This is a genomic window from Micromonospora sp. SYSU B005, assembly GCF_055362685.1.
The window spans coordinates 53789-111459 of the sequence record NZ_JAXCFU010000001.1 but is presented as its reverse complement, the minus strand read 5'-3'; the positions used below and the strand labels follow the sequence as shown (position 1 = coordinate 111459).

The window sequence follows — 57671 nt, the reverse complement described above, 5'->3', positions numbered from 1 at the left end:
CGGTCACCGACGTGTCGCCGCTGAGCGAGACCGACACGATGGGCAGCAACAGCCTGTACGTCGGCATGTCCTGGATCATGTCCGGCTTCCTGATGCTCGCGGTGCTCCGGGGCGGGGCGCCGCACATCCGGCGGCTGCGGCAGTTCCTGCCGATCCTCGGTGGCTGGGCGATCGGCATGTCCGCCTGGCTGTGGCTGCTGTTCGACGTGATCATCGGCGCGGTCAACGGGCACGCCCTGGAGATGATCGGCTTCGGCGCGGTCACCATCTTCGCCGTGTCACTGGTGACCGCCGTGTTCACCCGTACCTTCGGCCTCGCCGCGATCATCCCGATGATGGTGGTCCTGATGATGGCCGGCGTGCCCGCGTCCGGCGGCGGCCTGTCGGTCTACATGGTGCCGGAGTTCTTCCGGACGCTCCAGGGCGTCCTGCCGCTGCCCGCAGCGGTGGACACGGCCCGGTCGCTCGTCTACTTCGGCGGGGTCGGCGTCGGACGGAACCTGGCCGTCGTGGCGGTCTGGGCGGCGGTCGGCCTGCTGCTCAACCTCGGTGTCGACCGCTGGCTCCGGCGTCGCGAGCAGGCAGCGGGCGGCGCCGGGCCGCACCCGGTGCCGGGCACCTCCGGCGGGCTGGACGGGATCGGCGAGCCGGCGCCGGCCGGGGCACGCTGAACCGGGCGGCCGTCCACTGCGGACCGCCTCCGCCTAGTACGCTCGCACCGCCCCACGCCGTCGGCGCGGGGCGGTGCGACGGGTGGGAGAGCATGGCTGACGAGGCGACCCAGGAACTTCAGGTGACGCCGGACGCGGTGGCGGCCGGCACCACGCACGTCTCCGACGAGGTGGTGGAGAAGATCGCGGTGGCTGCCGCCCGGGGAGTGCCCGGCGTGGCCGAGCTGGGCGGTGACGTGGCCCGGTTCTTCAACGCGGTGCTCGACCGGGTCGGGCTCGACCAGGTCGGCGACGCCCGGCGGGGCTGCACGGCCCACGTCACCGACGGCGCGGCCGTGATCAACCTGGTCCTCGTGATCGAGGCGGGCCACCCGGTTCCGCAGGTCACCGACGAGGTGCGGATCGCTGTCGCGTCCGCCGTCGAGGCGTACGGCCTGCGGGTCGACGAGATCAACATCAAGGTCGACGACGTGGCGATGGGTGCGCCCACCGCCTGACGCGCGCCGCCCGGCTCAGTCGTGCGCCGGGCGGGTCAGCTCCACCTCGTCGCCCGGCAGCAACTCCACGTCGCCCTCCGGGCCGTGGATCTCGAGCACCGGCACGCCCTCGTCCAGCAGCATGTTCCGGCGCTCGGCGCCGGTAGGCATCCGCGCGACGACCGATCCGCCGGGTGCGAGTTCGACCTGCCTGCGTTGCGGCGTCTCACGGACGACGGTGCCGTGGCCGCGCCTCGTGCTGACCAGGCCCTCCGATCGCAGCAGCGAGATCGCCATGCGAACGGCGTCGCGGCCGATGCCGTATTCCTGCGAGAGGCGTGCCTCGCTGGCGAGGGTCGATCCGGCCGGCATCTCTCCTGACTCGATCCGTTCGCGCAGCAGGTCGGCAAGCTGCACATAGACCGGCGTGTGCGAGCGCGGATCGATGGCCATGTCTTCAGCCTTGTGCCCTCGTGGGTATCTGAACTTCTGGCCGTAGGGCCTTGTGGCCACATGTCATTCAATGTAGTTTCCTTCTCACGGTCCGTGTCGCGTATGCGGGAGACGGACCGATCGGTCTGCCCCGGTGCCGTACCGCGAAGTGACGCTGCGGTGGCGGGGCGGGCGGGTCCGCCCGCGCGCGGCGGGCGGGTGGTCCCGCCCTTCCAGTCCCTTCGACCACGAGAGGCAGGCGTTCGTGCGGTGGAACATCCGGTGGCCCGGTCGGCGCGCGCGAGCCGGTCGCGGCACCACCCAGCCGGGCTGCTACCGGGCGGCCAACTACACGCCGTTGCGCCCCTGGCAGGTGCGGGAACGGCGGTTCCGGACGACCCGGCTGGGCCGGCGCGGGCTCGACCCGGCCGAGGTGCACGAGTTCCTCGACCGGGTGGCGCTCGACCTGGCCGACGTCTACCGGGCGCTCGGCGTCAGCCGGGAGGAGACCGCGCGGGTCCGGGACGCGCTGCGGCGCTGGCAGTCCGAGCAGGCGCAGAAGCGGATGAACGCGGGAGCGTACCGTCGATGAGTTCCCGCGAGCGGTTCGTCATCCACCTGCCGGTCGTCGCCGGTGACCTGGCCGGCGCCGTACGCCTGGCCCGGGTCGTCGCCCGCTGGTCGGGCGTGCTCGCCCAGGCCGACCCGGGCGAGACCACCGTCTCGGCCGAGGACGAGCAGGGCGTACGCCATCGGGTCTTCTGTGATCTGCGGATGGGCGACGGCCGGCGCTGCCTGCTGCGGGCCGACCACGACGGCCCGTGCGCCCGCCGCCTCCTCCGGTGACCCGCCGCCCGGCCTGCGCACTCGTCCTGGCGGGCGGGGGCTGACCACCGGACGGGTCGATGCACCGTACCGTTGTCCGCAGCGGCGCGAGGCCGCCGTGCGTCGGGAGGTTCGCCATGCCGAAGGGTGTCTCGTTCGCTCCAGTGCGAACCGTGAGGGCGTACGAGGGGATCGTCCGGCAGGTCGAGGAGCGGATCGCCGCCGGGGATCTGCGGCCGGGGGACCGGCTGCCGAGCGAGCGCGAGCTGACCACGCAGTTCGACGTCAGCAGGTCCACTGTGCGTGAGGCGCTGCGCGTGCTGGAGAGCAGCGGCCTGATCCGTTCCCGCCCCGGTGACCCGCTCGGGCCGCAGGTGATCGCCTCGACCGCCTCGGCGATGCGCAAGCTGTTCGCCCGGGTCGTGGACAGCCGGCGGCTCGGCGTGGCGGAGCTGCTCCAGTTCCGGATGATCATCGAGTCGGCGGCCGGATCGGTCGCCGCCCGGCTGGCGTCACCGTCCGAGTTGGACGAGCTGGAGCAGGCGCTGACGGGCATGCGGGACGCGGTGGCCGACGGCTACGAGGCGTTCAGCGCGGCGGACGTCCGCTTCCACGAGCACGTCGCCCGGTTGTCGGGCAACGAGTTGCTCGTGCTCTGCCTCGACGCGGTACGGAGCATGGTCCTGGACCTGATCTCCACCAAGCTCGCGCAGGCCCCGGATCGGGAAGCGCTGATGGAGCGCACGCTGGCCCACCACCGCCGGGTTCTCGACGCGATGCGCGCGGGCGAAGCCGACGAGGTGGCCCGGCTGACCCGCCAGGAGTTGCACCACTACTACGCCGAGTACGTGCCGGAGGCGCGGCGCTCGATGGTGGACGTATTGCTCTGAATCCGCCTGATGTGGCCTGACCTCGGATTATCCGAGTCGGCCATCAGCTGAGCAGGCTCTTCCCTTCAACTGGTCTGACCAGTAGCCTCCGTCACATCTCGTCGTGTACCACGGGGGACCACCAGTTGCCCAATGCATCGACCGCCCCGCATCGGGGCGGAGGTCGCACCGCTTCACATGGGAGAAGCTGCATGAAGTCGTCCAGATTCGCCGCGTTCGCCGCGGCAGCCCTGGTCTGTCCGGGACTCGTGCTCGTCGGGTCGCCCGCGTCGGCCAACCCCGCCGCCGGTGCCCCGGGCGCCCACAACGCCATCACCGACGTCCCCGGCATCCAGGTCGGCCAGGTCCAGTCCGACACCGCTCCGTACCTGACCGGCACCTCGGTCGTCTACATGCCGCAGATGTCCGTGGCGAGTGTGGACCAGCGTGGTGGCGCCCCCGCCACCAAGGAGACCGACCTGCTCAGCCCGCTCAACTCCAACCCGGGCGTCAACGCGATCCAGCTCGGCGGCAGCAGCATGTACGGCCTGTCGGCCACCAACGGCATCATCCGCTGGCTGGAGGACCGCGGCGAGGGCGTACGCGTCGGCGCCGGCGGCGTGGCCCCGATCGTGCCGGCCGCTGACATCTTCGACCTCGGCCGCGGCGGCGACCCGAAGGCCCGCACCTCCGCCGAGTGGGGCTACCTCGCGGCACAGGCCACCTCGGACGGTCCCGTTCGCCAGGGCGGCGTCGGCGGTGGCACCGGTGCCCGTGGCGGCGGCATGCGCGGCGGCGTCGGCACCGCGAGCGTCCACCTCGGCGACGGCATCTACGTCGGCGCGATGGTGATCGTCAACCCGGCCGGCTCCCCGGTCGACCCGGCCGACTGCACCCTGTACGGCGTCAAGTACGGCATCGGCGACGAGTTCGCCGGGTACAAGGCTCCCAAGAAGAAGGAGTGCAACCCGCCGACCCCGCCGGCCGCCGCCGCCGAGCAGCCGGCAAACACCACGATCGCCGTGGTCGCCACCAACGCCCCGCTGGAGAAGGCCGCCGCGCAGCGCATGTCCGGCAACGCGCACGACGGCATGGCCCGCGCGATCAGCCCGATCCACACGCTCGGCGACGGCGACACCGTGTTCGCGGTGTCCACCGGCAAGGGCGAGGCGCTCCAGATCAACGACCCGGCCGACAGCCGCCAGCTCAACGCCATCTTCAACGCCGGCGCCAGCACGCTCGCCCGTGCCATCGCCAAGGCGGTCCTCTCGTCCGAGAGCATCGGCAACACCACCAGCTACTGCGACCGCTACCCCTCGGCCTGCAAGGGCATGAAGCAGCTCAAGCAGTGGCGTACCCAGGGCAACGCCCCGGACGTGACGCCGGAGACCTTCGCCGCGGCGACGCAGGCGCTGGCGCAGACCCCGGTCCCCGCGCCGGCCGGTGCCGACAACGGCAAGGGCAAGGAAAAGCCCAAGCCCAAGGCCGCTCCGGCGGGCAACACCACGAACGACGCCGGTCAGGAGTCGCAGAACGGCATGGTTCTCGCCTCCGGTAACACCGGTGGTCCCACGCTCTCGACGGGCGTGACCACGGGCCTGCTGGCCGCCGCCATCCTCGGTGTCGGCCTGCTGGGGATGCACCTGCGGGGACGCCGCCGGACGCCCTCCGCCCCGCTCAGCTGACAAACACGCTGTCTCACCTCGCGCCGGCACCGTAGGCGCGTGACGATCGAGGCGGGTTCCGTCCACCCGGACGGGACCCGCCTCGCGTCGTTCCCAGCCCGCTGGTCCGCGCTTGATGTGACCGTCGATCTTGGAGTTGTGGCACCTCGCACAGCTCGCATACGGGGCATCCCAGGCGCCACAACTCCAAGATCGACGGAGCGGGGCGTCCAATGCCGACCCACTTCGCAGCACGTCAGCTCCTGGCGTGTGGAGCGCGAGCGGATCGAGCCGTCCCTCGGCAGCCCGGTGCGTCGCGCTGGCGCCCAACGTAGAGGCCGCACCGTAGGGCTGGACGTGGTCGTCGGCCCGGGCGGAACACGTCCACCGCGGCTTAGCCCTCGCTCGGCAGTGCGTTGTGTCGACGCCCCGCGGTCCCGGACGCGCACGGCTACACGCGGGCAGCACCTCGACTGCGTCAGTCCACTGCGCACCGATCACGGCTCCTCGGGCGTCCCCGGCCCTCCTAGCCCGTCGATCTTGCACTTGGTGCCCCGGCGAACGGGGTCAAATCCCCCGCACCAGGGGCCGCAAGTGCAAGATCGCGGGGAGGGGGGAGCGGGGAGCGGGGAGGGGGGATGGCAGAAGGACCTGGTGGGCGGGAGCCCACCAGGTCCTTCTGTGTGCGTGGTGCGGTTACTTCTTGGAGACCTTGGTGACGTCGAAGGACTGGGTCACCGCGTCCTTCGGGTAGCCCTCGACGCCGTCGCGGATCACCGCGAGGTTCGGCAGCAGGAACAGCCAGTCGCTGGCGGCCTCCTGCGAGATGACCTTCGCGGCCTCGGCGAACTTCTTGTCCCGGGTCGCCGCGTCCAGAGCCGTGTCGGCCTCGTTCATGAGCTGCGTGACGGCCGGGTTCTTGTAGCGGTAGTAGTACTCCGGCTGGCCGTAGCGGACCAGGTCACGCGGCTCGACGTGGGCGATGATCGACAGGTCGTAGTTGGCCTTGCCGAGCACCTTGTCGAGCCACTGCGGCATCTCGACGTTGTTCTGGGTCACCTTGATGCCGACCTCGGCGAGCTGCGAGGCGACGAACTGCGCGGAGGCGCGGGCGTAGCCGGGCGGCGGGACGTCCATGGTCAGGGTGAGCCCGCCTGCGTGTCCGGCCTCGGCGAGCAGCTGCTTGGCCTTGGCGGGGTCGTGCGGGAAGTCGCCGGTGCGGTCCTCGTACCACGGGTCGCTCGGCGGCACCATGCTGCCGATCTTCGTGCCGTACCCGGACCAGACGGTCTTGATGAGCGCGTCGTGGTCGATCGCGTGGCGGATGGCCTGGCGCACCCGGGCGTCGGCCAGCGGGCCCTTGGCGTTGTTCATCGCCAGGACGACCTCACCGGTCGTCTTGCCCTCGACCACCTCGAACTGCTTGTTGCCCTTGAACACCTCGAGCAGCTGCGGCGCCTGGATGTTCGCCACGATGTCGAGCTGGCCGGAGAGCATCGCGTTGTTCAGCGCGTTGGCGTCGGTGATGTACCGGAAGACGGCGGTGCCGACCTTGGCCTTCTCACCCCAGTAGCCGTCGTTGCGCACCAGCGTGATGCTGTCGCCGCGGTTCCACTTGTCGAACTTGAACGGGCCGGTGCCGTTCGGCTTCGTGCCCAGGTCGGTGGCGTTCTCCTTGAGCACCACGCCGACGCGGCCGGCCACGTCGAACAGCCAGCTCTGGCTGGGCCGGGACAGCGTCACGTCCACGGTGGAGGCATCGGGCGCCTCGACGGTCTTCACGACTGTCATCTGCGACTTGAACGGGTTCGTCGAGCCCTCGGCGGTGACCCGCTTGAAGCTCCACACCACGTCCTGCGCGGTGAGCTTCTGGCCGTCGTGGAAGGTCACGCCGTCGCGCAGCTTGAACGAGTACTTGGTGCCGTCGTCGGACACCTTCCACTCGCTGGCCAGCAGCGGCTCCACCTCGCCGGTACCGGCGTTCTGGCGCACCAGGCCCTCGTACACGTTGTAGAGCAAGACCTGCGGGATCGCGGCACCGGCCTCGGCGGTCAGGTCGAGGCTCACCGGCTCGAGGTAGGCGCCGAGGGTGACCGTACCGTTGCCGGAACCACCGCCGGTGGTGGTCTCGGAGTCGCCGTCGCTACTGCACGCGGTCAGAGCCAGCGCCGTGGCGAGCAGCACGGCGGGCAGCGTTATCTTCAGCCGATTCATTCGTGTGTCCCATCGCGAAGAACGCCAAGGGCGCTCGTAGCCTGTGAGGCGGGACACTATGAGCGTGGTACCCGATGCAAAAGGGCCAGTTCAGCGGGGTCGGCAGGTACCAATCAGCGTCCGGCTACCGGGCCACCCGGAACCCGGTGTTGCCGGTCGACGAGTCGACGGTGGTCCGACTCCGTGCTGCCACGCGGTATCGGTTGCAGTAGGAGTCGTGGCACAGGTACGAACCACCCCTGATGACGCTCTCACCTGGTGAGATGCGGCCGCGGTGGTCGCGCCAGGGTTCGGCCGTGAGTTCCCAAACGTTGCCCGCGACGTCGTACAGACCGTAGCCGTTCGGCGGAAACGCGGTCACCGGAGAGGTGCCCGCGAACCCGTCTTCCGCGGTGTTGACAGTCGGGAAGACGCCCTGCCAGATGTTGCACATGTGCCGCCCGTCCGGGGTCAGCTCGTCGCCCCAGGCGTAGCGGGCCTGCGACAGGCCGCCGCGCGCCGCGTACTCCCACTCCGCCTCGGTCGCCAGCCGGGTGCCGGACCACAGGCAGTACGCCTCGGCGTCCCGGTGCGAGACGTGGACGACCGGGTGCCGCTCGCGTCCCCGTACGTCCGACCCGGGCCCGTCCGGGGCGGCCCAGGACGCCCCCTCGACGGCCAGCCACCACGGCGCCTGCGGCACGGACGCGTCCAGCACGTGCCGGCGCGCGGACGGCGCCAGCAGCAGGTGGAAGACGAACGACCAGCCGTACCGTTCCGCGTCCGTGCGGTAGCCGGTGGCGTCGGCGAAGCGGGCGAACTGACGGTTCGTCACCGGTGTCGCGCCGATCGCGAACGGGCCCACGGTCACCGGCCGGACCGGTCCCTCCAGGTCCTCCGGGAAGCCCTCCGGGTCGTCGGTGCCCATGAGGAAGGTGCCGCCGGGCAGCGCGATCAGGTCGTCCGTACCCCCGTGTGGTGAGCGGACGGCACTCGCGCCCGCCGCGGCACCGGTGCCGGGCGGGCGTCTCGGCGCGCAACACGGCGACGGCGGGGGAGCGCCCCCGCCGTCGCCCGGATCGACCGGTTCGGTGCTCACATCCGTGTCACGCCGGCAGGGCGTCCGCCTGGTACGCGCCCTCGCCGATGACGGCGGCGACCGCGTCGCCGAAGTCCTCGGTCGACATGCCCATCTCCGGCCCGCGCATGGCACCCAGGCGCGGCAGCACCGCCTTCACGCCGTCCTCCAGGCTGCGGGCCGCCTCCGGGTGACCCAGGTGCTCCAGCATCAGCGCGGCGCTGAGGATCGACCCGGCGGGGTTGGCCCAGCCGCGGCCGGCGATGTCCGGCGCGGAGCCGTGCACCGGCTCGAACATGCTCGGCGCCGACCCGGTCGGGTTGAGGTTGCCGCTCGCGGCCAGGCCGAGACCGCCCTGCACCGCGGCGCCCAGGTCGGTGATGATGTCGCCGAACAGGTTGTCGGTGACCACCACGTCGAACCGCTCCGGCTGCGTCACCAGGTAGAGGCACATCGCGTCGACGTGTACGTAGTCCACAGCGATGTCCGGGTACTCCGCCGAGACCTCCTCGAAGGTCCGCTGCCACAGGTCGCCGGCGTAGGTGAGGATGTTCGCCTTGTGCACCAGCGTCACGTGCTTGCGGCGGCCCAGGGCCAGCCGGAAACCGTGCCGGATGAGGCGCTCGACGCCCTTGCGGGTGTTCACCGACTCCTGGGTGGCGATCTCGTCCGGCCCGCCGCGGTGGATGAAGCCGCCCGCGCCGACGTACGCGCCCTCGGTGTTCTCCCGCAGGATCACCAGGTCGCACTGCTCGGGGCGCAGGCCGCCGATGGGCGTGGGCACACCCGGTAGCAGCTTGACCGGCCGCAGGTTCACGTACTGGTCGAACGCGGTCCGCAGGTGGATGACCAGGCCGCGTTCGAGCACGCCGGGCGGCACCGACGGGTCACCGACGGCGCCGAAGAGGATGGCGTCCGCCTTTGCCAGTTCCTGTTCCACGTCCGGCGGCACGACCTGGCCTGTTATCCGCCAGTAGTCCGCGCCGAGTTCGTAGTCCTCCCAGACCAGGTCGATCCCGAACCGTCGGGCGGCGGCGTCGCACGCCTTGACCGCCTGCGCGGTGACCTCCGGTCCGATGCCGTCGCCGGGCACCAGCGCGATTCGCTGGGCGCTCATGAGTCCACCCCTGTCCGCGTGCAGGAGACCGTCACCTGCCATCGCCCGGCCAAGCGTGGCGGGAACGGGCCCTCCGCAACAGGTCCAGGTCTCCGGCTAGGCTAGTACCAGCGGGACGCATGGGGCGTGTGCAGGGCGTACGACGACGGGACGAGGCGAGACCCCCGCGGGAGTGGGAGGTCGAGGTGGCGGATTTCCTGCTGCCGGTCAACCCGCAGAGCACGGTTCCGCTCTACGAACAGATCATCACCGGGCTCGAGGACGCCATCCTCGCCGGGCAGTACGACGACGGCCCGCTGCCGAGCACCCGCCGCCTGGCCGAGGCGCTCGGCGTCTCCCGGAACACGGTGCTGACCGCGTACGACCGGCTCATGGAGCAGGGTCTCATCGTGACCGTTCCGCGGCGCGGTCTCTACGTCTCCTCCGACGCGGTGGTGCGGATGCGGGCCGCGCGGCGGACCGCCCGCTCGCCGATGCAGCCGATCGACTGGGAGGCGCGGCTGCCGGAACCGCCGCCCACGCCGGTGCACCGGGATCCGGCCTGGTCACGGGCGCCGTTCCCGTTCGTGGTCGGCCAGCCCGACCCGTCCATGTTCCCGATCGGCGCGTGGGAGCGGGCGCAGCGGGAGGCGCTGCGGCAGGACGGGCTGTCCCGTGTCATCGGGGACGCCGGCCAGGCCGACGACCCGGAGCTGGTGCGTCAGCTCTGCGAGCACGTGCTGCCCGCGCGCGGCATCTCCGCCCACCCGGACCAGGTGATGATCACGCTGGGCTCGACGCACGCGCTGCACCTGCTGGCGAGCGTCCTCGTCCGGCCGGGCAGCGTGGTGCTCGTCGAGGACCCCGGCTACCCCGACGCGCGGACGATCATGCAGATGGCCGGCGCCGACGTGGTGCCCGGCGCGGTCGACGAGGACGGCCTGGTCGTCGAGGACCTGCCGGCCGACCTGCACGGCGCCCAGCTCGTCTACGTCACGCCGAGCCACCAGTACCCGACCGGCGCGACCATGTCGGCGTCCCGCCGTGAGGAGCTGCTGCGCCGGGCCGGCGCGGCGGACGCGGTGGTGATCGAGGACGACTACGACCCGGAGATGACGTTCCGGGGGATGCCCGCGGTGGCGGTGCGGGCGCTCGACGACGAGGACCGCGTGGTCTACCTCGGCAGCTTCAGCAAACTGCTGGCGCCCGGCCTGCGGCTCGGTTACGTGGTGGCGTCCCCGGCGCTCGTGGACGCCATGCGGGCCCGCTCCCGCTACGTGCTGCGTCACCCGCCCGGCCCGATGCAACGCGCCCTCGCGCAGATGATCGCCAGCCGCGACCTGGCCCGTCACGTGCGCCGCGTCCGTGCCCACTACCTGGGGCTGTACGAGGAGATGGTGCGGGCGGTCGAGCGGCACGTGCGCTGGGGACCGCAGCCGGTGCCGCGCGGCGGGCTGGCCCGGTGGATCACCGGCCCGCCGGGGCTGGACGCCGGTGAACTGGCCCGCGAGCTGCGCCGGCAGGGCGTGCTGCTGGACCCGGGCGCGCCGTACTGGGCCGCCCGGCCGGCCCCGCGTCACCACCTGCGCCTGGGGTACCAGGTGATGCCGCTGGACCGCATCGACGAGGGGGTGCGGCGGGTCGTCGAGGCGGTAGAAGACCAGGTCCGGCCGCGACTGGTACCCCCGCCGACCCGGAAACTGGACGTTCCCCTCCGGGGGCGGAGTTCGTAACCTCCGACGCCATGACGTCGGACACCCACGCCTCCCTCCGCGCCGGCCATCTCGTGGACGAGCAAGCCGTCGTGTCGCTCACCCAGGACCTGGTCCGTATCCCCTCGACCTGGGACGCGGGGCGCGGGCGAAGCGAGCAGCCCGCGGCGGAACTCGTCGCGCAGGTCATGCGGGGGTTCGGCTGGCGGCCGGAGGTCACCGAGGTCGTCCCCGGGCGCCCCAACGTCGTCGCCGTGGTGGACGGCGGCCTGCCCGGCCCGACGCTGATGTTCGAGGGGCACACCGACGTCGTCACCGAGGGCGCTCCCGAGGAGTGGACCGTCGACCCGTTCGGCGGCGACATCGTCGACGGGCGGCTGTACGGTCGCGGCTCCGCCGACATGAAGGCCGGTGTCGCCGCGATGATCCACGCGACCCGGGCCGTCGAGCTGGCCGGGCCGTTCCCGGGCCGGATCGTGGTGGCGGCCCTGGTGGACGAGGAGGGCCAGATGCTCGGGGCGAAGCACTTCACCACCACGGCGCTGGCCCGCGAGGTGGACGCCGCGATCATCTGTGAGCCGGAGGCGGAGGAGATCTGCGCGGTCGCCAAGGGCGCCGTCCGGCTGCTTGTCACCTGCACCGGCAAGATGGCGCACGGCGCGATGCCGCAGCACGGCCGCAACCCGGTCCCCGCGGTGGCCGAGCTGGTCGCCGCGCTCGGCCGGTACCAGAAGGAACTGCAGGCCGACCCGGGTGAGCACGTGCACCTCGGCCCGACGTACCTGACCCCCACGGTCCTGGACGCCGGCTCCGCCGATCAGCTCAACGTCATCCCCGGTCGCGCCGTCCTCGGCGTGGACTGCCGGACCGTACCCGGTGTCGACCACGCCGCCCTCGCCGCGCGGGTGCGCTCCGACGCCGACGCCATCGGCGCCCGGCACGGCGTCACCTTCGCCGTCGAGGTCGTCGACGACCGGCCGTGCGCGGTGACACCGGAGGACCACCCGATCTCGCTCGCCGTGGCCGGGGCGCACCGCGCCGTCACCGGTTCCGAGCCCGTCTTCGGCGGTGTGCCCGGCGCGACCGACGGCACCATCCTGTGGCGCGACAGCGGCATCCCGAACGTGGTGTACGGCCCCGGCCCGAAGTGGATCGCCCACCAGCCCGACGAGTACGTCGAGGTCGACGACATCGTCCGCAAGACGAAGGTGTACGCCGAGGCGGCTCTGGCCTTCCTCACCGGTGCCACCGGCGCCCGGACGGGTGCGGCGTCGTGACCGCGCAGGAGCTGCTGACCGCGCTGCCCGCCGGCCTGCCGATCGGCGCGGGCTGGACCAGCACCGCGCAGACCGCGCCGGTGCGCTTCCCGTACGACGGCAGCACAGTCACCCAGGCGCCGTGGGGCGACACCGCCGACGCGGAGGCGGCTGTCGAGGCCGCGCAGGGAATCGCCGGGGAGATGGCCGGGCTGCCCGGTCACCGGCGGCGCGCGATCCTGACGGCAGTCGCCGCCGAGGTGCGCGCCCGCGCCGATTCGCTGGCCGAGCTGCTGGTCCTGGAGACCGGCAAGCCGCTCGTCGACTGCCGGGTCGAGGTCGCCCGCACGCTTGTCACGCTGGAGACGGCCGCCGAGGAGGTCGGGCACCTGACCGGCGAGACGGTGGCGCTGGACATGCAGCCGGCCGGCGAGGGCATGCTCGGTTTCTGGGTACGCCGCCCGGTCGGTGTCGTCGTCGGCATCACCGGGTTCAACTACCCGCTGCTCCTGGCCGCCCACAAGGTCGCGCCGTCGGTCGCGGCGGGCTGCCCGGTGATCGTCAAGCCGGCGCCGAACACGCCGCTGGCCACGCTCGTGCTCGTCGACCTGTTCCGGCGGGCGGGCTGCCCGGCGGCGGGCGTCCAGCTCGTCACCGGCGGCGTCGAGGTCGGCAAGCTCCTGACCACGCACCCCGGCGTCGCGGCCGTGTCGTTCACCGGGTCGGCGCACGTCGGTCACCAGATCGCCCGCGCCGCGGCGCCGCGCAAGGTGCTGCTCGAACTCGGGTCCAACGCGGCGCTCGTCGTCGGCCGCGACGCCGACCTCGACCGGGCCGCCGAAGCGGTCGTACGCGGCGGGTTCTACGCCTCCGGTCAGGCGTGCATCAGCGTGCAGCGGGTGATCGTCGAGGAGCCGGTCCGCGAGGCGCTGCTGGAACGCCTCCAGCCGCTGCTGGCGACGGTGACCACCGGTGACCCTCGGTCCGCCGACACCCGTGTGTCCGCGCTGGTGGACGAGGCGTCCACCGAGCGGGTCCACTCGTGGGTGGACCGCGCGGTCGCCGCCGGGGCGCGCTGCCTGGCCGGCGGTACGGCGCAGGGCCGGGTGCTGCAACCGACTGTGCTCGTCGACGTCCCCGAGGACGCCGAGTGCTGGGCGGAGGAGATCTTCGGTCCGGTGGTCTGCGTCCGGTCGGTGCCGGACATGGACGCCGCGGTCGAGCTCGTAAACAGGTCCCGCTACGGGCTCCAGGCCGCCGTCTTCACCCGTGATCTGGCGGTGGCCCTGGATGTCGTACGCCGTCTCGACGTCGGCGGGGTGCTCGTCAACGAGGTGCCCGGCTTCCGCGCCGACAACATGCCGTACGGCGGCGTCAAGGACTCCGGCATCGGCCGGGAGGGACCGCGCTTCGCCATGGAGGAGCTGACCGTGACCAAGATGGTGATGATCAGGCCATGATTCGGAGTGGGAGCACACACGCATGGTGATCTACTTCGTCCGGCGGCTGGCCATCCTCGCGGTATCCCTGTTCGCCGCGTCGATCCTCGTCTTCACGATGCTCTCGCTGCTGCCGGGCGACCAGGCGCAGGCGATGCTGGGTGTGAACGCGACCCCGGAGGCGCTGGAGGCGCTGCGGGAGCAGTTCGGGACGAACCGCCCGTTCACCGAGCGGTACCTCGACTGGGCCGGCGGCCTGATCCGCGGTGACTTCGGCATCTCGCCCCTCAGCGGGGTGTCGGTCGGCTCGGAGATCGCCGACAAGCTCGGCGTGACGGTGCCGCTGATCCTGGCCGGGATGACGCTGGCGCTGCTCATCGCCGTACCGCTGGGCATCCTCGCCGCGGTGAAGAGCCGCACCGCGATCGGGACGGCGCTGTCGGCGCTGAGCCAGGTCGGCATCGCCGTGCCGTCGTTCTGGCTGGGCATCCTGCTCATCACCGTGTTCGCGGTGAAGTTGCAGTGGCTGCCCGCCGGCGGGTTCACCGGATGGGACGACGTCGGCGGCGCCGTGCAGGCCCTGCTGATGCCGGCGCTGGTCCTCGGCGTGGCCCAGGGCGCGATCCTGATGCGCTACGTCCGGTCTGCGGTGGTCGAGGTCATGCAGGAGGACTTCATCCAGACCGCGCGGGCCAAGGGGCTCAGCCGCTCGCAGGCGCTGACCCGGCACGCGCTGCGCAACGCGGCCATCCCGGTCATCACCGTCCTCGGTCTGCAACTCGCGACGCTGCTCATCGGCACCGTCGTGATCGAGAACGTCTTCGGCCTGCCCGGCCTCGGCCGGATGCTGCTGCAGGACGTCGGCAACCGCGACCTGCTGAAGGTGCAGGGCACCGTGATGGTGCTGACCGCCGCGGTGCTTCTGATCAACTTCGTCGTCGACGTGGTGTACCACGCGGTCGACCCCAGGCTGAGGAGCAAGGCATGACATCAGTCGCCGACGCCCCACCGGACGCCACCGCCGACGTCGTCGCGGCCGGCCCCGTCAAGCCGCGCCGCCGCTGGAACCTCACGCTGGTGATCGGCGCCGGCCTGGTGGGCCTGGTCGTCCTCACCGCGCTCGTGTCGTTCCTCTGGACGCCGTACGACCCCACCCGGGTCGACCCGTCGCAGACGCTGCTGTCCCCGGGTGGGGACCACTGGCTCGGCACCGACCACTTCGGCCGGGACATCGTCAGCCAGCTCCTCGTCGGCGCGCGGACCACACTGTTCGTCGGTGTGGTCGCCGTCGCAATCGCCGCCGCTGTCGGCGTACCCCTGGGTCTGCTCGCCGCCACCGGGCACCGCTGGCTCAGCGAGCCGGTGATGCGGGCGCTGGACATCGTGTTCGCGTTCCCGGCCATCCTGCTGGCCATCATCCTGGCCGCCGGCTTCGGCGCCTCCACGCTCACCGGCATGATCGCGATCGGCGTCGCCAACGTGCCGGTGTTCGGCCGCCTCACCCGGGCCGGCGCGATGCAGGTGCTGCAGAGCGACTTCGTGCTCGCCGCGCGCAGCTACGGCCGCCGGGGTGTGGTGCTCATGGTCCGGTACGTGCTGCCGAACATCGCGGCCCTGCTCATCGTGCAGGCGTCGGTGTCGTTCGCGCACGCGGTGCTCGCCGAGGCGGCGCTGTCCTACCTCGGGTACGGCACCCCGCCACCGACCCCCACCTGGGGCCGGATGCTCCAGGAGGCCCAGAACTACTTCGTCGTGCAGCCGATGCTCGCCGTCTGGCCCGGTCTGGCCATCGCCCTGTCGGTGCTCGGCTTCAACCTCATGGGCGACGGGCTGCGCGACGCCCTCGACCCGCGGCTGAGAGGACGGTGAGCGGCGTGAGCGGGCTCGTGGTGGAGGACCTCGTCGTCAAGGTCCACGACATCCAGGCCGTCAAGGGCGTCTCGTTCGAGATCGGGCGGGGCCGGCGGATGGGGCTGATCGGCGAGTCCGGCTGCGGCAAGTCCCTGACCGCGCTCGCGCTGATGGGCCTGCTGCCCCACGGCGTGACCGCGACCGGGCGGGTGCTGCTGAACGGCCGCAACCTGCTCGACCTGTCCGACAGGGAGATGTGCGCGGTCCGCGGCAACGACATCGCCATGGTGTTCCAGGAGCCGATGACGGCGCTCAACCCGCTGATGCGGGTCGGCAACCAGGTCGCCGAGTCGCTGCGGCTGCACAAGGGCATGAACCGCGCGGCGGCCTCGGCCCGGGCCGTCGAACTGCTCGAACGGGTCCAGCTGCCCGAGCCCGACCGGACCGCGCGCAAGTACCCGCACCAGCTCTCCGGCGGTCAGCGGCAGCGCGTCGTGCTCGCCATCGCGCTCGCGTGCGACCCGGCCGTGCTGGTCGCGGACGAGCCCACCACCGCGCTGGACGTCACGGTGCAGGCGGAGATGCTGCGGCTGATGGACACGCTGGTGCGCGAGGAGGGCGCGTCGCTGCTGCTCATCACGCACGACCTGCCCGTCGTCGCCAGCATCTGCGGGGAACTGCTCGTCATGTACGGCGGCTCGATCGTCGAGCACGGCGACGTGGCGACGGTGTTCGACTCGCCCCGGCACCCGTACACGGCGGGCCTGCGGGCGTCCACGGTGCTGGAGAGCACCGACGGAAGCGGCCGGCTGTCGACGATCCCGGGCCGCGTCCCGTCGCTCGGTTCGTTCCCCACCGGCTGCGTCTACCGCAACCGATGCCCGCGCGCCGACGACGTCTGCGGCACGGTGCCGCTGCTGACGGCGCCGCCCGGCAGCACCCAGCGGGCCGCCTGCCACCACCCGATCGAGAGCGACCAGCCCCTAGGAAGCGGGAAGGCCAGCGCATGACCACCACCCCGTTGCTGGAAGCCGTCGACGTGGTGCGCGAGTACCGCGCCCCGCGGCGGTCGCTGCGTACGCCGGGCCAGCCGATCCGCGCGCTCGACGGCGTGAGCGTGCAGGTCCACGAGGGCGAGGCGTTCGGCATCGTGGGGGAGAGCGGCTCCGGCAAGTCCACACTGTCGCGCATCCTCATGGCCCTCGACCAGCCGACGTCCGGCACCGCCTTCTACAACGGGCAGCGGATCAGCGGCGTACCGGAGCGGCGGCTCGGGTTCCTGCGCCGCGACGTGCAGATGGTGCTCCAGGATCCGATGTCGTCGCTGAACCCGCGCATGCGCGTCGCGGACATCATCGCGGAGCCGATGCGCGCGCTGCGCCTGCCCGGCGACCACCGGGCCCGCGTCGCCGAGCTGATGCACTCGGTGGGTCTGCCCGAGGAGGCGGTGACCCGCTACCCGCACCAGTTCTCCGGCGGCCAGCGGCAGCGCATCGCCATCGCCCGCGCCCTCGCGGCCGGGCCGAAGGTCATCGTCGGCGACGAGCCGGTCAGCGCGCTCGACGTCTCGGTCCGCGCGCAGATCCTCAACCTGCTCACCGACCTGGCCGAGCAGTTCAAGCTGACCCTGATCCTGGTCTCCCACGACCTGTCCGTCGTCCGGTACCTCTGCGACCGGATCGCGGTGATGAACCAGGGCCGGATCGTCGAGACGGGTGACACCGAATCGATCTACTCCGACCCCCGGCACCCCTACACCCAGAGGCTGCTGTCCGCGGTGCCCACCCTGAGCGGCGACCTCCTGGACCGATTCAACAGGAGCAGCACATGAGGTTGGTTGACCGCGTCGCCGTCGTCACCGGAGGCGCCAGCGGCATCGGACTGGCCACCGTCGGCCGGCTCGTCGAGGAGGGCGCGCGCGTCGTCATCGCCGACCTCGACGGCGACCGCGCCGCCGGGGCCGCCGCCGGCTTCGGGTCCGCCGTGGTCGGCGTGGCCTGCGACGTCACCCGGGCCGCCGACTGCCGCGCCGCCGTCGAGACCGCCGTCGAGCGGTTCGGCCGGCTCGACCTCATGCACGCCAACGCCGGTACGCCGTTCACCGGCCCACTGGACGAGGTGGACCAGGCGACGCTGGACCGCGTGGTCGACGTGAACCTCAAGGGCGCGTTCTGGACCGCGCAGGCCGCCGCGCCCGCGCTGATCGAGGCCGGTGGCGGCGCGATCGTGTTCACCGCGTCGCTCCAGGCCGTCATCGCCCGCCCCCGGTACGCGCCGTACACCGCCGCCAAGCACGGCGTCATCGGCCTGATGAAGGCGCTGGCGCTGGAACTCGCGCCGCACGGCGTCCGGGTCAACGCGATCGCCCCGGCGGCGACCGAGACGCCGATGCTCTCCGCGTTCCTGGGCGGGATGGGGGACGTGCCGGACAGCGCGCGGGAGAACTTCCGGGCGTCGATCCCGCTGGGCCGCATGGCGACGCCGCGCGACTCGGCCGACGCGGTGGTGTTCCTCGCCAGCGACGAGGCGCGCATGATCACGGGCCACACGCTCGTCCTCGACGGCGGCACGACGGCCGGCTGAGGCGTACCGTGACCGGACCTCTGGCGGACCCTCCGTACGAGGGGACCATCGGACGCACCTACGACGAGTCGACGGAACACTGGAGCGCGCCGCCGTCGGCCGCCGCGGGTACGCCGAACGTGGTGTACGTGCTGCTGGACGACGTCGGGTTCGCCGACTTCGGCTGCTTCGGCGCCGAGATCGACACCCCGACGATCGACCGGCTGGCCGCCTCCGGGCTGCGGTACACCAACTTCCACACCTCGCCGCTGTGCTCGCCGACCCGGGCCAGCGTGCTCACCGGCCGCAACCACCACAGCGTCGGCATGCGCATGCTGTCCAACTTCGACAGTGGTTTCCCGAGCGGGCGGGGGCGGATCACCCACGCCGCCGCCACCGTCGCGGAGATGCTCGCCGACGCCGGGTTCAACACCATGGCGGTCGGCAAGTGGCACGTCGCGCCGCTGGAGCACACCACGCCGTCCGGCCCGTACGACCAGTGGCCGCTGGGCCGCGGCTTCGAGCGGTACTACGGCTTCCTGGAGGCCGAGACCGACAACTTCTATCCGGAGCTGGTGTACGACAACCACCAGGTGGACCCGCCGGCCACCCCGGAGGAGGGCTACCACCTCACCGAGGACCTGACCGACCGGGCCATCGGGTTCGTCCGGGACCAGACGTCGTTCACCCCGGAGAAGCCGTTCTTCCTGTATCTGGCGTACGCCGCCGCGCACGCGCCGCACCAGGCCCCGCCGGAGTACCTGGCGAAGTACCGGGGCCGGTACGACGCCGGCTGGGACGTCGTCCGCGCGGACCGGCACCGGCGGCAGATCGGACTGGGCATCATCCCGCCGGACGCGCCGCTGCCACCGCACAACCCCGGCGTCGTGCCCTGGGACGACGTGCCGCCGGACCAGCGGCGCCTGTTCGTCCGCATGCAGGAGGCGTACGCGGCGATGGTCGACCACACCGACGCCCAGCTCGGGCGCCTGGTCGACTTCCTGGAGCGGATCGGCCGACTGGACGACACGATCTTCGTGGTCATGTCGGACAACGGCGCGAGCCCCGAGGGCACGCCGCTCGGCACGCTCAACCCGACGGCCTTCCAGAACCGGGTGCCGGAGAACCTCCAGGACAGCCTTAACCGGATCGACGAGATCGGCGGCCCCCGGGCGCAGAGCAACTACCCGCTGGGCTGGGCGCAGGTCAGCAACACCCCGTTCCGCCGCTACAAGCAGCACACCCACGAGGGCGGGGTGCGGGTGCCGTTCGTGCTGAGCTGGCCGGCCGGTGACGTGCCCGGCGGGCAGGTGCGGACGCAGTTCCAGCACAGCATCGACGTCACCGCCACGGTGCTCGACCTGGTCGGGGTGCAGCCACCCGCGGTGCGCCGGGGCGTACCGCAGATGCCGCTGCACGGCCGCAGCTTCCGCGACGGGCTGCGCGACCCGGCGGCGCCACCGTCGCGGGACCGCCAGTACTTCGAGATGTTCGGCCACCGTGGCATCTACCACCAGGGCTGGAAGGCGGTGGCGTTCCACGAGCGCGGCACCTCCTGGGACGAGGACCGCTGGGAGCTGTACCGGATCGAGGACGATCCCACCGAGAGCCGCGACCTCGCCGCCGAGTACCCGGAGGTGCTGCGGCGCCTCATCGAGGAGTTCTGGATCGAGGCGGCCCGCTACGACGTGCTGCCGCTGGACGACAGGGGATTCGCGATCCGGGCCCGGGTGCCGCGCCCCGGATCGGTGCGGGACCGGCTGGACTTCACGTACCTGGCCGGTGTGCCGACGATCTCCGGCGCGGCGGTGCCGCCGACGATGAACCGCTCGCACGCCATCACCGCGCGGGTGCACCGCACCGACGCCACCCAGGGCGGCGTGATCGTGGTGCTCGGCAACGTCAGCGGCGGGTACGTGCTGCACATCCAGGACAACCACCTGGTGTACGAGTACAACCACCTCGGCACCCGTTACGTGCTGCGGTCCGAGGGCGAGCTGCCGCTGGGCCCGGTGGAGCTGACCTTCGAGCTGACGAAGACCGCCGACTGCCAGGGCACCGGCCGCCTGTACGTGGACGGCGAGGCGGCGGGCGAGGCGCTGTTCCCGCAGTTGCTGCCGTTCTTCCACGGCTTCGCGGGCATGGACGTCGGGCGCAGCATCCACTCGCCGGTGTCGCCGAGCTATCCGGCCCGGCACGAGTTCTCCGGCGAGCTGGAGTACGTGCGGTTCCGGCTCGCCGCGTCCGAGGAGGTCGGCGAACCGATCGCGCCGGCGGGCGGCGTCGCGCCGCGGCCGTCCGCCGGCGTCGGGTTCGAGGTCGTGGACTGACGCGCGCCGCGCGTACGGCGACGGCGCGCGGACGGACCTCGTCGTCCGTCCGCGCGCCGTCCGCCTACCGGGACCTCAGCGCAGGGCCAGGCCCCACAGCGGGTCCTCCAGGAACCGCCCGACGTGGGCCAGCACCCGGCTGCCCAGTTCGCCGTCCACCAGCCGGTGGTCGAACGACAGCGACAACTGCACCGTCCACCGGGGGACGACCTGCTCGTCGACCACCCACGGCATCCGGCGCAGCGCGCCGAGGCAGAGGATCGCCGCCTCACCCGGGTTGAGGATCGGGGTGCCGGCGTCCACCCCGAACACCCCGATGTTGGTGATGGTGATCGTCCCGCCGGACAGGTCGGCGGGACGGGTGCGGCCCTCCCGCGCGGTGGCCGCCAGCTCGTTCAGGGCGACCGCGAGATCCCGTACCGGAAGGTTCTGCGCGGCCTTGACGTTCGGCACCAGCAGGCCGCGCGGCGTCGCGGCGGCGATGCCCAGGTTGACGTCGGCGAACCGGACGATCTCCTGGTTCTCCTCGTCCCACCGGGCGTTGACGTCCGGGTACCGGCGGACGGCGTCCAGCACCGCGAGCGACGCCACGAGCAGCGGGCTGACCTTCACCCCCTGGAAGGCCGGGTCCTGCTTCAGCCGGTCCACGAACTCGACCGTGCCGGTCATGTCGACGGTGAGGAACTCGCTGACGTGCGGCGCGGTGAACGCGCTGGCGACCATCGCGGCGGCGGTCGCCTTGCGGACCCCGCGCACGGGCAGGCGCTCGTCCCGCCGGGCGTCGGTCGCCGGCGCCGGGCCGGTGGTGTGGTCGAGCAGGTCCTGGCGGGTGATCCGGCCGCCGGGGCCGCTGCCGCGGATGTCGGCCAGCTCCACGCCGAGGTCCTTCGCGAGCTTGCGCAGCGGCGGCTTGGTGAGCACCGGCGGCCGGGACGTGTGCGCCGGGCGGGCCGGCTCGGCCGGGCGGACGGACGGCGTGGCGCGACGCGGCCGGCGGGTCCGCGACTGCGCGGACACCCCGTAGCCCACGAGCACCGCGGTACGCTCCGCCGCCGGTTCGTCGCCGGTCGGCGGTTCGTCGGCGGACGGTGCCGGCGGGCCGTCACCCGGCACCCGGATCGCGATGATCGGCGAGCCGACCTCGACTGTCTGCCCCTCCTCGGCCAGCAGGCGGTCCACCACACCGGCGTACGGGCTGGGCAGCTCGACCACGGCCTTGGCGGTCTCGATGTCCACGATGACGTCGTTGAGGCCGACCGGATCGCCGGGGGCGACCCGCCAGGTGACGATCTCGGCCTCGGTGAGGCCCTCGCCGACGTCGGGCAGGCGGAACTGCTGAACGTTCACGGGTACCTCTCCCTTCACGCGGCCAGGACGCGGTCGACGGCGTCGAGGATCCGGTCCAGGTCGGGCAGGTACTCCTCCTCGACCTTGGCCGGCGGGTACGGCAGGTTGAAGCCGCCGACCCGCTCGACCGGCGCCTCCAGCGAGTAGAAGCACCGGGTCGTCACCTGCGCGACGACCTCGGCACCGAACCCGGCGAACGTGGGGGCCTCGTGGACCACCACCGCCCGGCCGGTGCGGCGGACCGACTCCTCGATGGTCGCCACGTCCAGCGGGGAGATGGACCGCAGGTCGATCACCTCGATGTCGCGGCCCTCCTGAGCGGCGGCCTCGGCGGCGGCGACGCAGGTGGCGACGGTGCCGCCGTACGTCAGCAGCGTCACGTCGCTGCCCGGCCGCACGGTCCGGGCGCGGTCCAGCGGCAGCGGCGGCCCGGCGGGGGTCACCTCGCCCTTGACCCAGTAGCGGCGCTTCGGCTCGTAGAAGATGACCGGGTCGTCACCGGCGACGGCCTGGCGGATCATCCAGTGCGCGTCGTCCGGGCTGGCGCAGTAGACGACCCGCAGCCCGGCGGTGTGCGCGAAGTACGCCTCGTTCGACTCGCTGTGGTGCTCCACCGCGCCGATGCCGCCACCCACCGGGATGCGCACCACCACCGGCAGGGCGGTACGGCCGCCGGTGCGGGCCCGCATCTTCGCGAGCTGGGAGACGATCTGGTTGAACGCGGGGTAGACGAAGCCGTCGAACTGGATCTCGCATACCGGGCGGTACCCGCGCAGCGCCAGCCCGATGGCGGTGCCGACGATCCCGGACTCGGCGAGGGTGGTGTCCACCACCCGGGCCTCGCCGAAGTCCTTCTGGAGACCGTCGGTGACCCGGAAGACGCCGCCGAGCCGGCCGACGTCCTCGCCCATCAGGAGGACCTTGTCGTCGTCCTCCATGGCGCGGCGCAGGCCGCTGTTCAGTGCCTGACAGAGGGTGAGCATGAACGAGTTCTCCGATCGCGGGCGGGCGTCAGTCGAGGAAGGAGGCGCGGTAGGCGACGAACGCGTCGCGCTCCTCCCGCAGAAGCGGGGGCACGTCGGCCAGCACGGTGGCGAAGGCGTCCGCGAGGTCCGGCGCCGTCAGGGCCAGGCACTCCCGGCGGGTCCGGTCGGCGAGTTCGTCCGCCTCGGCCTGGATCTCGCCGAGGAACACCTCGTCGCTCCAGCCCTCGGCGCGCATCAGCGCCTCGACCCGGGCCAGCGGGTCCCGCGCCCGCCACGCCTCCAGCTCGCCGTCGGTGCGGTACCGGGTCGGGTCGTCCGACGTGCTGTGCCCGCCCATCCGGTACGTGGTGGCCTCGACGATCGCGGGGCCGGCACCGGACCGGGCGTGCTCGGTCACCGCTGACGTCACCGCGTACACCGCCAGCACGTCGTTGCCGTCGACCCACTCGCTGCGCAGGCCGAACCCGGCGCCGCGCCGGTGGATCGGGGTACGCGTCTGCGACGCGGTCGGCGTGGAGATGGCCCACTGGTTGTTCTGGCAGAAGAACACCATCGGGGCGGCGTTGACGGCGGCGATGTTCATCGCCTCGCTCGCGTCGCCCTCGCTGGCGGCGCCGTCACCGAAGTACGTCACGACCACCGTGTCGCTGCCGTCGCGCTGCACCCCGAGGGCGTACCCGGTGGCGTGCAGCAGTTGGGCGGCCAGGACCAGGGTGTAGATGTGGAACGAGTACGGCTCCGGGTCCCAGCCGCTGTGCGCGACGCCGCGCCACTGGCGGAGCAGGTCGGCCGGGCCGATGCCGCGCCACAGGGCCGCGGCGTGCTCCCGGTAGCTCGGGAAGACGTAGTCGTCGGCGCGTACCGCCGCGACCGAGCCGACCTGGGCCGCCTCCTGGCCGCGGCACTGCAGCCACAGGCCCAGCTCGCCCTGGCGCTGCAACGCGAACGCCTCGTCGTCGAGGCGGCGCGCGAGCCGCATCCCCCGGTACAGGTCGCGGGTGAGTCGGCCGAGGGCGTCACGGTCGGCGTCGACGTCCGGGTGCAGGCGCCCGTCCGGGGTGACGAGCTGGGTCCAGCCCTCGGACGTACGCGGAAGGCCGGTGGTGCCGGCGAAGGGGTTGGTGACCGGTGGGTCGGCGAGATCTACGGTAGTCATTCGTCACCTTCTGGGTGCGTCGGTCTCCGCGTCACCGGGGTCGCCGGCCGTATCGCGGATCTCGGATACGAAACCGCCCGCCGGGGTGGACCCGGCGGGCGGTGGTGGGCATTGCCTCAGACCGTGTGGCGGTCGGCGAGTGTCAGCGCCTCGTCGAGGATCGCCAGGCCCGTCTTGGCCTCCGTCTCCGACACGGTGCACGGTGGCACCACGTGGATCCGGTTGAAGTTCGCGAACGCGACGAGCCCGCCGCGCTTGCACGCGGCCAGCACCTCGTTCATCTCCGGCGACGACGACCCGTACGGCGCCAGCGGCTCCTTCGTCTCGCGGTCGCGTACCAGTTCCAGCGCCCAGAACACGCCGAGCCCGCGTACGTCACCGACGCTCGGGTGCCGGTCGGCCAGCTCACGCAGTCCCGGGCCCAGCACGTCGGCGCCGATCGTGGCGGCGTTCTCGACGATCCGCTCGTCGCGCATCACGTTGATGGTCGCGACGGCGGCGGCGGTGGCCAGCGGGTGACCGGAGTAGGTCAGGCCGCCGGGGTAGGCGCGGGTGGCGAACGTGTCGGCGACGTGGTCGGCGATCACCACGCCGCCGAGCGGGACGTAACCGGAGTTCACGCCCTTGGCGAAGGTGATCAGGTCGGGCGTCACGCCGTAGTGGTCCAGCGCGAACCAGGCGCCGGTACGCCCGAAGCCCGCCATCACCTCGTCGGCGATGTAGAGGATGCCGTGCCTGTCGCACAGCTCCCGTACGCCCGCGAGGAAGCCCGGCGGCGGCGGCATGATGCCGGCGGTGCCCGGCACCGTCTCCAGCACGATCGCGGCGATGGTGGACGGGCCCTCCATCTCCACAACGCGTTCGAGGTGGCGCAGCGCGAGCGCGCACTCCTCCTCCTCGGTCGTGGCGCCGAACTCCGACCGGTACAGGAACGGGCCGAAGAAGTGCACCACCCCGGCGGTGCCGTTGTCGCTGGGCCAGCGGCGCGGGTCGCCGGTGAGGTTCACCGCCGTCTGGGTGCCGCCGTGGTAGCTGCGGTACTGCGACAGCACCTTCGGCCGGCCGGTGTGCAGCCGGGCCATCCGGACGGCGTGCTCGATCGCGTCCGCGCCGCCGTTCGTGAAGAACACCTTGGAAAGGCCCGCCGGGGTCAGCTCGGTGATCAGCCGGGCCGCCTCGCCGCGGACGTCGTTGGCGTACGACGGCGCGATCGTGCACAGACGGGCCGCCTGCTCCTGGATCGCCGCGACCACCACCGGGTGCTGGTGGCCGATGTTGGTGTTGACGAGCTGCGACGAGAAGTCCAGGTAGCGGTTGCCGTCGCCGTCCCAGAAGTACGAGCCCTCGGCGCGCTCGACCACCATCGGGTCGAGCAGCGACTGGGCGGACCAGGAGTGGAAGACGTGCGCGCGGTCGAGCTCGTAGGTGCGTGCGCTGGTGCTCATCGGCGTTCTCTCTCCGCTGCTCAGACGTTCTCGGGGAAGCCGAGGTTGATGCCGCCGTGGCTGGGGTCGAGCCACCGGGAGGTGACGACCTTGCCGCGGGTGAAGAAGTGCACGCCCTCGGCGCCGTGGGCGTGCGAGTCGCCGAAGAGGCTGTCCTTCCAGCCGCCGAAGGAGTAGTAGGCCATCGGCACCGGAATCGGCACGTTGACGCCGACCATGCCGACCTCGACCTCGTTCTGGAAGCGGCGGGCCGCGCCGCCGTCGTTCGTGAAGATCGCCGTGCCGTTGCCGTACCGGTTGGCGTTGACCAGCGCGAGCGCCTCGTCGTAGCTGCCGACGCGCACCACCGACAGCACCGGCCCGAAGATCTCGTCGGTGTACACGCTCATCTCCGGCGACACCCGGTCCAGCAGGCTCGGCCCGAGCCAGAACCCGGACTCGTCGCCGTCGACACGCACCTCGCGGCCGTCCACCACCAGCTCGGCACCGGCCTCGGCACCGGCGTCGAGGTACGACGCGACGCGGTCGCGGTGCTCCTTGGTGACCAGCGGACCCATGTCGCAGGAGCGCCGCCCGTCACCGACCTTCAGCGTGGCGATGCGCTCCCGGATCCGGCCCACCAGGTCGTCGGCGACGGGCTCGACGACCACCAGGGCCGAGATCGCCATGCACCGCTCGCCGGCCGAACCGAACCCGGCGTTCACCGCCGCGTCGGCGGCCAGGTCGAGGTCGGCGTCCGGCAGCACCACCATGTGGTTCTTGGCGCCGCCGAGGGCCTGGACGCGCTTGCCGTTGCGGGTGCCGGTCTCGTACACGTACCGGGCGATCGGCGTGGAGCCGACGAACGACACCGCCTTGACCTCGGGGTGCTCCAGCAGCCGGTCCACGGCGACCTTGTCGCCGTGCACCACGTTGAACACGCCGGCGGGCAGGCCGGCCTGCTCCCACAGCCAGGCCACGAGCAGCGACGCGGACGGGTCCTTCTCGCTGGGCTTGAGCACGACGGCGTTGCCCGCCGCGATGGCGATGGGCACGAACCACATCGGGACCATCACCGGGAAGTTGAAGGGGGAGATCACGGCGCAGACGCCGACCGGCTGCCGGATCGAGTAGACGTCCACGTTCGTGGAGACGCCCTCCGAGTAGCCGCCCTTGAGCAGGTGCGGGATGCCGCACGCGAACTCGACGACCTCCAGGCCGCGGGTGACCTCGCCGAGGGCGTCCGAGACGACCTTGCCGTGCTCGGCCGTGATCAGCTCGGCCAGCTCCTGCTTGTGCTGGTTGACCAGCTCCCGGAACGCGAACAGCACCTGGGTGCGCTTGGTCAGCGACGAGGTCCGCCAGGAGGCGAACGCGGCGGCGGCCGAGGCGACGGCCTGGTCCACCTCGTCGACCGAGGCCAGCGGCACCTCCGTCCGGACCGCGCCCAGCGCCGGATCGTAGACTGGGGCCGTACGCTCGGTGACTCCGGCGAACGGCTTGCCGTCGATCCAGTGGGTCACCCGCTCCAGCGGGACGGGAGCGGGCGCGGTGCCGGGTGCTGTCTGGGTCATGCCCGGGATCATCTGCGCTTCCCCAGGTCCGGGCAATGGGCACTGTGTCGTTCCCGTCCGCGGGAAGCGCACATACTGTGCGCCGGAGGAAGGGGGAGGCGCTCCGATGCCGATGACCGTCCGTGACGTGCTGGAACTGCCGGCTCTGCAGCAGGCCGGGCCGCGCGTCCTGGCGGGCCGGGACCGGCTGGACGCGCCGGTGCGCTGGGTGCACGTCGCCGAGATCCCCGAGATCGCCGACCTGCTCCGCGGTGGCGAGCTGGTCCTGACCACGGGCATCGGCCTGCCCCCCGACGACGACGGGCTGCGCCGGTGGATCGACGGCCTCGCGGCCGTCGGGGTGGCGGGCGTGGTGGTCGAGCTGGGCCGCCGGTTCGGCGGCACGCTGCCGGCCGGGCTGGTCGAGCACGCCCGCAGCCGGAACCTGCCCCTGATCGCCCTGCGGCGCGAGATGCGGTTCGTCGCCGTGACCGAGGTCGTCCACTCGGTGATCGTCGAGGAGCAGACGGCGGACCTGCTCGCGAAGGACGAGATCCACCGCATCTTCACCGAGCTGTCGGTGGAGGGCGCCGAGCCCCGCCAGGTGCTCCGCGAGGTCACCCGCCTGTCCCGGCGGCCAGCGGTGCTGGAGAACCTCGCCCACCAGGTGCTGGCGTACGAGACCGGTCCGCTGACCGCCGAGGAGCTGCTCGACCGCTGGGAGACCCGCTCGCGTGCGGTCGAGGTGCCGTCCGGCACCGGCTACGAGCCGCGCTCGGGCTGGCTGGTGACGAGCGTCGAGGCGCGCGGCAACCGGTGGGGGCGGCTCGTGCTGCTGTGCGACCAGGAGCCACCGGCCCGGACCCGGGTGCTGCTGGAACGCGCCGCGTCCACCATCGCGCTGAACCAGCTCGTCGCCCGGGACTCGTCGTCGGTCGAGCGGCAGGCGCGCAGCAGCCTGCTGCTGAGCATCGTCACCCACTCGGCGCCCACCCGGGACGTGGCGCTGCGGGCGCGTGGGCTCGGCGTCGTCCTGGAGCAGCGCCGGCTGCTCGGCGTCGTGGTCCGGCGGCGCCGGCCGGCTCCGGGCGCCGACGGGACCGCGAACCGGCGGGAACTGCTCGACGCGGTGGAGAAGGCGGTACGCGAGTGCGGGCTCGCCGCGCTCGCCGGCGACGTGGACGAGGCGGCCGGCGGCACCGGCGTCACCCTCCTCGTCGCGCTCGACGAGACCGGCTCAGACGAGGCGGCGCTGGGGAGCCTGTCCGCCGCGCTCACCCGGGCGGGCCACCGGGCCGGTGCGGACGTGGTGGTCGCCGCCGGGTCGGTGGTCCGGACGCTCGACCTGGCCCGGCGCTCACTCGCCGAGGCGGCGCAGGTGGCCGACGCGACTGTGCACACCGCCGAGCCGCGCCCGTTCTACCGGCTGCACGACGTCCGCCTCCGGGGTCTGCTGTACCTGCTGCGCGACGACGTGCGCCTGCAGACGTTCGTCGAGCGCGAGCTGGGCCCGCTGCTCTCGTACGACCAGCGCCACGGCACGAACCACGTCGCGCTGCTGGAGACGTACCTGGTGGAGGGGCGCAACAAGCGGCGCGCGGCGGACGCGATGTCGCTGTCGCGGTCGGCGCTCTACCAGCGGCTGGAGCTGATCGAGCGGGTGCTCGGCGTCGACCTGGACTCGAGCGAACGGCGCCTGTCGCTGCACGTGGCGCTCACCGCCCGGGACGTCATGCGCGCCGGTGGCCCGGAGCCCACCGGCTGACGGTCATCTGTGGGTGCCGCGGCCCGACCGCAGGCGCCGGACGCCGTCGCGGGCCGGCGCGCTGTGCACGCTGACGCTGACCACAGGTACGGCGTTCGCGACGCTCTTGCGGACCGTCTCCATCGGCGCCGTGGCGGGGGAGCACTCCACGATCATCACCGCGGACCGGTCGGGGCACTGCACGTACTGGACGTGTGACACGGCGACCCGGCGGGAGTGCAGCACGGACAGCACCTTGAGCAGGCCGGTCGTGGAGTGACCCACGCCGAGGTGGACCACCATCGTGCACGGCGTGCCGTGCTCGGCGGCGGGCTCGTCGTACGGGCGGCCGGGGGCGGGCCGGGGAAGATCGACGGTTGCGGGGGTGGATGCGGACACGCTCACGGGGGCCTCACTAGGACGAGCCGACAGGATCGCTTTGGTCGGCGACGCACGCGGAGGCGTACGCCGCCTAGGTAATCAGCCGGGTCGCGATTCGATTGCCCACGGCGGGAGTGTGGCACGGGAACCCGGCTGCCGGGAGGCTGCGCCGGGCAGTCGTCCGCCACGTGAGACAGCGCCCTGACCTGCGGATCGACGGTGATGGGGCGTCCCGGCAGGGCCCGTGGCGGGGTTACCGGCCGGTACGCGAGCCCTTAAGGATCGTTCAGGATCTCGCTCTACACTCGGAACCGGGACGACGACTTGAGAAGGAGCTCCGCGCATGGACGCTGACGAGATCGCCGCCGGTCGGGCCCGCTGGCAGGCCCGCTACGACGCCGCCCGCAAGCGCGACGCGGACTTCACCACGCTGTCCGGACTGCCGGTCGAGCCGGTGTACGGCCCGCCGGAGGACACCCCGTACCCCGGGTTCGAGCGGATCGGCTGGCCGGGCGAGTTCCCGTACACCAGGGGTCTGTATCCGACCGGCTACCGCGGGCGGACCTGGACCATCAGGCAGTTCGCCGGCTTCGGCAACGCCCGGCAGACCAACGAGCGCTACAAGATGATCCTCGGCGCGGGCGGCGGCGGTCTCTCCGTGGCCTTCGACATGCCGACGCTGATGGGCCGCGACTCGGACGACCCGCAGTCCCTCGGCGAGGTCGGCCACTGTGGCGTCGCGATCGACTCGGCGTCCGACATGGAGGTGCTGTTCGACGGCATCGACCTGGCCGGCGTGACCACCTCGATGACCATCTCCGGCCCGGCCGTGCCGGTCTTCTGCATGTACCTGGTCGCCGCCGAACGGCAGGGCGCCGACCTGTCCACGCTGGACGGAACGCTCCAGACGGACATCTTCAAGGAGTACATCGCGCAGAAGGAGTGGCTGTTCGACCCCGAGCCGCACCTGCGCCTCATCGGCGACCTGATGGAGTACTGCGCGCGGGAGATCCCCCGGTACAAGCCGCTGTCCGTCTCCGGCTACCACATCCGCGAGGCCGGCTCGACCGCCGCGCAGGAGCTGGCGTACACGCTGGCCGACGGCTTCGGGTACGTCGAGCTGGGCCTGTCGCGCGGGCTGGACGTGAACACGTTCGCCCCCGGCCTGAGCTTCTTCTTCGACTCGCATGTGGACTTCTTCGAGGAGATCGCCAAGTTCCGCGCCGCCCGCCGGATCTGGGCCCGCTGGCTGCGCGACGTGTACGGCGCCACCAGCGAGAAGGCGCAGTGGCTGCGGTTCCACACGCAGACCGCCGGGGTGTCGCTGACCGCGCAGCAGCCGGTCAACAACGTGGTCCGCACCGCCGTGGAGGCCCTGGCCGCGGTGCTCGGCGGCACCAACTCGCTGCACACCAACGCCCTCGACGAGACGCTCGCCCTGCCCACCGACGAGTCGGCCGAGATCGCCCTGCGGACCCAGCAGGTGCTGATGGAGGAGACCGGCGTGACCAACGTGGCCGACCCGCTCGGCGGCTCCTGGTACGTCGAGGCGCTCACCGACCGGATCGAGGCCGAGGCGGAGGAGATCTTCGCCCGGATCAAGCAGCTCGGCGGCGAGGGCCCGCACACCATCGGCCCGATGACCTCCGGCATCCTGCGCGGCATCGAGGACGGCTGGTTCACCGGGCACATCGCCGAGTCGGCGTTCGTCTACCAGCAGGCGCTGGAGAAGGGCGACAAGCGGATCGTCGGCGTCAACTGCCACACCGGCACCGTCGCCAAGGACCTGGAGATCCTGCGCATCTCGCACGAGGTGGAGCTGGAGCAGCGCCGGGTGCTGACCGAGCGCAAGTCGGCCCGCGACGACGCCGCAGTCACCGCCGCCGTGGCGCGGATGGTCGAGGTGGCGCGGACCGGCGAGAACATGATCCCCGCCATGCTCGACGCGGTCCGCGCCGAGGCCACCCTCGGCGAGATCTGCGACGCCCTCCGCGCCGAGTGGGGCGTCTACCGCGAGCCCGCCCGCTTCTGACCCCGCCCGTCCCCCTCCCACCCCCGCGATCTTGCAGTTCGAGCCCTCCGCGCGCGGCAATTCGTCGCATTTGCCGGGGCGGAAAGTGCAAGATCGCGGGGAGGTGGGGGTGGGGGTGCGGCGCGGGGGTTGAGCAGGGGTGAGAGTGGCGACGTGGGCGTTGCGGGTGGTCGGAGATCCCCGGGGTACGTGCGAGACTAGACAACCATGAGCGACCCACGGATCACCTCGTCGATCTTCACCCGCGGCGCGGTCGACCTCAGCGCGCTGCGCACCCCCGCACCGGCCGACACCTCATCCGCCACACCGTCCCAGGGCGCTGGGCCGACCGGGCTGCCGGGCAGCCCCGCCGGCTCCGCCGCCGTGATCGACGTGACCGAGGCGAACATCCAGTCCGAGGTGCTCGAACGCTCGCTCACCACACCGGTAGTGGTCTTCTTCGGCGCCGCCGGCTACCCGGAGAGCGACCAGTTCGCCCCGGTGCTGGAGCGGCTGGCCGCCGAGGGCGGCGGAGCGTGGCTGCTGGCCCGGGTCGACGTGCAGCAGCAGCCGCGGCTCGCGCAGATGTTCCAGCTCCAGACGCTGCCCACCACGTACGCCATCGTCGGTGGGCGCCCGATCGACGCCTTCCCCGGCCCGGTCCCCGAGTCGCAGTTGCGACAGTGGCTCCAGGCGGTCCTCAAGGCCGGTGGCGTAACCGTCGCCGAACCGGAGGACCCGCGCCTCGACGCCGCCGACGACGCGCTGATGAGCGGTGACCTCGACGCGGCCGAGGCGGCGTACCGGAAGATCCTGGCGGAGTCGCCCGCGGACGCGGCGGCGGAGGCGGGCCTGGCGCAGGTCGGGCTGGCCCGCCGGGTGGCCGGCGCGGACCCGCAGGGCGCGCTCGACGCCGCTGCGGCCGCCCCCGACGACGTGGACGCCCAGCTGCTCGCCGCCGACATCGAGGTGCTCAGCGGCCTCGCCGACGAGGCGTACAAGCGGCTGGTCGGCCTGGTCCGGCGCACCGCCGGGGACGACCGGGACCGGGTACGCCAGCACCTGCTCGGCCTGTTCACCATCGCCGGCCCGGACGACCCCGCCGTGGCCTCCGCCCGACGCGCCCTGGCCAGCGCGCTGTTCTGAGTCAACCCGCGCGGGCCGGCGCACCGCCGGCCCGCCCGACCGCCGAGGACGGGAGCCCATGATGCGCCGGATCGCCGTCCTCGACGCGCCGACGAACCTCGGACTGCGCCCGCCCACCGCGAGCTCCGTCCCCGGGTGCGGCAAGGCGCCTGGTGCGCTGCGCGACCACGGCCTGCTCGCGCGGCTGCGGGCCCGCGACGCCGGCTGCCTCACCCCGCCGCGGTACGACCCGGGGGACTGGCGGCCAGGCGACGGCGTCTGCCACGCGCCGGAGATCTCCGCGTACTCGGTGGCGCTCGCCGACCGGATCGGCGCGATCATCGACCGGGGTGAGTTCCCGCTGGTGCTCGGCGGCGACTGCTCGGTGCTGCTCGGCTCGGCGCTGGCCATGCACCGCCTCGGCGAGGCGGTCGGCGGGCGGATCGGGCTGGTCTTCGTCGACGGCCACTCCGACTTCCGGCACCCCGGCAACGCCTCCTACGTCGGCGCGGCGGCCGGGGAGGATCTCGCCCTGGTGACCGGCCGGGGGCAGCCCGACCTGGCCGCGATCGAGGGCCGCCGGCCGTACTTCCGGGACATCGACGTGGTGGTGCTCGGCATCCGCGCGCAGGACGAGTACCGGCTCGACCTCCAGGCCGCCGGCATCACCACCCGGCCGGTGCCGGCACTGCGCGCCGAGGGTGCCGCCCGTACCGCCCAGTGGGCGCACGAACAGCTCGTCGACTGCGCCGGCTACTGGGTGCACATCGACGTGGACGTGCTGGACCCGGCGGTGATGCCCGCCGTGGACGCGCCCGACCCGGGCGGCATCGCCTTCGCCGAGCTGGAGATCCTGCTCACCGGGCTGGTCGACACCCCGCACTGCCTCGGCGTCGAGCTGACCGTCTTCGACCCCGACTACGACCCGGACGGGGCGTACGCGGCCGAGATCGTGAACACGGTGGTGGCCGGCCTCGCCCCTGTCGTCGCGCCGGGTGCCGTGCCGCCCCGGCTGCTGCCGGCCGGACCTGTCGCCCCGGCGCCCCGCGCCGCCGACAGCCGGCCGGAGCCCGAGCCGCTGCCCGCCCCGGCGGCCGTACCGGCGCCGGCGGTCGCGGTGGAGCCGATCGGGCCCGACCTGACCGACGACGACCTCGGTGACGACCCGCTCGGGCCCGGCCTGCTGCGCCGCGCCTCCGCCGGAGACGAGCCGGACCCGGCCCGCTCCGGCATCGACATCGCCTGACCGGTACGCCTCAGCTCGCGGCGAGGCCGCGCAGGAACTTCTCGGCGATCGGCGCCGCCACCTTCGAGCCCGCCCCGCCCTGCTCGACGAAGACGGCGAAGGCCACGTCGCCCTGCCAGCCGACGAACCAGGCGTGCGTGTGCGCCGGGTTGTTGTCGTACTCCGCGGTGCCGGTCTTGCCGTGCACCGGCTCGCCCGGCACGTCCGCCAGCGCGCTGCCGCTGCCCGCGGTGACCACCCCGCGCATCATCGACTTCAGCGCCGCCACCGACTCCGGCTTGAGCGCCTCGCCGGCCGGCGCGGGCTTGGCCGGCGCCGGGTCGAGCAGCAGCTTGGGCTGCTCGAACTTGCCCCGGGCCACTGCTGCGGTGGCGCTCGCCATGGCCAGCGGGCTCACCAGCGTGGTTCCCTGACCGATCGCGGCGGCGGCCTGCTCGGTGGCCGAGCCGTTGGCGGAGATCTTGCCGGTGAACGCGTCGGTGCCGAGATCCCACGCGGCCTCCAGGCCGAGCGTACGGCCGGCCTGGGCCAGCCCGTCCGGGCCGAGCTTCGGCGCCAGCGCGGTGAACGCGGTGTTGCACGACTTGGCGAAGTCGGTGGCGAACGGCACAGCGCCCAGCTCGAAGTCGTCCGAGTTCTTGAAGACCCGGCCCTCGACCGTCGACGTCTTCGGGCAAGCCACCGTCGTCTGCGGCGTCACCGCGCCCCGGTCGAGCAGGCCGAGCGCGCTGACCATCTTGAACGTCGAGCCGGGCGGCACCTGGGCGGTGAAGGCGAGGTTGTCGCCCGCCGCGCCCGGGCCATTCGCGGCGGCCAGCACCGCGCCGTCGCTGATCCGCACGGCGACCAGGGCGGAGCGGCGGGTCTGCCCGCGCAACGCGGCGTCGGCGGCGTTCTGGGTGGCCGCGTCGATCGTCGTCTTGACCGGCTGACCGGGCTTCGGGTCGGCGCGGTACAGCTCCGTGCCGGTCGGCTCGACCTTGCCGTCCGGGGTGGTCCGCTCGGTGATCACGGTGACGCCGGGGACGCCGCGCAGCCGCTCGTCGTACCGGCCCTGGAGGCCGCTGTGGCCGACCAGGTCGCCGCGCGCGTACCGCTCGGGGTGGGCCTGGAGGTCGTCGGCGGTGGCCTGGTCGACCGAGCCGAGCAGCGCCCGGGCGAACTCGCGGGTCGGCGCCAGCATGAGCTGCTCCGAGGCGAACCGGGTGCCGGGCAGGTCGTAGATGCGCGGCTTGATCTGCCGGTACGCCTCGTCGCGCAACGTCACCACCTCGACCAGGCCGTCCGGCTTGGCATCCTTGAGCCGCTTGGGCAGGTCGCCCAGGTCGACCGGCGGGGTGAGCGCGGGCCGGATCGCCTTGAACGCGGCGTCCAGCTTCTTGACCATGCCGGGCACGTCGGTGACCTCGCCGGGGACGAGCTGCACCCGGACCACCGGGCGCGGTGCGACGATCGGCTGACCGGCCGCGTCGAGCACACCGGCGCGCTGCGCCGGCTCCCGCCGCAGCGCGATCTTGTCGCCGCTCTCCAGCTTCTCGTGCACCACCGACGGCTCCCAGATCACCTGCCACTGGTCGTCGCCGCCGCGCTTGAGGCGTACCGGATTCTCGTAGGCCCACGTGCCGCCGCCGGGCAGCGCCCAGCTCACCTTGACCCGGGCGGTGGCGACGTCGCCCTTGGTGGTGATCTCGCCGGTGCGCGCCAGCTCCGGCGGGTTCGCCGCGAGCGCGCCGGCGAGCGCCTGGATCTGCTTGGTCACGTCGCCGGCGGGCACGCGCCCGCCGGCCGGCTGGACGAAGCCGACCGCCTGCAGGTCGCCGGAGCGCCAGCCGCCGAGGAACGCCTCGACGGCCGCCTCCGGGCCGTCGTCCCCGGAGCATCCGGTCAGCGCACCGGCCGTGACCAGGACTGCGGCCAGTGCCGCGAGGGCGCGGTGACGGGTGTGGCGGCGGGGGCGGACGGGGTACGACACAGGCATGAAGCGGTCCCTCCGGTGCTCAACTGCCCCGCACGCTAGTACGACCCGGCGCTCCCCACCGCCCCGCCACGGCCTCCGGCAGCGCGATAAGCAGCGTGTGGCAGTGTGATGAACATCGCCAGTCGGGGTACTCCGCGAGCGGCCGACCTCGGACCCGCAACGGGTGAAAGGACAGAGTCCCGATCCGGACGTCCGGCCAGTGATCCGCCGCGGGAGGTACCACGCGGTAGGGCCTAGGCTGGGCGGCAGAGTGACCCACAACGCGGTGGGTCGAGGGGAGTGGCACCGATGGACCGGCGTCCGGCGATCAAACCGGGACCCGACCTCCGGCAGGCTGACACCGGCCGGGACGACGACAGCTTCGATTCGGCGACCGACGGGGACGGTTTCAGCCGTCTCGACACAGGAGTGACCGGGATGACCGGTTCCAGCATCGACACCCTCTACGACCTGGGCCTGCCCGCGCAGGCACTGGCCGACGAGTCGGAGGACGCCGAGCTGGACGAGCCCGTTCCCAACGCGGAGCGGCTGGTCGCCCAGGCGGTCGCGCTGGCCGGCGACGACCACGACGCGGCCACACTGGTGGACCGCTTCTGGCGGTTCGCGCCGGACGAGGAGCTGATCGGCTTCACCGCCGAGGAGATGCTGGAGGCGGCCCGGGCCCACCGGGACCTGGCCCAGCAGCGGGTGCCGGGCGAGCTGAAGCTCCGCATCCACGAGCCGGACGCCGAGCAGCACCACACGGTCGTGGAGATCGTCACCGACGACATGCCGTTCCTCGTCGACTCGGTGACCGCCCTGCTGAACTCCCGCCACCTGGACGTGCACCTGCTGGTGCACCCGCTGGTCGTGGTGCGCCGCGAGCCGCTGGGCCGGCTCACCGAGGTGTCGGCGGACGTGGAACCGGACGACGCCATCGCCGGTGACCTGGTCGAGAGCTGGATGCGGATCGAGATCGACCCGGTCCGCGACCCGGCCGAGCGGGAGACGCTGCGGCGCGAGTTGCAGCGGGTGCTCACCGACGTGCGCGAGGCGGTCGAGGACTGGCCGAAGATGCGGCAGCGGGCCCTCGCGCTCGCCGACGAGCTGGCCGCCGCCCGGACGTCGGACAACCGCCCGCCGGTGCCGGAGAAGGACATCACCGACTCGGTGGAGCTGCTGCGCTGGCTGGCGCACGACCACTTCACGTTCCTCGGCTACCGGGAGTACCGCCTGGTCAACACCGACGGCGCACGCGGCGGGCAGGCCCTGGAGGCGGTGCTCGGCACCGGGCTGGGCATCCTGCGCTCCGACTCGCCGGAGGCCCGGTCGCTGAACTCGATGACGCCCGAGGCGCACGAGAAGGTGCTGGAGAAGCGCCTGCTCATCATCACCAAGGCCAACTCGCGTGCCACTGTGCACCGCTCGGCGTACCTCGACTACATCGGCTTCAAGATCTTCAACGAGGCCGGCGAGGTGGTCGGGGAGCGGCGCTTCCTGGGCCTGTTCTCCACCGCCGCGTACCGGACCAGCGTGCAGGAGCTGCCCGTGGTCCGGCGCAAGGTCGCCGAGGTGCTCGACCGCTCGGGCCTGAGCCTGCGCAGCCACTCCGGCAAGGACCTGCTGCAGATCCTGGAGACCTACCCGCGCGACGAGCTGTTCCAGATCAAGACCGACGACCTCTACCACGCGGTGATCGGCGTACTGCGGATGGCGGGTCGCCGGCAGCTTCGGGTGTTCCTGCGCCGCGACGCGTACGGGCGGTTCATCTCCTGCCTGATCTACCTGCCGCGGGACCGCTTCACCACCCAGAACCGGCTGCGCATGCAGGACATCCTGCTGCGCGAGCTGAACGGCGTCGGCGTCGACTACACCACCCGGGTGACCGAGTCGATGCTGGCCCGGGTGCACTTCATCGTGCGTACCGACCCGAACAACCCGCCCGGTGACATCGACGCCGACCTGCTCGCCGAGGAACTGGCCGACGCGACCCGGCTCTGGGACGACGACTACCGGCTGGTGCTGGAACGCAAGCTCGGCGACGAGCAGGCCAAGCACCTCTTCGCCAGGTACGCCGACGCGTTCCCGGAGGGCTACAAGGACGGGCACACGCCGTACGAGGCGATGAAGGACCTGGCGAAGCTGGAGCTGCTGGAGGAGCCCGGCCAGCTGGAGATGCACCTGTTCCGCAAGCAGGCGCCGCCGCGTCCGTACGCCGCCCGCGCCGACGCCGACGAGGCGATGGACGTGCGGTTCAAGGTCTACCGGTACGGCGAGCCGATGATGCTCTCCGCCGTGCTGCCGGTGCTGCACTCGCTCGGCGTGAAGGTGGTCGACGAGCACCCGTACGAGGTGGAGCGCGTCGACGGCCGGATCTGGCTCTACGACTTCGGTCTGGAGCTGCCCGAACGGCACCAGGACCTGGCCGAGGTGCGTCCGCACGTGGAGAACGCCTTCGCCGCCGCCTGGCGGGGCGAGGCCGAGGTGGACGGCTTCAACGAGCTGGTGCTGCGGGCCGGGCTCACCTGGCGGCAGGTCGTCGTGCTGCGCGCGTACGCGAAGTACCTGCGCCAGGCCGGGACCGTGTTCTCCCAGGAGTACATGGAGCAGACGTTCATCGCGTACCCGCAGATCGCCGAACTGCTGGTGAAGCTGTTCGAGACCCGGTTCGCCCCGGGCGCCACCACGCTCGACGAGCGGCGGCAGCGCAGCGGCGAGCTGGTCGACGCGATCGGCGAGGCGCTGGACGAGGTGGCCAGCCTCGACCAGGACCGCATCCTGCGGGCCTACCTGACGTTGATCCAGGCCACGCTGCGCACCAGCTTCTACCAGAAGCCGGTGGGCGGGCGGCCCAAGGCGTACGTGGCGTTCAAGCTGGACCCGCAGGCCATCCCGGACCTGCCCGCGCCGCGGCCCAAGTTCGAGATCTTCGTCTACTCGCCCCGGTTCGAGGGCGTGCACCTGCGCTACGGGCCGGTGGCCCGCGGCGGCCTGCGCTGGTCCGACCGGCGCGAGGACTTCCGGACCGAGGTGCTCGGCCTGGTCAAGGCGCAGATGGTGAAGAACGCGGTGATCGTGCCGGTCGGCGCCAAGGGCGGCTTCGTGCTCAAGCAGAAGCCGGGCGACCGGGACGAGGCGGTGATCTGCTACAAGGAGTTCATCTCCGCGCTGCTCGACGTCACCGACAACATCGTCAGCGGCGAGATCGTGCCGCCCGACGACGTGGTCCGGCACGACGGCGACGACCCGTACATGGTCGTGGCCGCCGACAAGGGCACGGCGACGTTCTCCGACATCGCCAACGAGATCTCCGAGGCGCACAGCTTCTGGCTTGGCGACGCGTTCGCCTCCGGTGGCTCGGCCGGCTACGACCACAAGAAGATGGGCATCACCGCCCGGGGCGCCTGGGAGTCGGTCAAGCGGCACTTCCGGGAGCTGGGCCACGACACCCAGACGCAGGACTTCACTGTGGTCGGCGTCGGCGACATGTCCGGCGACGTGTTCGGCAACGGGATGCTGCTGTCGAAGCACATCCGGCTGGTGGCCGCGTTCGACCACAGGCACATCTTCCTGGACCCGGACCCGGAGTCGGCCCGGTCCTGGGAGGAACGCAAGCGGCTGTTCGACATGCCGCGCTCGTCGTGGGAGGACTACGACCGCGAGCTGATCTCCGAAGGCGGCGGCGTCTATTCGCGTACGGCGAAGTCGGTGCCGATCTCGCCGCAGGTCCGCGCGGTGCTCGACCTCGACGAGGACGTCACGCAGCTCAGCCCGCAGGAGCTGATGAAGGCGATCCTCACCGCGCCGGTCGACCTGTTCTGGAACGGCGGCATCGGCACCTACGTGAAGGCGTCCAGCCAGACCAACGCCGAGGTGGGGGACAAGTCAAACGACGCCATCCGGGTGGACGGCAAGGGCCTGCGCTGCCGGGTGGTCGGCGAGGGCGGCAACCTGGGCTTCACCCAGCAGGGCCGGATCGAGTACGCCTCGACCGGCGGCCGCATCTACACCGACTTCATCGACAACGCGGCCGGTGTGGACTGCTCCGACCACGAGGTCAACATCAAGATCCTGCTCAACACGGCGGTGGCCGACGGCGAGCTGGACCGGCCGGAGCGCGACGAGCTGCTGGCCCAGATGACCGACGAGGTCGCCGAGCTGGTGCTGCGGGACAACTACGACCAGGCCCGGGCGCTCAACAACGCCCAGGCCCAGGCCGCCTCGCTGCTCCCGGTGCACCGGCGCATGATCAACGAGCTGGAGCGGTCCGGCGCGCTGAACCGGGCACTGGAGGCGCTGCCCTCGGACGAGGAACTGGCGGTCCGCACCGAGAGCGGCCTGACCGCGCCGGAGTTCGCGGTGCTGCTCGCGTACGTCAAGATCGTGCTGGAGCGCGAGATCGTCGGCGAGGGCCTGGCGGACGAGGAGTGGACGACCGACGTCCTGGTCAACTACTTCCCGACGCCGCTGCGGCAGCGCTTCGCCGAGCGGATGGGCCGGCACCGCCTGCGCCGCGACATCGTCACCACGGTCCTGGTCAACGAGGCGATCAACCGGGGCGGCATCTCGTTCGTCTTCCGGGTGGTCGAGGAGACGGCCGCGTCCGCTGCCGACGTGCTCCGGGCGTACGTGGTGGTCCGCGAGGTGTTCGGCCTGCGCGACCTCTGGGACGCGGTCGAGGCGCTCGACAACAAGGTCTCGCCCGAGTTGCAGACCGCCGTCTACCTGGACACCCGGCGGTTGCTCGACCGCGCGGTGCGCTGGCTGGTCACCAACCGGCGCTCGCCGATCGACGTGCCGGCGGAGATCGCCCGGCTGCGCGACGGTGTGGCCCGGCTCCTGCCGGACCTGGAGAACCGGTTCTGGGGCACCGAGCGGGAGGCCATCGCGGCGCACATCGAGTCGCTGGTCGAGCGCGGGCTGCCGCGTGACCTGGCCGAGCAGGCAACCCGCCTGATGTACAGCTTCGGCCTGCTGGACATCGTCGAGACGGCGCAGGGCACCGGGCGGGACGTGAGCGAGGTGGCCTCGGTCTACTTCGTGCTCTCCGACCGGTTCCGGGTCGACGCGCTGCTGTCGAAGATCTCCCTGCTGCCCCGCGAGGACCGGTGGCAGACGCTGGCCCGGATGGCGCTGCGCTACGACCTGTACGCCGCGCTGGCCGCGCTCACCGCGGAGGTGCTCGGGTCCACGCCGGAGGACGTGCCGCCGGTGGAGCGCGTGCAGGAGTGGGAGCAGGCGAACGCCACCTCGATCCACCGGGCGCACCGGGCGATGGGGGAGTTCGACGAGTCCCGCGCCGACCTGTCCGCGCTGTCGGTGCTGCTGCGCCAGATCCGTACCCTGGTCCGGACCTCGGCGGCGGCCTGACGCTGACGCACGAGTGGCCCGGTGGTCGGTTCCCCGACCACCGGGCCACTGCCGTTCCGGCCCTCAGCTCGTCATCGCCGCGTAGACGACGATGTTGTTCAGGTAGCTCCCGGCCGTCTTGTCGAACACCCCGCCGCAGGTCACCACGCGCAGGGCGGGGACGTCCGACGGACCGTAGACCTGCGCGGCGGGAAAGGCGGTCTTCGGGTACGACGCGACCTCCCGCACCGTGAACGTGGCGGCCGAGCCGTCCTGCCGGGCCACCACGATGGTGTCGCCCGCCACCAGCGCGCCGAGGTTGAAGAACACCGCCGGGCCGAGCTGGGCGGAGTCGACGTGACCCACTATGACCGCGTTGCCGGCCTCGCCCGGGCTGGCGCCGGGGGAGTACCAGCCGGCGTTCATGGCCTGGTCCAGCGGGGGCACCTGGACCGTGCCGTCCGGGTTCGTGCCGAGCGACATGATCGGCGCCTGCACCCCGATGCGGGGGATCGAGATGGTGACCGGCGCCGATCGGGGCAGCGGGGCCGGGGCGGCGCCCGTCGCGTCCGGGGCGCCCGGGACGCCTGCGGCGCCGGGGGCGGCGCCGGTCGGTGGGCCCGGCGTCGCCGGGCCGCCCCCGGCGGGGTCCGCTGCCGGCCGGCCGGTGCCGCCCGGTGTGGACTCGCCGGTGGTGCCCGGTGCCGATTGGCCCTCGGTGCCCGGTGCGGGTCGGCTCTCGGCGTCCGGGTCGGCGTCGGCGCCACCCGGATCGCTCTGCGGGCCGGTGGTGGCCGGAGCCGCCTGACCGAGCGGCTGCGGCGGTGACGGTGGCGGGACGGTCCGCACGGACGCGCCGATCAGACCGGCCCCGGCCATGGCGAGCAGGACGACGACGGCCGTGCCGGCGGCACGCCACGGACTTCCGTGGCGGCCGCCGGCCCGGGTCGTCGTCCGGTCAGACCAGGCCACCGGCCCGCCGCCGGCGCAGCAGCACCAGGCCGCCCAGCGCCGCGGCGCCGATCATGCCCGCGCCGCCGGTGGCGAGGGTACGGTCCACGCCGGTGGTCGTCATGCCACCGTCGCCGCCGTCGACCCCACCGCGCGGCAGGACCACCAGCTCGCCCTCACCGCAGGTGCCCCGCAGCTCGTACCGGCCCGGCCGGGCGTCGTGCGACACGGTGGCCTCGCCGTAGTAGACGAAGTCCTTCCCGTGCTCCCACTCGTCCTTGCCGTAGTCGCGCTCGGCGTCCTTGCCGTAGTCGCCCTTGTCCTCCTGCCAGGCGCCTCCGCTCGCCTGCCAGTCGTCCTTGCCGCCCTGCCAGTCGTCCTTGCCGTCCTGCCAGGAGCCGTGCTCGTCCTTGCCGTCCTTGCCCTTGTCGTCCGGCCGGCCGCCACGGTCGTCCTTGCCGTGCTCGTCCTTGGCGTCCTTGTCGTGCCGGTCCTTGCCGTCGGGGCCGTGCTCGTCCTTGGTCCAGTCCGGCCCGCCCGGCTTCTCCTTCTCCCAGCCCGGCTCGGCGTCCTGGCCGTACTCGTCGTGCCCCTGCCAGTCGCCGGGGTCGACGGCCGCGCCGGCGCCCGCGCCACCCGGCTGCGGCTGCCCTTCCGGCTGGCTGGCCGGCGGCTGGGGCTGGTTCGCCGGAGGCTGCGGCATGCCGTCGCCACCCGGGCCGTTCCCGCCGGGCCCGTTGCCGTCCGGACCGTTGCCGCCGGGGCCGTTGCCGTCCGGACCGTGCCCCTCCCCGCCCGGCTCGCCGCGGCCGTCCGGGCCCTTGCCGTGGTCGTCCTTGCCGTCCGGGCCCTTGCCGTGGTCGTCCTTGCCGTCCGGGCCCTTGCCGTGGTCGTCCTTGCCGTCGGGCCCCTTGTCGTCCCAGCCCCAGTCCTGGTCGCCGCCCCAGTCTCCGCCGCGGTCGGCCCAGTCGCCGTGCTCGCCGTCGCGGGCCGGGTGCAGGTCGACCTTGCCGGTGACCTTCGACCAGACGGTGGCGTGCTTCTGCGGCTCGGAGCAGATCGCGAGCAGCTCGACGGTGTCCCCCGCCTTCACCACGTGGGGCTTGGCGATGACCTTGCCCTCGTCGTGCCCGCCCGCGTAGGCCATTCCCGGGGTGAACGCGAGAAGGCCGGCTCCGCCGAGGGCGGCGCCCGCGACCACCTTTCCGAGCATCTTCTTAGCCATGACCAGCGTCTCCATCCCTGTTCGTCCTGAGCCCGACGTCAGTCGAGCTAAGGCCGACGTTAGACCTTTTCGCGACTTATTCGGGAAAAGATTCGCTTTTAGGGATTTGCTGATGTTGGGGCGGATGCGTGCCTTGTCCGACGCCGCGCGCGGATCGGGTGCCCTTCGCCGCGGCCGCGGTCCGCGCGCCGAGTGGAACGTCATGGGTGTCTCCGGGCCGTTTCGGCACCCATGACGTTCCACCCGAGCTGAGGGGCGCCGGTGGGGCGGCGGGAGTGGGAGGCGGCGGTACGGTGGGGCGAGGCGCATCGAGCCATTGCCATGGAAGCGCTCCCATGCAAGAATCGCTGCACGCGGTTCGGGGAGCCACACCGCGAGCTCAGACGTCGAGGGCAGCCGGCACCATCGGCCGACGTCCGGCTCCATCGGCCGGTCCTGCGGACCGGTCGGCACCACCACCCCCACAACGCCCGTCCGGGTCGGGCGTCCCCCGAAGTAACCCGTGGCGCGCACGGTCGTTCCCGCAGGACGACCGCAGCCGCCATTGCGCCGGGCCGTACGCGGATCCGGTCTCGCCCAAGGAGATCAGTGGCATGAATCTGTGGAGAAGGCTGTCCGGCCGGAACCGGACGCTTGCGCTCACCGGCGCCGGCGTCCTGGTAGCCGGTGGACTGGTGACCCTCCCGGTCACCGCGGCGCAGGCCGCCACGCAGTGCAGCGTGACCTACACGACCAGCGACTGGCCCGGTGGATTCACCGGCACCGTGACCATCAAGAACATCGGTGACGCGCTCAGCTCGTGGAACCTCGGCTTCACCTTCCCGAACAGCTCGCAGCGGGTGGTGAACGGCTGGTCCGCGCGGTGGTCCCAGAGCGGCCAGAACGTCACCGCGCAGAACGAGTCGTACAACGGGTCGCTCGCCAGCGGCGCCAGCACCACCATCGGCTTCAACGGCTCCTGGAGCGGCAGCAACCCCAAGCCGACCCAGTTCACGCTCAACGGCACTGTGTGCAACGGCGGCACGCCGACCACCAGCACCCCGCCGACGAGCACGCCGCCGACCAGCACGCCCCCCACGAGCACCCCGCCGACGTCGACCCCGCCGACCTCGACGCCGCCGACGACGACCCCGCCGCCCGGGCAGCGGGTCGACAACCCGTACGCCGGCGTGAAGGGGTACGTGAACCCCGAGTGGAAGGCCAAGGCCGAGTCGGTGTCCGGCGGCAACCGGGTGTCGAACAACCCGACCGCCGTCTGGATCGACCGGATCGCCGCCATCAACGGCACGCCGGACAGCAGCTCCAACGGAGCGATGGGCGTCCGTGACCACCTGGACGCCGCGCTCGCCCAGGGCGCCGGCTACATCCAGTTCGTCATCTACAACCTGCCCGGCCGGGACTGCTCCGCGCTCGCCTCGAACGGTGAGCTGGGCCCGGACGAGCTGCCCCGCTACAAGGCCGAGTACATCGACCCGATCGCCGCGATCCAGGGCGACGCGAAGTACCGGAACCTGCGCATCGTCAACATCATCGAGATCGACTCGCTGCCCAACCTGGTGACCAACACCTCGGGCAACGCGGGCGGCACGGTCATGTGTGACACGGTGAAGGCCAACGGCGCGTACGTGAACGGTGTCGGCTACGCCCTGGCGAAGCTGGGTGCGATCGGCAACGTCTACAACTACATCGACGCCGCCCACCACGGCTGGATCGGCTGGGACAGCAACTTCGGCCCGGTCGCCGACCAGCTCAAGGCCGCCGCCGTGGCGTCCGGCAGCACCGTCGCCAACGTGCAGGGCTTCATCGTCAACACGGCGAACTACTCCGCGCTGAAGGAGCCGTACGTCAAGATCACCGACACGGTGAACGGCCAGACCGTGCGGCAGTCCAAGTGGGCCGACTGGAACCAGTACCTCGACGAGCTGTCGTTCGCCCAGGCGTTCCGGCAGAAGCTGGTCTCGATCGGCTTCGACAGCAACATCGGCATGCTGATCGACACCTCCCGCAACGGTTGGGGCGGCACCGCCCGGCCGACCGGCCCCGGCCCGTCGACCAGCGTGGACGCGTACGTCGACGGCGGCCGGGTCGACCGCCGCTTCCACACCGGCAACTGGTGCAACCAGGCCGGCGCGGGCCTCGGCGAGCGGCCGCGGGCCAACCCGGAGTCCGGGATCGACGCCTACGTCTGGGTGAAGCCTCCGGGTGAGTCGGACGGCTCCAGCAAGGAGATCCCGAACAACGAGGGCAAGGGCTTCGACCGGATGTGCGACCCGACCTACACCGGTAACGCCCGCAACGGCAACAGCATGTCCGGTGCCCTGCCGGACGCGCCGATCTCCGGCGCCTGGTTCGCCGCCCAGTTCCAGCAGCTCATGCAGAACGCGTACCCGCCGCTCTCCTGAGCCGCGGTACGGGCCACCCGCGGCGGCGGGAGTGAGGCACCGCCGCGCGGGTTCCCCGGGCCCCTGGTCGACGCCCACGTCGGCCAGGGGCCCTCGGCCGTGCCGGTGTCAGGGCACGGTGCGCTCGATCGCCGCCCGGCCCAGCTCGGCCAGGTCGCGGCGGGCCCGCTCCAGGTTCTCCGGGGTCATGTCCTGACCGCGGGCCTGCACCAGGTCCTCCGGATCCCAGGGCTGCTCGGCGCCGGTGCGGATGTCGTCCGGTGCGGCACCCGTCCCGGTGCCTGTCGCACCGGTACCGGCCGCGTACGGGTCACCGATGAGGTTCGGCGACCCGGTGTCGGGCACCGCCCCGTCGGGCTCGGTGAAGACGGGGTTGTCCGGGTCGGTGCCGCCGCTGCGCAACTGGGGCACCGTGCTGTCGTCGTCCACCGCCGCGGCCACCTCGGGGGTCTCCTCCAGCGGCCGCTCGCCACCGCGGTCACGATCGGTCATGCTGCTGCCCTCCTGTCCCTTCCGCCTGATCCCCGAGGCGTACCCGGTGCGGGCCGCGCCATGCGGTCGGCGGGGATCAGGACTCGTCGCGGTGTTGCTCCGGCGTCTCGGTCGGGCGCAGCCGCAGCCACAGCAGCATCAGCAGGCCGAACACCAGCATCGCCGCGCCCGCCCACAGGTTGATCCGGACGCCCTGCGCCTTGTCGATCTCGGCGGACGTGTCGAACAGCCCCATCAGCCCGACGATCAGCCCGTACACCACGAACAGGCCACCGATGACCCGGCGGATGTCGAAGAGCCGGGCCGCGGCGGAGCGTTCCTCCCGGGCGTCCTCGGTCTCGTCGACCAGCGGGTCGTGCGCCTCGCCGCCCTGGTAGTGGCGGCCCGCGTCGTCTGCCATGGCGTGCGTCCCCTCCTTCAGAAGACCGGGATGTAGAACAGGGCGGCGAGGACCACCGCGACGACGCCGAGCAGCACCGGGGAGCGGTACCAGGCGGCGTCGCCGGCCAGTGAGTCGTCGGCGAGCGTGGTGTCGCTGAGGCCGTACACCAGCCCGGTCAGCTCCCGGTCGGTCTTCGGCCTGGTCAGCGGCGTGACGATCGCGGCCACCACCGCGACGGTGGCGAAGGCCAGGCCCGCGCCCCAGAAGCTCTCCTCCAGGTCCGAGTTGAAGCTGATCACGCCGCCCTTGTAGAGCAGGTACGTGGCGGTGGCGACGACGGTGCCGGACAGCAGCGACCAGAACCCGGCCAGCGGCGTCATCCGCCGCCAGAACATGCCGATGATGAACGTGCCGAACAGCGGCGCGTTGAACACCGAGAACAGCGCCTGGATGTAGTTCATGATGTTGCTGAACCCGGCGGCGATGAACGCGGTGCCGATGCCGACCACCACGGCGCCGACGGTGGCGAGCCGGCCCACCTTCACGTAGTGCTCGTCCGGCATGTCGCGCCGGAAGTACGCCTGCCAGATGTCGTACGTGAACACGGTGTTGAAGCCGCTGACGTTCGCCGCCATGCCGGCCATGAACGAGGCCACCAGGCCGGTGACCGCGATACCGAGCACGCCGTTGGGCAGCAGGTCGCGCATGAGCAGCGGGATCGCGTTGTTGTAGACCAGGTCGCCCTCGTCGGCGCCCAGCCCCTTCACGGTGACCAGGGCGATCAGGCCGGGGATCACGGTGACCGCCGGGATGAGCAGCTTCGGGTACGCGGCGATGATCGGCGTACGCCGGGCGGCGCTCATGTTCCGCGCGGACAGGGCGCGCTGCACCTCGGCGAAGTTCGTGGTCCAGTAGCCGAAGGAGAGCACGAAGCCGAGGCCGAACACGATGCCCAGCCAGTGCGCGCCGAGCGGGTTGTCGGTGCTGCCGGTGCCCTCCCAGGCGTGCAGCCCGGCCTCGCCGAGCTTGGAGTCGCGGACCGCGTCCATCAGGCCGCTCACGCCGCCGACCTTGACCAGCCCGATCACCGTGATCGGCACCAGACCGGCGATGATCACGAAGAACTGGAGCACCTCGTTGTAGATGGCGCCGGAGAGCCCGCCGACGGTGATGTACGCCAGCACGATCACCGCGCCGACGATGATCGCGAACCAGAGCGGCCAGCCGAGCAGCGCCTGCATGATCAGGGCCAGCGCGTAGAGGTTCACGCCCGCGATGAGCACCTGCGCGACCGCGAAGCTGATCGCGTTGAGCAGGTGGGTGGGGCGGTTGAAGCGCAGCCGCAGGTACTCGGGGACGCTGCGGACCTTGGAGCCGTAGTAGAACGGCATCATCACGATGCCGAGGAAGACCATCGCCGGCACGGCGCCGATCCAGTAGTAGTGCACGGTCATGATGCCGTACTGGGCGCCGTTGGCGGCCATGCCGATGATCTCCAGCGCGCCCAGGTTCGCCGAGACGAACGCCAGGCCGGTGACCCAGGCGGGCAGCGAGCGGCCGGAGAGGAAGAAGTCCACGCTGGTGCGGATCGCGCGCCGGGCGGCGAAACCGACGCCGAGCACCGTGACGAAGTAGAGCGCCAGGATCAGATAGTCCAGGGCGTTCATGTTCAATCGCAGGCCGCCACCGCCCATGACCGTGCTCCCCTCGTGTGCACCGCCGTCCGCACGTACCCCGATTGCGAAGTTTCATACCTGCTGTTCGGTCCGGACGTGCGGAAGCCCCGGCCGGGTCACCGGCCGGGGCTTCGTGGCGGTTTCTCAGCGGCCCAGCACGCGGTCCAGGAAGTCGCGGTAGCCGCGCACGGCGACCCGGAGCTGCTCGGTGTCGGTGGAGCCGGACTCCTGCCAGGCGCCGAGCCGGGTGCGCTGCTCGCGCAGGGCGGTGGAGAGCGCCTCGATCGCCTCCTCGACCAGCGACTCCGCCTCGCCGACCGCGGCGCGCGGGTCGTCCACGAAGCGCAGCTGCACGTCGCGCCAGCGGTCCCGGAAGCCCTGAGCGGCCTCCGGCGCGAACAGTGTCGCCGCGTCGGCGGGTACCGCGCCGGGCGTGGGCCGGTCCACGCCGGCCAGGCTCGCGCCAGCCGTGCCGGCGGCTGCCGCGCCCGCCGCCGCGGTGGCGGTGTCGGTGTCCACCCGGTCGTGCCGCCGGTCGGCGTCGTCGGTGGCGGGGACCGGCTCGGCGTCCGGGTCGACCAGGCCGGGCTCGGCGCTGCCGTACCCGACCGCGCCGTCGGCGACCGCGTCGTCCCTGACGACGCCGTCGATGCGGTCGTCCCGGCCGTCGGTGTCCACCATGCGGTCGTGCCGGCCGTCGCCGTCCACGTCACGGTCGCCGGCGCCGGGGTGCTCGGCGTCCCAGCGGTCCCGGTCGTGCAGGCGGTCCCCGGCGGTCGGGTCGGCCCGCTCGTCGTCCAGCGGGTCGGTGCGTCCCGGCGCGCCGTCGCCCGGCGCCGCCGTGTCCTCGCCGCGCGCGTCGCGCTCGTCCTGCGGACGACCGCCGGCCAGGGCCGAGGCGGCCACCGCGTCGCCCACCGTGGCCGCGCCGAACGCCGTCGGCAGCGGCGCCGGCTCGGCGTACGGGGCACGCCCGTCGTCGTCGGTCCGGTCGCCCGCGTCGCGCAGCTCCCCGGCGTCGTAGGCGCGGGTCTCGTCCACCTCGGCGTCGCGCCGCTCGTCGGTGACCGCCGGGTCGTCGAAGGTGCCGCGGTCGTCAAGCGCGTCCTCGGGCACGTCGGCCCGGTCGGCGTCGCGGCGGTCGGTGTCGGCGTGCTCGCCCGGCTGCGGCACCGGCACCGGTGCGGACCGGACGGCCTCGGGGTGGTCCTGCGTGACCTGCTGTTCATCCTGGCGCATGGCGGCGGCCTCCTCAGCGGCTCGGGACGTCGTGGTCGTGGTCGTGGTCGGGGTGGCGCTGCTCCGGCTGCTGCGTGGACGTGGGCACCGGCTCCTCGCCGAGCAGGTCGGCGAAGAGGGCCCGGTAGTGCACGAGCGCCTGCCGGAGGTCCTCGGTGCCGGCCTCACCGCGCTCGTTGCGCTGCCGGATCTCGTGGGCGTCGCGGTAGTGGGTGAGGGTGCGGGCGTGCTCGACGGAGAGGTGGGCGATCTGGTCCGAGAAGTCCCCGGTGGGGTATCCGCGCTCGGCGATGAGACGGCTGACCAGCTCGTCGGCCTCGCCGACGGTCTCCGCGGGGGAGTCGACGAAGCGCACCTGGAGTTCCTCCCAGGCGGCGGCGTAGCGGGCCCGGGACTCCGGGCTCAGCGGGGTCAGCTCCAGCTCGGCGTGCCGGCGTTCGCGTTCCCGCAGCTCGCGCTCGGCGGCGCTGCGGCTGTCCTGCTCGGCGACGACCCGGTCGTACTCGGGGCCGAAGCGCTCGCGCAGCGCCCGGCGGCGGCTGGCGACCACGGCGACCGCGACGAGCGCGGCGATGACGGCGACGACGATGACTATGACGACTACCTGGGTGGACGACATGGCTCCTCCTTCGCACGGTGGTATTCCCTCGTGCGGGTGATCGCCAATCCCGTTGTGCGGCACTTTCCGCCCCGCTCCGGAAAAAAGGCGCGGTGTCGCGACCGCCGTCCGGTGCCGGACCGGTGTCCGACTGCGCCCGCGGTGCCCGTCTCGGACCGTAGTGAGAGCCGAGACGGCCGGTAGTGCATCCGCCCCGGATTACGTATCCTGCCCAAGGCGTCCGGGCCGGGGCCCGGCGTCGTGGCCGGCGAACGTGACGGCCGCTGCCGGCGCCACCGAGCGACACCTTCCCGGGCGAGGTCTGATTGAACACCCGTGACTGGCCGATTCGCGCCAAGCTGACCGCGCTGGTCATCGGCCCGGTGACCGGGCTGCTGGCGTTGTGGATCTTCGCCACCACGCTCACCTTCGGGCCCGCACTCGATCTGCTCTCCGCGCGTACCCTCCTCTACGACCTGGGCCGTCCCGGCGAGGCCGTGGTGGCCGAGCTGCAACGCGAGCGGCGGCTGTCGGTGGTCCAGCTCGCCGGCGACCGCGCCCTCCCCGAGCTGACCGAGCAGCGGGTACGCACCGACGACGCGATCGTCGAGCTGCGCCGCAAGGTCGACGGCGGTGACCTGCGCGACGTCGCCGACGCCCAGCTCGACAACCGGCTCGACCAACTCGTCTCGGCGCTCGACGCGCTGCCCGCCGGGCGCACGTTCATCGACGACCGCAAGGTGGACCGGGCCGGCGCCGTCGGCCTCTACAGCGGGATGATCGGCTCGGCGTTCCAGGCGTTCGGCGCGATGGCCGCGCTGCCCGACGCGCAGCTCAACCGGGAGGCCACCGCGCTGACCGCGCTGGGCCGCTCCCGGGAGTTGCTCGGGCAGGCCGACGCGCTGCTGGCCGGCGCCGTCACAGCCGGGCGGTACGCCGACGGCGAGCACGAGCAACTGGTACGCACAGTGGAGAACCAGCGTTTCCTGGCCGAGACGGCGGTCGCCGACCTGCCGGCCGGGGAGCGGACCGCCTACCAGCGGATGACCGAGGGCGCCGGGTTCCTCCGGCTGCGCGCGCTCCAGGACAGCCTGATCCGCTCGCCCGGGCTGCCCGCCCGGTTCGACATGCGGGCGTGGGAGACCGGCCACGCCGAGGTGTGGCAGAGCCTGCGCGACTTCGAGCTGCGCGGCGCGGACGCCCTCGCCGAGCGGTCCGTGCCGATGGCCACCCGGATCCTCGTCCAGCTCGCCGCCGCCGGTGTGCTGGGCCTGATCGCGATCGTGGTGTGCGTACTGGTGGCGCTGCGGGTCGGCCGGTCGCTGGCGCAGCGGCTGACCGGCGTACGCGCCGCCGCGACCGAGGTGGCGGAACGCCGGCTGCCCGACGTGGTCGCGCGGCTGCGCCGGGGCGAGGAGGTCGACGTGGCCCGGGAGGCGCCCGAGCTGGACCACGGCGGTGACGAGATCGGCCAGGTGGCGCGCGCCTTCAACGAGGTGCGCCGGACCGCGGTCCGGGCGGCCGTCGACGAGGTGACGCTGCGCCGGGGCTTCAACGAGGTGATCCTCAACCTGGCCCGCCGCAGCCAGGGGCTGGTGCACCGGCAGCTGGCGCTGCTGGACCGGCTGGAACGGCGTACCGAGGACCCGGACGAGCTGGCCGGGCTGTTCCAGGTCGACCACCTGGCGACGCGGCTGCGGCGGCACGCCGAGGACCTGGTCATCCTCGCCGGGGCCGCGCCCGGACGGGGCTGGCGCCGCCCGGTCGCCGCTGTCGACGTGATGCGCGGCGCGATCTCCGAGGTCGAGGCGTACGACCGGGTCGACGTGGGCGAGGTGGCACCGGCCGGGGTGCTCGGCCGCGCCGTCGGCGACGTGATCCACCTGCTCGCCGAGCTGATCGAGAACGCGACCACGTTCTCCCCGCCCGGCACCCGGGTGGACGTCACCGGCCGCAGCGTCCCGGGCGGCTACACCATCGAGATCCTCGACCGGGGGCTGGGCATGTCGGCGCCGGCCCTGGCCGAGGCCAACCGCAAGCTGGCCGAGCCACCGGAGTTCGACCCGGCCGGCAGCGCACGGCTGGGGCTGTTCGTGGTGGCGCGACTGGCCGCCCGGCACGGCGTCCGGGTGGAGCTGCGGCCGTCCCGCCCGGCCGGGATCGTGGCAGCGGTGTTCGTACCGGCGGAACTGATCACCGACGAGCCGCCGGTGGGCGCGGACGCCTCCGCCGGGCCGGAACGGCGGCGCCTGGCCAAGGTGACCCGGCTGACCACCGTGCCCCGGCCGGTCCGGCCGGTCCGGCCGGGCCGGGACCGGTCGGAGAGCACAGTCGTCCCGCTGCAGTCGGCGCGGGCCTCGACGGTGGAGCCGCCCGCCGACGACGACGGGCTGCCCCGCCGGATCCGGCGTCGCGGCGCGACCGCCCGTCCCCGCGCCGCCGTCGCCGACACCCCGGCCCACCGCACCCCCGAGGAGGCCCGCCGGGCCATGTCGGCGTTGCAGGCCGGCACTGCCCGCGGACGCCGGGACGGCTCCCGCGCCGCCGGAACCGATCCGGCCACCCCCGCCACCGAAACGCGCGACACCGGTACGCCGTCCACCACCGCGGGGCCGGCCGTTCAGCCCGCCCCGCCGGCGCCGGACCAACGAACCGCGACTGAGAGGGACGCCTAGTGGTGCACACGACGCGGCAGAACGCCGATCTCGACTGGCTGCTCGACGACCTGGTGGAGCGCGTTCCCGCCGCCCGCCAGGCGGTGGTGCTCTCGGCGGACGGGCTCCTGCTCGGCGCCTCCACCGACCAGGACCGCACCGACGCGGAACACCTGTGCGCGCTGGCGTCCGGCTTCTCCGGGCTGGCCAAGGGCGCCACCCGGCACCTGGGCGGCGGCGCGGTCCGCCAGACCGTGGTGGAGATGGAGTCGGCCTACCTGTTCGTGACCGCCGCCGGGCAGGGCGCCTGCCTCGCGGTGGCGAGCGACGCCGACGCCGACATCGGCCTGGTGGCGTACGAGATGGCGATGCTCGTCATCCGGGTCGGGGAGAACCTGGCCGCGCCGAGCCGGGTGGCGGGGGAGCGGACCGATGCGCGCTGAGTCGCCGGGGCCGCAGCACGAGTGGCTGGACGCCGACGCCGGCCCGGTGGTGCGCCCGTACACGCTCACCGGCGGCCGGGTGCGCCCGCCGGTCGACGGCTTCGACCTGCTGGCGTTCGTGCTCGCCGCCCCCGGCGCGGACCCGGCCGGCACGCCCGGTCTCCAGCCGGAGCACCGCCGCCTGATCGAGCTGGCCCGGCGGCCGAAGGCCGTGGCCGACCTCGCCGCCGACCTTGACCTCGCCGTGGGCGTGGTCCGGGTGCTGCTCGGCGACCTCCTCGCCCATGGGCTCGTCGCGGTGCACCGGCCACCGGCCACCGCGTACCTGCCCGACGACAACATCCTCAAGGCGGTGGTCAGTGGACTCCGTGCGCTATGACCGGGAGCCGGAGGCGCCACGAGTGCCGCTGGCTTTGAAGATCCTCATCGCCGGCGGCTTCGGCGCCGGAAAGACGACGCTGGTCAGCGCGTTGAGTGAGGTCCGGCCGTTGCAGACCGAGGAGGTCCTGACCGGGGCCGGGCTCGGCACCGACGACGTCTCCGGGGTCGAGCAGAAGTCGACCACGACGGTGGCGATGGACTTCGGGCGGATCACCATCAACGACGACCTCCAGGTCTATCTGTTCGGCACCCCGGGCCAGGACCGGTTCTGGTTCCTCTGGGACGAGCTGGCCTTCGGCGCGCTCGGTGCGGTGGTGCTCGCCGACACCCGCCGGCTGGCCGACTGCTTCCCCTCGATCGACTACTTCGAGCAGCGGGGCATCCCGTTCGTGGTGGGCGTCAACTGCTTCGAGGGTTCCCGCCGGTTCGGCCTGGAGGCGGTCCGCGACGCGCTGGACCTGGACCCGGACGTCCCGCTGGTGCTCTGCGACGCCCGGGACCGGCAGTCCGGCAAGCTGGTGCTGATCTCGCTCGTCGAGCACGTGGCGCGGCAGCGCGGCGAGCCGGTGCCGGTGGGCTGACCACGCCGTACCCGATCCGTCGGGCCTGGTGGGACTGACCGGGCGCGCCACCGGGAAGCCTCTGGTTGGATCGCAGGCAGGACCGACGAGAGGTGGGTGCGGTGACCGGGCAGGACGAGATCGTCCACATCGGCGGCTACACGGCGGAGACGGGCGGGCGGGCCGAGGGCGTCGTGGCGGCCCGGCGGGACCGGGCGACCGGGGAACTGACCCCGCTGGGCGTCGTGGCGGTCACCCCGTCGCCGTCGTTCCTGGTGCGGCATCCGGCGCTGCCGGTGCTGTACGCGTGCAACGAGCTGCCCGACGGGCAGGTGAGCGCGTTCCGGGTGGCGGCGGACGGCGACCTCACGCCGCTCGGTGTCCGCGAGACCGGCGGCGCGGAGCCGTGCCACCTGGCGGTCGCACCGGACGGGCGGCACCTGTTCGTGGCGAACTACGGCGGCGGCAGCGTGGCGGTGTTCGGCCTGGACGCCGACGGCGTGCCGGGGGAGCGCACCGACCTGGTGCGGCACTCCGGCCACGGCGCCGACCCGCAGCGGCAGGAGCACGCGCACTGCCACATGGTCTCGCCCGACCCGGCCGGCGGTGGGCTGCTCGCTGTCGACCTGGGTACCGACTCCGTCTACCGGTACGCGGTCGACGCCGGCACCGGCCGGTTGACCGAGCGGGAGCCCCGGCTGCGGACCGCGCCCGGGACCGGGCCCCGGCACCTGGCCCGGCACCCGGACGGGCGGCGCCTCTGGCTGGTCGGCGAGCTGGACGCCACGGTCACCGCGTACGAGCTGACGCCGGACGGGCCGCGTCAGCGGACGCGCGTCGACGCCAGCGGCCGGACCGGGCACGTCCAGCCCTCCGAGGTGACTGTCGGGCCGGGCGGGCGTTTCCTCTACGTGGGCAACCGCGGCGTGGGCACGATCTCCGTCTTCGCGCTCGACGGCCCGGCGCCGGAGCTGGTGGCCGAGGTCGACACCGGCGGCGAGTGGCCGCGGCACTTCGCGTTCGCCGGGGAGCACCTGTACGTGGCCGACGAGCGGGCCGACATGATCAGGATCTTCCGGGTCGATCCGGACGGCGGGGTGCCGGAGCCGGTGGGGGAGCCGGTGCCGATGGCGAGCCCGACGTGCGTCCGACCGTGACCGGACGGTCACCAAGTGACAGTCCGAAGTGGATTGACATCACCATAAATGACTGACCAGTAACTTAGCGTATGGGTTAGCTGATCAACTGTTTCTGCTGCGTAACTTTCGTCCGAACGGTTGTGGTGGTAACCCCACGAGGTACGCAAGATGGTCACCGTGTCTGGCCGCCATCGCATGCGTTCTCACCTCCGCGGAGCAGGTGCCGCCGCCGTGGCGGCCGCCCTGGTCGCCGTCGTAGCCGGCTCCTGGTTCGGTTACCAGCAGCTGGCCGGCCCGAACTGTTCGGGCCGCGTCGAGCTGTCGGTGGCGACCGCCCCGGAGATCGCCCCCGCGGTGCGCGCCGCCGCCGACCAGTGGGTCTCCGACGGCGCCGCGGTGGGCGGAACCTGCATCGCGGTCAACGTCTCCTCGGCCGAGCCGGTCGAGGTGGCCGCCGCGGTGGCGAGCAAGCACGGTGCCACGCTCGCCGGCGTCGGGCAGGCCAGCGGCACCGCCGTCACCCCCGACGTCTGGGTGCCGGACTCCTCGACCTGGCTGGTCCGGCTCAAGAGCGGCGGGGCCAGCGCGTTCGCGCCGACCAACGGCGCGTCCATCGCACGCAGCCCGGTCGTGGTGGCGCTGCCCGAGCCGGTGGCCTCCCGCATAGGGTGGCCGGACAAGGAACTCCGCTGGTCCGACCTGCTCACCCAGGTCACCGCCAGCAAGCCGCTGCGGGCCGGGATCGTCGAGCCGACCCAGGACGCGGCCGGCCTGTCCGGCCTGCTGTCGCTGACCGCCGCGGCCAGTTCCGCCGGTGAGTCCGGCTCGCCGAAGGCGCAGGAGGCGATGGTCGGCGCGCTGCGGGCCCTCGCCACCAACCGGTCCTCGCTGCGGCAGGACCTCCTCGCGCGGTTCCCGCGCTCGTCCGACCCGACGGCGATCGCCAACGGGCTGGGGGCGGCGGCGCTGTCCGAGGAGGACGTGATCGCCTACAACAGCACCAAGCCGCCGATCCGGCTCGCCGCGCTGTACCTGCAGCCGCCGCCGATCTCGCTGGACTACCCGTTCGCGGTGCTGCCCGGCATCGAGCCGGCCAAGGCGTCCGCCGCCAAGGTGCTCTTCGAGGTGCTGCGTACGCCGGGCTTCAAGGACCGGCTCGCCGCGCAGGCGCTGCGCGCGCCGGACGGCAACTGGGGCCGGGGTTTCCAGGCGCCGACCGGCGCGCCGAGCCCGGCCAACGGCGGCGAGCGTCAGGTGCCGCCGTCGGGCCAGGGCGGCGCGGCCGACCTCGACCCCGGTGCCATCTCGACCGCCACCACCACCTGGTCGGTGGCCACCCAGTCCGGCCGGATGCTCTGCGTCATCGACGTCTCCGGCTCGATGAAGAAGCCGGTCGCGACCGCCAACGGCGCCAGCCGGGAGCAGGTCACGGTGGCCGCCGCGAGCCAGGGCCTCGGGCTGTTCGACGACTCCTGGTCGATCGGCCTCTGGACGTTCTCCACCAACCTGCAGGGCTCGCAGGACTGGAGCGAGCTGGTCGGAATAAAGCCGCTGTCCAGCAACCGGGGCGCGCTGCAGCGCGGCCTGGCCTCGATCAAGCCCTCCAGCGGCAACACCGGCCTGTACGACACGATGCTCGCGGCGTACAAGAAGGTGCAGCAGGACTGGGAGCCGGGCAAGGTCAACTCGATCGTGCTGTTCACCGACGGCAAGAACGAGGACGACAACGGCATCTCGCAGAAGGAACTGCTGGACCAGCTGAAGAAGCTGAAGGACGACGAGCAGCCGGTCCAGGTCGTCATCATCGGCATCGGCACCGAGGTGAACCGGGCCGAGCTGGAGTCGATCACCAAGGTCACCGGCGGCGGCGCGTTCGTCACCACCGACCCCAGCAAGATCGGCGAGATCTTCCTCCGGGCGATCGCGCTGCGGCCGCCCGCTCCCCGCTGACCTGAAGCTCAGCGCTAGTCTTCCGCCGTACCGGAAATCCGGTACGGCGGAAGGCTTCCCGGGTCAAGACACGGGATGAGAACTGACGGTAATGCGTCCGAATCAATCGGTAACCATAATTGTCCAGGCATGATGACCGGGTGCCTCGACCGCGGGCTCCACACCGGAGCCGGGCGGGGACGGGGCGGTCCTGAGCGAAGTGGGGAGGGCCGGTGACCTCGGCGACGCTGTTGACCCCTGCCACGTCGTCGCGACCCGGTGGTGAACGCCCGGGCAAGACGACGCGAGCGGCGGAGCGGGCCTACATCCGGGTCCTGGTGGTGCTGGACACCGCCGTGCTCGCCGTGGCCATCCTGGTCGGCTACCTGGCCCGGTTCGGCGACGAGGAACCGACCGGCTCCGAGATCCCGTACGTGGTGGTCGCCCCGGTGCTCCTGCTGGTCTGGCTCGTCTCGCTCAAGGCGATGCGGTGCTACGACGACCAGGTGCTCGGCTACGGCGCCGACGAGTACCGGCGGGTCAGCGCGGCCAGCATGCGACTCGCCGGCGGCATCGCCATCGCCGGGTACATCGCCGACGTCGGCGTCTCCCGGGGTTTCCTGGCGATCTCCTTCGCGGTCGGCACGATCGGCCTGGAGGTGGCGCGGTTCGCGGCCCGCAAGCGGCTGCACCGGGCCCGCGACCGGGGCGCCGGCTGGTCCCGCAAGGTGCTCGTGGTGGGCGACACCGCGCACGTGCTGGAGTTGGTGCACACGCTGCGCCGGGAACCGTACGCCGGCTACCAGGTGGTCGGCGCGTGCATCCCGGACGCGCTGCTCGCCCCGGTGCCGCAACGCCTGGGCGACG

Annotated in this window: 46 protein-coding genes (2 of these 46 running past the window's edge); 28 read left to right on the top strand and 18 right to left on the bottom strand. The window is 72.6% G+C overall.

Going from position 1 to position 57671, the window contains the following annotated elements:
- Together SM452_RS00535 and SM452_RS00530 are read left to right on the top strand one after the other, a co-directional pair.
- Positions 1-671: the end of an ABC transporter permease gene (locus SM452_RS00535; protein WP_463839150.1), read on the top strand. 1468 nt of this gene lie to the left of the window's left edge; the window shows 671 of its 2139 coding nt (coding positions 1469-2139); the start codon falls outside the window, past its left edge; it ends in the stop codon at positions 669-671.
- 92 nt (positions 672-763) lie between these two features.
- Positions 764-1168: an Asp23/Gls24 family envelope stress response protein gene (locus SM452_RS00530; protein WP_463839149.1), complete on the top strand. Its 405-nt coding sequence runs from the start codon at positions 764-766 to the stop codon at positions 1166-1168.
- 15 nt (positions 1169-1183) lie between these two features.
- Here SM452_RS00530 and SM452_RS00525 read toward each other — a convergent pair whose 3' ends face one another.
- Entirely contained in the window at positions 1184-1600 is a 417-nt protein-coding gene (locus SM452_RS00525) for a GntR family transcriptional regulator (RefSeq protein ID WP_262014032.1), read from the bottom strand.
- Positions 1601-1844: 244 nt separating this feature from the next.
- On the opposite strand from SM452_RS00525, the gene SM452_RS00520 reads away from it, so the two are divergent.
- The 4 genes from SM452_RS00520 to SM452_RS00505 all read left to right on the top strand — a co-directional run bounded on the left by SM452_RS00520 (position 1845) and on the right by SM452_RS00505 (position 4958).
- Entirely contained in the window at positions 1845-2171 is a 327-nt protein-coding gene (locus tag SM452_RS00520; protein ID WP_450068459.1) for a DivIVA domain-containing protein, read from the top strand.
- Positions 2168-2425, top strand: coding sequence for a hypothetical protein (locus SM452_RS00515; protein WP_194800618.1), 258 nt, complete (start codon positions 2168-2170; stop codon positions 2423-2425). The genes SM452_RS00520 and SM452_RS00515 overlap by 4 nt, the downstream gene beginning before the upstream one ends.
- A 152-nt stretch (positions 2426-2577) precedes the next feature.
- On the top strand, positions 2578-3294 hold the full coding sequence (locus SM452_RS00510) for a FadR/GntR family transcriptional regulator (protein WP_262014034.1): 717 nt from the start codon (positions 2578-2580) through the stop codon (positions 3292-3294).
- A 191-nt stretch (positions 3295-3485) separates the two neighbouring features.
- Positions 3486-4958: a P1 family peptidase gene (locus tag SM452_RS00505; RefSeq protein WP_262014035.1), complete on the top strand. Its 1473-nt coding sequence runs from the start codon at positions 3486-3488 to the stop codon at positions 4956-4958.
- A gap of 675 nt (positions 4959-5633) precedes the next feature.
- On the opposite strand, the gene SM452_RS00500 is transcribed toward SM452_RS00505, so the two are convergent.
- The 3 genes from SM452_RS00500 to SM452_RS00490 all read right to left on the bottom strand — a co-directional run bounded on the left by SM452_RS00500 (position 5634) and on the right by SM452_RS00490 (position 9325).
- On the bottom strand, positions 5634-7151 hold the full coding sequence (locus SM452_RS00500) for an ABC transporter substrate-binding protein (RefSeq protein WP_262014036.1): 1518 nt from the start codon (positions 7149-7151) through the stop codon (positions 5634-5636).
- A gap of 124 nt (positions 7152-7275) precedes the next feature.
- Positions 7276-8229: a formylglycine-generating enzyme family protein gene (locus SM452_RS00495; RefSeq protein ID WP_463839148.1), complete on the bottom strand. Its 954-nt coding sequence runs from the start codon at positions 8227-8229 to the stop codon at positions 7276-7278.
- A gap of 7 nt (positions 8230-8236) precedes the next feature.
- Entirely contained in the window at positions 8237-9325 is a 1089-nt protein-coding gene (locus SM452_RS00490) for a 3-isopropylmalate dehydrogenase (protein ID WP_013475383.1), read from the bottom strand.
- A 185-nt stretch (positions 9326-9510) separates the two neighbouring features.
- On the opposite strand from SM452_RS00490, the gene pdxR reads away from it, so the two are divergent.
- Genes pdxR through SM452_RS00445 form a run of 9 tightly spaced genes read left to right on the top strand, consistent with a single transcriptional unit; the run spans position 9511 to position 20454 of the window.
- Complete coding sequence (gene pdxR / locus SM452_RS00485; protein ID WP_262014039.1) at positions 9511-11037, top strand: MocR-like pyridoxine biosynthesis transcription factor PdxR; 1527 nt, start codon at positions 9511-9513, stop codon at positions 11035-11037.
- A gap of 11 nt (positions 11038-11048) precedes the next feature.
- On the top strand, positions 11049-12293 hold the full coding sequence (locus tag SM452_RS00480) for a M20 family metallopeptidase (RefSeq protein ID WP_463839147.1): 1245 nt from the start codon (positions 11049-11051) through the stop codon (positions 12291-12293).
- Positions 12290-13732 (top strand): aldehyde dehydrogenase family protein, encoded by a 1443-nt coding sequence (locus SM452_RS00475; RefSeq protein WP_463839146.1) that lies wholly within the window; start codon positions 12290-12292, stop codon positions 13730-13732. Before SM452_RS00480 ends, SM452_RS00475 begins: the two co-directional genes overlap by 4 nt.
- Before the next feature lie 22 nt (positions 13733-13754).
- On the top strand, positions 13755-14699 hold the full coding sequence (locus SM452_RS00470) for an ABC transporter permease (protein ID WP_194800627.1): 945 nt from the start codon (positions 13755-13757) through the stop codon (positions 14697-14699).
- Positions 14696-15580, top strand: a complete 885-nt coding sequence (locus tag SM452_RS00465) for an ABC transporter permease (RefSeq protein ID WP_013288207.1) — start codon at positions 14696-14698, stop codon at positions 15578-15580. The genes SM452_RS00470 and SM452_RS00465 overlap by 4 nt, the downstream gene beginning before the upstream one ends.
- A 5-nt stretch (positions 15581-15585) precedes the next feature.
- Positions 15586-16572 (top strand): ABC transporter ATP-binding protein, encoded by a 987-nt coding sequence (locus SM452_RS00460; protein ID WP_463839145.1) that lies wholly within the window; start codon positions 15586-15588, stop codon positions 16570-16572.
- Positions 16569-17393, top strand: coding sequence for an ATP-binding cassette domain-containing protein (locus SM452_RS00455; protein ID WP_318333014.1), 825 nt, complete (start codon positions 16569-16571; stop codon positions 17391-17393). Before SM452_RS00460 ends, SM452_RS00455 begins: the two co-directional genes overlap by 4 nt.
- Positions 17390-18145 (top strand): SDR family NAD(P)-dependent oxidoreductase, encoded by a 756-nt coding sequence (locus SM452_RS00450; protein ID WP_355508903.1) that lies wholly within the window; start codon positions 17390-17392, stop codon positions 18143-18145. The genes SM452_RS00455 and SM452_RS00450 overlap by 4 nt, the downstream gene beginning before the upstream one ends.
- A gap of 8 nt (positions 18146-18153) precedes the next feature.
- The gene (locus tag SM452_RS00445) at positions 18154-20454 is read left to right on the top strand and encodes an arylsulfatase (protein WP_355508905.1); all 2301 of its coding nucleotides are present in this window, start codon (positions 18154-18156) and stop codon (positions 20452-20454) included.
- Positions 20455-20529: 75 nt separating this feature from the next.
- Here the strand turns inward: SM452_RS00445 and SM452_RS00440 are convergent, their stop codons facing one another.
- The 5 genes from SM452_RS00440 to SM452_RS00420 all read right to left on the bottom strand — a co-directional run bounded on the left by SM452_RS00440 (position 20530) and on the right by SM452_RS00420 (position 26941).
- Positions 20530-21801: a dihydrolipoamide acetyltransferase family protein gene (locus SM452_RS00440; protein WP_463839144.1), complete on the bottom strand. Its 1272-nt coding sequence runs from the start codon at positions 21799-21801 to the stop codon at positions 20530-20532.
- A gap of 14 nt (positions 21802-21815) precedes the next feature.
- Positions 21816-22784, bottom strand: coding sequence for an alpha-ketoacid dehydrogenase subunit beta (locus SM452_RS00435; protein ID WP_463839143.1), 969 nt, complete (start codon positions 22782-22784; stop codon positions 21816-21818).
- 28 nt (positions 22785-22812) lie between these two features.
- The gene (locus SM452_RS00430; RefSeq protein ID WP_262014049.1) at positions 22813-23943 is read right to left on the bottom strand and encodes a thiamine pyrophosphate-dependent dehydrogenase E1 component subunit alpha; all 1131 of its coding nucleotides are present in this window, start codon (positions 23941-23943) and stop codon (positions 22813-22815) included.
- Between the two features lie 116 nt (positions 23944-24059).
- Positions 24060-25388, bottom strand: coding sequence for an aminotransferase class III-fold pyridoxal phosphate-dependent enzyme (locus SM452_RS00425; protein WP_463839142.1), 1329 nt, complete (start codon positions 25386-25388; stop codon positions 24060-24062).
- A 20-nt stretch (positions 25389-25408) separates the two neighbouring features.
- On the bottom strand, positions 25409-26941 hold the full coding sequence (locus SM452_RS00420) for a CoA-acylating methylmalonate-semialdehyde dehydrogenase (RefSeq protein WP_436798889.1): 1533 nt from the start codon (positions 26939-26941) through the stop codon (positions 25409-25411).
- 106 nt (positions 26942-27047) lie between these two features.
- Between SM452_RS00420 and SM452_RS00415 the strand changes: the two genes are divergently transcribed.
- A complete protein-coding gene (locus tag SM452_RS00415) occupies positions 27048-28685 on the top strand; it encodes a PucR family transcriptional regulator (RefSeq protein WP_463839141.1) in 1638 nt (545 codons plus the stop codon).
- A 3-nt stretch (positions 28686-28688) separates the two neighbouring features.
- Here the strand turns inward: SM452_RS00415 and SM452_RS00410 are convergent, their stop codons facing one another.
- Positions 28689-29069, bottom strand: coding sequence for a hypothetical protein (locus tag SM452_RS00410; protein ID WP_262014052.1), 381 nt, complete (start codon positions 29067-29069; stop codon positions 28689-28691).
- Positions 29070-29388: 319 nt separating this feature from the next.
- Here SM452_RS00410 and SM452_RS00405 point away from each other — a divergent pair, with 319 nt between their 5' ends.
- The 3 genes from SM452_RS00405 (at position 29389) to SM452_RS00395 (ending at position 33427) form a co-directional block, all read left to right on the top strand.
- The gene (locus SM452_RS00405; RefSeq protein ID WP_463839140.1) at positions 29389-31077 is read left to right on the top strand and encodes an acyl-CoA mutase large subunit family protein; all 1689 of its coding nucleotides are present in this window, start codon (positions 29389-29391) and stop codon (positions 31075-31077) included.
- A 207-nt stretch (positions 31078-31284) separates the two neighbouring features.
- Complete coding sequence (locus SM452_RS00400; RefSeq protein WP_047890550.1) at positions 31285-32202, top strand: tetratricopeptide repeat protein; 918 nt, start codon at positions 31285-31287, stop codon at positions 32200-32202.
- A gap of 58 nt (positions 32203-32260) precedes the next feature.
- On the top strand, positions 32261-33427 hold the full coding sequence (locus tag SM452_RS00395; protein WP_463839139.1) for an arginase family protein: 1167 nt from the start codon (positions 32261-32263) through the stop codon (positions 33425-33427).
- A gap of 10 nt (positions 33428-33437) precedes the next feature.
- Here SM452_RS00395 and SM452_RS00390 read toward each other — a convergent pair whose 3' ends face one another.
- Entirely contained in the window at positions 33438-35405 is a 1968-nt protein-coding gene (locus SM452_RS00390) for a penicillin-binding transpeptidase domain-containing protein (protein WP_463839138.1), read from the bottom strand.
- Between the two features lie 288 nt (positions 35406-35693).
- Here SM452_RS00390 and SM452_RS00385 point away from each other — a divergent pair, with 288 nt between their 5' ends.
- Positions 35694-40754, top strand: a complete 5061-nt coding sequence (locus SM452_RS00385) for an NAD-glutamate dehydrogenase (RefSeq protein ID WP_463839137.1) — start codon at positions 35694-35696, stop codon at positions 40752-40754.
- A gap of 63 nt (positions 40755-40817) precedes the next feature.
- Here SM452_RS00385 and SM452_RS00380 read toward each other — a convergent pair whose 3' ends face one another.
- Together SM452_RS00380 and SM452_RS00375 are read right to left on the bottom strand one after the other, a co-directional pair.
- Positions 40818-41612, bottom strand: a complete 795-nt coding sequence (locus SM452_RS00380) for a class F sortase (protein WP_436798890.1) — start codon at positions 41610-41612, stop codon at positions 40818-40820.
- 79 nt (positions 41613-41691) lie between these two features.
- A complete protein-coding gene (locus tag SM452_RS00375; protein ID WP_463839136.1) occupies positions 41692-42909 on the bottom strand; it encodes a hypothetical protein in 1218 nt (405 codons plus the stop codon).
- A 593-nt stretch (positions 42910-43502) separates the two neighbouring features.
- Here SM452_RS00375 and SM452_RS00370 point away from each other — a divergent pair.
- Positions 43503-45311 carry a glycoside hydrolase family 6 protein gene (locus tag SM452_RS00370; protein WP_262014058.1) on the top strand — a complete coding sequence of 603 codons (1809 nt, stop codon included), beginning with the start codon at positions 43503-43505 and terminating at the stop codon, positions 45309-45311.
- A 108-nt stretch (positions 45312-45419) separates the two neighbouring features.
- Here the strand turns inward: SM452_RS00370 and SM452_RS00365 are convergent, their stop codons facing one another.
- From SM452_RS00365 to SM452_RS00345, 5 genes are all read right to left on the bottom strand, one after another.
- On the bottom strand, positions 45420-45803 hold the full coding sequence (locus SM452_RS00365; RefSeq protein WP_262014059.1) for a hypothetical protein: 384 nt from the start codon (positions 45801-45803) through the stop codon (positions 45420-45422).
- 76 nt (positions 45804-45879) lie between these two features.
- Positions 45880-46203 carry a hypothetical protein gene (locus SM452_RS00360; protein WP_262014060.1) on the bottom strand — a complete coding sequence of 108 codons (324 nt, stop codon included), beginning with the start codon at positions 46201-46203 and terminating at the stop codon, positions 45880-45882.
- A gap of 17 nt (positions 46204-46220) precedes the next feature.
- The gene (locus SM452_RS00355; RefSeq protein WP_355508928.1) at positions 46221-47879 is read right to left on the bottom strand and encodes a sodium:solute symporter family protein; all 1659 of its coding nucleotides are present in this window, start codon (positions 47877-47879) and stop codon (positions 46221-46223) included.
- A gap of 126 nt (positions 47880-48005) precedes the next feature.
- Complete coding sequence (locus tag SM452_RS00350) at positions 48006-49100, bottom strand: hypothetical protein (protein ID WP_463839135.1); 1095 nt, start codon at positions 49098-49100, stop codon at positions 48006-48008.
- Between the two features lie 13 nt (positions 49101-49113).
- A complete protein-coding gene (locus SM452_RS00345; protein WP_013475405.1) occupies positions 49114-49719 on the bottom strand; it encodes a hypothetical protein in 606 nt (201 codons plus the stop codon).
- A gap of 305 nt (positions 49720-50024) precedes the next feature.
- Here SM452_RS00345 and SM452_RS00340 point away from each other — a divergent pair, with 305 nt between their 5' ends.
- The 7 genes from SM452_RS00340 to SM452_RS00310 form a co-directional block, all read left to right on the top strand.
- A complete protein-coding gene (locus SM452_RS00340) occupies positions 50025-52373 on the top strand; it encodes a sensor histidine kinase (RefSeq protein ID WP_262014063.1) in 2349 nt (782 codons plus the stop codon).
- Positions 52373-52795, top strand: coding sequence for a roadblock/LC7 domain-containing protein (locus tag SM452_RS00335; RefSeq protein ID WP_013288181.1), 423 nt, complete (start codon positions 52373-52375; stop codon positions 52793-52795). The genes SM452_RS00340 and SM452_RS00335 overlap by 1 nt, the downstream gene beginning before the upstream one ends.
- Positions 52785-53174 carry a DUF742 domain-containing protein gene (locus SM452_RS00330; protein ID WP_091422853.1) on the top strand — a complete coding sequence of 130 codons (390 nt, stop codon included), beginning with the start codon at positions 52785-52787 and terminating at the stop codon, positions 53172-53174. The genes SM452_RS00335 and SM452_RS00330 overlap by 11 nt, the downstream gene beginning before the upstream one ends.
- Entirely contained in the window at positions 53155-53757 is a 603-nt protein-coding gene (locus SM452_RS00325; protein ID WP_262014064.1) for a GTP-binding protein, read from the top strand. The genes SM452_RS00330 and SM452_RS00325 overlap by 20 nt, the downstream gene beginning before the upstream one ends.
- 101 nt (positions 53758-53858) lie before the next feature.
- Positions 53859-54893 carry a lactonase family protein gene (locus SM452_RS00320; RefSeq protein WP_262014065.1) on the top strand — a complete coding sequence of 345 codons (1035 nt, stop codon included), beginning with the start codon at positions 53859-53861 and terminating at the stop codon, positions 54891-54893.
- A gap of 177 nt (positions 54894-55070) precedes the next feature.
- The gene (locus SM452_RS00315) at positions 55071-56825 is read left to right on the top strand and encodes a VWA domain-containing protein (protein ID WP_262014066.1); all 1755 of its coding nucleotides are present in this window, start codon (positions 55071-55073) and stop codon (positions 56823-56825) included.
- A gap of 212 nt (positions 56826-57037) precedes the next feature.
- Positions 57038-57671: the start of a sugar transferase gene (locus SM452_RS00310; RefSeq protein ID WP_262014067.1), read on the top strand. The gene runs 848 nt beyond the window's last position; only the first 634 of its 1482 coding nucleotides appear in the window; the start codon lies at positions 57038-57040; its stop codon lies off the right edge, out of view.

Coding starts and splice junctions, on each gene's coding strand:
- SM452_RS00425 (WP_463839142.1), bottom strand. CDS start 25,388: ATGAGCACCAGCGCACGCACCTACGAGCTCGACCGCGCGCACGTCTTC.
- SM452_RS00370 (WP_262014058.1), top strand. CDS start 43,503: ATGAATCTGTGGAGAAGGCTGTCCGGCCGGAACCGGACGCTTGCGCTC.
- SM452_RS00390 (WP_463839138.1), bottom strand. CDS start 35,405: ATGCCTGTGTCGTACCCCGTCCGCCCCCGCCGCCACACCCGTCACCGC.
- SM452_RS00400 (WP_047890550.1), top strand. CDS start 31,285: ATGAGCGACCCACGGATCACCTCGTCGATCTTCACCCGCGGCGCGGTC.
- SM452_RS00385 (WP_463839137.1), top strand. CDS start 35,694: ATGGACCGGCGTCCGGCGATCAAACCGGGACCCGACCTCCGGCAGGCT.
- SM452_RS00405 (WP_463839140.1), top strand. CDS start 29,389: ATGGACGCTGACGAGATCGCCGCCGGTCGGGCCCGCTGGCAGGCCCGC.
- SM452_RS00525 (WP_262014032.1), bottom strand. CDS start 1,600: ATGGCCATCGATCCGCGCTCGCACACGCCGGTCTATGTGCAGCTTGCC.
- SM452_RS00420 (WP_436798889.1), bottom strand. CDS start 26,941: ATGACCCAGACAGCACCCGGCACCGCGCCCGCTCCCGTCCCGCTGGAG.
- SM452_RS00375 (WP_463839136.1), bottom strand. CDS start 42,909: ATGGCTAAGAAGATGCTCGGAAAGGTGGTCGCGGGCGCCGCCCTCGGC.
- SM452_RS00490 (WP_013475383.1), bottom strand. CDS start 9,325: ATGAGCGCCCAGCGAATCGCGCTGGTGCCCGGCGACGGCATCGGACCG.
- SM452_RS00395 (WP_463839139.1), top strand. CDS start 32,261: ATGATGCGCCGGATCGCCGTCCTCGACGCGCCGACGAACCTCGGACTG.
- SM452_RS00345 (WP_013475405.1), bottom strand. CDS start 49,719: ATGTCGTCCACCCAGGTAGTCGTCATAGTCATCGTCGTCGCCGTCATC.
- SM452_RS00380 (WP_436798890.1), bottom strand. CDS start 41,612: ATGGCCGGGGCCGGTCTGATCGGCGCGTCCGTGCGGACCGTCCCGCCA.
- SM452_RS00435 (WP_463839143.1), bottom strand. CDS start 22,784: ATGCTCACCCTCTGTCAGGCACTGAACAGCGGCCTGCGCCGCGCCATG.
- SM452_RS00480 (WP_463839147.1), top strand. CDS start 11,049: ATGACGTCGGACACCCACGCCTCCCTCCGCGCCGGCCATCTCGTGGAC.
- SM452_RS00530 (WP_463839149.1), top strand. CDS start 764: ATGGCTGACGAGGCGACCCAGGAACTTCAGGTGACGCCGGACGCGGTG.
- SM452_RS00355 (WP_355508928.1), bottom strand. CDS start 47,879: ATGGGCGGTGGCGGCCTGCGATTGAACATGAACGCCCTGGACTATCTG.
- SM452_RS00315 (WP_262014066.1), top strand. CDS start 55,071: ATGCGTTCTCACCTCCGCGGAGCAGGTGCCGCCGCCGTGGCGGCCGCC.
- SM452_RS00470 (WP_194800627.1), top strand. CDS start 13,755: ATGGTGATCTACTTCGTCCGGCGGCTGGCCATCCTCGCGGTATCCCTG.
- SM452_RS00515 (WP_194800618.1), top strand. CDS start 2,168: ATGAGTTCCCGCGAGCGGTTCGTCATCCACCTGCCGGTCGTCGCCGGT.
- SM452_RS00330 (WP_091422853.1), top strand. CDS start 52,785: ATGCGCGCTGAGTCGCCGGGGCCGCAGCACGAGTGGCTGGACGCCGAC.
- SM452_RS00500 (WP_262014036.1), bottom strand. CDS start 7,151: ATGAATCGGCTGAAGATAACGCTGCCCGCCGTGCTGCTCGCCACGGCG.
- SM452_RS00455 (WP_318333014.1), top strand. CDS start 16,569: ATGACCACCACCCCGTTGCTGGAAGCCGTCGACGTGGTGCGCGAGTAC.
- SM452_RS00415 (WP_463839141.1), top strand. CDS start 27,048: ATGCCGATGACCGTCCGTGACGTGCTGGAACTGCCGGCTCTGCAGCAG.
- SM452_RS00465 (WP_013288207.1), top strand. CDS start 14,696: ATGACATCAGTCGCCGACGCCCCACCGGACGCCACCGCCGACGTCGTC.
- SM452_RS00505 (WP_262014035.1), top strand. CDS start 3,486: ATGAAGTCGTCCAGATTCGCCGCGTTCGCCGCGGCAGCCCTGGTCTGT.
- SM452_RS00365 (WP_262014059.1), bottom strand. CDS start 45,803: ATGACCGATCGTGACCGCGGTGGCGAGCGGCCGCTGGAGGAGACCCCC.
- SM452_RS00360 (WP_262014060.1), bottom strand. CDS start 46,203: ATGGCAGACGACGCGGGCCGCCACTACCAGGGCGGCGAGGCGCACGAC.
- SM452_RS00430 (WP_262014049.1), bottom strand. CDS start 23,943: ATGACTACCGTAGATCTCGCCGACCCACCGGTCACCAACCCCTTCGCC.
- SM452_RS00350 (WP_463839135.1), bottom strand. CDS start 49,100: ATGCGCCAGGATGAACAGCAGGTCACGCAGGACCACCCCGAGGCCGTC.
- SM452_RS00450 (WP_355508903.1), top strand. CDS start 17,390: ATGAGGTTGGTTGACCGCGTCGCCGTCGTCACCGGAGGCGCCAGCGGC.